The sequence below is a fragment of the Frankia sp. CeD genome, from assembly GCF_000732115.1.
GTDB classification, from domain to species: Bacteria; Actinomycetota; Actinomycetes; order Frankiales; family Frankiaceae; genus Frankia; species Frankia casuarinae.
In genome coordinates this window covers 1-57,671 of sequence record NZ_JPGU01000020.1, presented here as the reverse complement: position 1 = coordinate 57,671, position 57,671 = coordinate 1, and the positions used below count along the sequence as shown (strand labels likewise).

The 57,671-nt window shown below is 70.4% G+C and carries 49 protein-coding genes and 4 pseudogenes (1 of these 53 running past the window's edge); 34 read left to right on the top strand and 19 right to left on the bottom strand.

Features of this window, described 5'->3' with window-relative positions:
• Positions 1-797, top strand: the 3' portion of a protein-coding gene (locus CED_RS12670; RefSeq protein ID WP_035910775.1) for an HNH endonuclease signature motif containing protein. Its footprint begins 673 nt before the window's first position; only the last 797 of its 1,470 coding nucleotides appear in the window; the start codon falls outside the window, past its left edge; it ends in the stop codon at positions 795-797.
• A gap of 315 nt (positions 798-1,112) precedes the next feature.
• Entirely contained in the window at positions 1,113-1,247 is a 135-nt protein-coding gene (locus CED_RS25785) for a hypothetical protein (RefSeq protein ID WP_023840763.1), read from the top strand.
• Positions 1,248-1,283: 36 nt separating this feature from the next.
• Here the strand turns inward: CED_RS25785 and CED_RS12665 are convergent, their stop codons facing one another.
• Positions 1,284-2,675, bottom strand: coding sequence for an ABC transporter substrate-binding protein (locus tag CED_RS12665; protein WP_035910772.1), 1,392 nt, complete (start codon positions 2,673-2,675; stop codon positions 1,284-1,286).
• 428 nt (positions 2,676-3,103) lie between these two features.
• Between CED_RS12665 and CED_RS12660 the strand changes: the two genes are divergently transcribed.
• From CED_RS12660 to CED_RS12595, 14 genes are all read left to right on the top strand, one after another.
• The gene (locus tag CED_RS12660) at positions 3,104-6,106 is read left to right on the top strand and encodes a nitrate- and nitrite sensing domain-containing protein (RefSeq protein WP_235187056.1); all 3,003 of its coding nucleotides are present in this window, start codon (positions 3,104-3,106) and stop codon (positions 6,104-6,106) included.
• A 102-nt stretch (positions 6,107-6,208) separates the two neighbouring features.
• Positions 6,209-6,613: a roadblock/LC7 domain-containing protein gene (locus tag CED_RS12655; protein ID WP_035910766.1), complete on the top strand. Its 405-nt coding sequence runs from the start codon at positions 6,209-6,211 to the stop codon at positions 6,611-6,613.
• 67 nt (positions 6,614-6,680) lie between these two features.
• The gene (locus CED_RS12650; RefSeq protein WP_011437211.1) at positions 6,681-7,040 is read left to right on the top strand and encodes a DUF742 domain-containing protein; all 360 of its coding nucleotides are present in this window, start codon (positions 6,681-6,683) and stop codon (positions 7,038-7,040) included.
• Between the two features lie 148 nt (positions 7,041-7,188).
• Positions 7,189-8,118 carry a proline dehydrogenase family protein gene (locus CED_RS12645; RefSeq protein ID WP_035910763.1) on the top strand — a complete coding sequence of 310 codons (930 nt, stop codon included), beginning with the start codon at positions 7,189-7,191 and terminating at the stop codon, positions 8,116-8,118.
• A gap of 234 nt (positions 8,119-8,352) precedes the next feature.
• Positions 8,353-10,095 (top strand): L-glutamate gamma-semialdehyde dehydrogenase, encoded by a 1,743-nt coding sequence (pruA, locus tag CED_RS12640; protein ID WP_235187055.1) that lies wholly within the window; start codon positions 8,353-8,355, stop codon positions 10,093-10,095.
• 105 nt (positions 10,096-10,200) lie between these two features.
• Entirely contained in the window at positions 10,201-10,437 is a 237-nt protein-coding gene (locus CED_RS26190) for a hypothetical protein (RefSeq protein WP_011437208.1), read from the top strand.
• Positions 10,438-10,515: 78 nt separating this feature from the next.
• Complete coding sequence (locus CED_RS12630) at positions 10,516-11,094, top strand: DUF5134 domain-containing protein (RefSeq protein WP_108913494.1); 579 nt, start codon at positions 10,516-10,518, stop codon at positions 11,092-11,094.
• A 100-nt stretch (positions 11,095-11,194) separates the two neighbouring features.
• Positions 11,195-11,887, top strand: coding sequence for an AIM24 family protein (locus CED_RS12625; protein WP_035910760.1), 693 nt, complete (start codon positions 11,195-11,197; stop codon positions 11,885-11,887).
• Between the two features lie 383 nt (positions 11,888-12,270).
• Positions 12,271-12,750, top strand: coding sequence for a bacterioferritin (gene bfr / locus CED_RS12620; RefSeq protein ID WP_035910756.1), 480 nt, complete (start codon positions 12,271-12,273; stop codon positions 12,748-12,750).
• 390 nt (positions 12,751-13,140) lie between these two features.
• Positions 13,141-13,752: a superoxide dismutase gene (locus CED_RS12615; RefSeq protein WP_011437204.1), complete on the top strand. Its 612-nt coding sequence runs from the start codon at positions 13,141-13,143 to the stop codon at positions 13,750-13,752.
• Between the two features lie 1,130 nt (positions 13,753-14,882).
• Positions 14,883-15,389 (top strand): alpha/beta hydrolase, encoded by a 507-nt coding sequence (locus tag CED_RS12610; protein ID WP_232235043.1) that lies wholly within the window; start codon positions 14,883-14,885, stop codon positions 15,387-15,389.
• A 191-nt stretch (positions 15,390-15,580) separates the two neighbouring features.
• Positions 15,581-15,976, top strand: coding sequence for a hypothetical protein (locus CED_RS26185; protein WP_011437202.1), 396 nt, complete (start codon positions 15,581-15,583; stop codon positions 15,974-15,976).
• A 20-nt stretch (positions 15,977-15,996) separates the two neighbouring features.
• Entirely contained in the window at positions 15,997-17,649 is a 1,653-nt protein-coding gene (locus CED_RS12600) for a hypothetical protein (RefSeq protein WP_235187054.1), read from the top strand.
• Positions 17,650-17,993: 344 nt separating this feature from the next.
• A complete protein-coding gene (locus tag CED_RS12595; RefSeq protein ID WP_235187053.1) occupies positions 17,994-18,794 on the top strand; it encodes a glutamate ABC transporter substrate-binding protein in 801 nt (266 codons plus the stop codon).
• Positions 18,795-18,896: 102 nt separating this feature from the next.
• On the opposite strand, the gene CED_RS12590 is transcribed toward CED_RS12595, so the two are convergent.
• The 3 genes from CED_RS12590 to CED_RS12580 all read right to left on the bottom strand — a co-directional run bounded on the left by CED_RS12590 (position 18,897) and on the right by CED_RS12580 (position 23,009).
• A complete protein-coding gene (locus CED_RS12590) occupies positions 18,897-19,115 on the bottom strand; it encodes a hypothetical protein (RefSeq protein ID WP_035731883.1) in 219 nt (72 codons plus the stop codon).
• A 254-nt stretch (positions 19,116-19,369) separates the two neighbouring features.
• Positions 19,370-21,604 (bottom strand): serine/threonine-protein kinase, encoded by a 2,235-nt coding sequence (locus CED_RS12585; protein ID WP_235187052.1) that lies wholly within the window; start codon positions 21,602-21,604, stop codon positions 19,370-19,372.
• 358 nt (positions 21,605-21,962) lie between these two features.
• Positions 21,963-23,009 (bottom strand): siderophore-interacting protein, encoded by a 1,047-nt coding sequence (locus tag CED_RS12580; protein WP_035910747.1) that lies wholly within the window; start codon positions 23,007-23,009, stop codon positions 21,963-21,965.
• 305 nt (positions 23,010-23,314) lie between these two features.
• Between CED_RS12580 and CED_RS12575 the strand changes: the two genes are divergently transcribed.
• Complete coding sequence (locus CED_RS12575; protein WP_011437196.1) at positions 23,315-24,064, top strand: helix-turn-helix domain-containing protein; 750 nt, start codon at positions 23,315-23,317, stop codon at positions 24,062-24,064.
• 2 nt (positions 24,065-24,066) lie between these two features.
• Positions 24,067-24,783 carry an SRPBCC domain-containing protein gene (locus tag CED_RS12570; RefSeq protein ID WP_011437195.1) on the top strand — a complete coding sequence of 239 codons (717 nt, stop codon included), beginning with the start codon at positions 24,067-24,069 and terminating at the stop codon, positions 24,781-24,783.
• Positions 24,784-24,885: 102 nt separating this feature from the next.
• Here CED_RS12570 and CED_RS12565 read toward each other — a convergent pair whose 3' ends face one another.
• On the bottom strand, positions 24,886-26,088 hold the full coding sequence (locus CED_RS12565) for a PLP-dependent aminotransferase family protein (protein ID WP_011437194.1): 1,203 nt from the start codon (positions 26,086-26,088) through the stop codon (positions 24,886-24,888).
• Positions 26,089-26,281: 193 nt separating this feature from the next.
• Positions 26,282-26,425: a hypothetical protein gene (locus tag CED_RS24300; RefSeq protein WP_160172385.1), complete on the bottom strand. Its 144-nt coding sequence runs from the start codon at positions 26,423-26,425 to the stop codon at positions 26,282-26,284.
• Between the two features lie 410 nt (positions 26,426-26,835).
• On the opposite strand from CED_RS24300, the gene CED_RS12560 reads away from it, so the two are divergent.
• On the top strand, positions 26,836-27,903 hold the full coding sequence (locus tag CED_RS12560) for a CoA ester lyase (RefSeq protein ID WP_011437192.1): 1,068 nt from the start codon (positions 26,836-26,838) through the stop codon (positions 27,901-27,903).
• Complete coding sequence (locus CED_RS12555; protein WP_011437191.1) at positions 27,900-28,841, top strand: CoA ester lyase; 942 nt, start codon at positions 27,900-27,902, stop codon at positions 28,839-28,841. Before CED_RS12560 ends, CED_RS12555 begins: the two co-directional genes overlap by 4 nt.
• A gap of 173 nt (positions 28,842-29,014) precedes the next feature.
• Here the strand turns inward: CED_RS12555 and CED_RS12550 are convergent, their stop codons facing one another.
• Positions 29,015-30,313, bottom strand: coding sequence for an MFS transporter (locus CED_RS12550; RefSeq protein ID WP_011437190.1), 1,299 nt, complete (start codon positions 30,311-30,313; stop codon positions 29,015-29,017).
• Positions 30,314-30,471: 158 nt separating this feature from the next.
• Positions 30,472-31,617: a CdaR family transcriptional regulator gene (locus CED_RS12545; RefSeq protein WP_035910744.1), complete on the bottom strand. Its 1,146-nt coding sequence runs from the start codon at positions 31,615-31,617 to the stop codon at positions 30,472-30,474.
• A 239-nt stretch (positions 31,618-31,856) separates the two neighbouring features.
• On the opposite strand from CED_RS12545, the gene CED_RS12540 reads away from it, so the two are divergent.
• The 4 genes from CED_RS12540 (at position 31,857) to CED_RS12525 (ending at position 38,217) form a co-directional block, all read left to right on the top strand.
• Positions 31,857-32,345, top strand: coding sequence for a 2,4'-dihydroxyacetophenone dioxygenase family protein (locus CED_RS12540; RefSeq protein ID WP_063613429.1), 489 nt, complete (start codon positions 31,857-31,859; stop codon positions 32,343-32,345).
• Positions 32,346-32,589: 244 nt separating this feature from the next.
• Positions 32,590-33,630: an AraC family transcriptional regulator gene (locus CED_RS21540; protein ID WP_023840753.1), complete on the top strand. Its 1,041-nt coding sequence runs from the start codon at positions 32,590-32,592 to the stop codon at positions 33,628-33,630.
• A gap of 791 nt (positions 33,631-34,421) precedes the next feature.
• Complete coding sequence (locus tag CED_RS12530) at positions 34,422-35,300, top strand: undecaprenyl-diphosphate phosphatase (protein ID WP_035910795.1); 879 nt, start codon at positions 34,422-34,424, stop codon at positions 35,298-35,300.
• Positions 35,301-35,505: 205 nt separating this feature from the next.
• Positions 35,506-38,217 (top strand): HAD-IC family P-type ATPase, encoded by a 2,712-nt coding sequence (locus CED_RS12525; RefSeq protein ID WP_011437184.1) that lies wholly within the window; start codon positions 35,506-35,508, stop codon positions 38,215-38,217.
• 22 nt (positions 38,218-38,239) lie between these two features.
• Here CED_RS12525 and CED_RS12520 read toward each other — a convergent pair whose 3' ends face one another.
• The 4 genes from CED_RS12520 to CED_RS12505 all read right to left on the bottom strand — a co-directional run bounded on the left by CED_RS12520 (position 38,240) and on the right by CED_RS12505 (position 43,056).
• Positions 38,240-40,570, bottom strand: a complete 2,331-nt coding sequence (locus tag CED_RS12520; protein WP_369807831.1) for a cytochrome c oxidase assembly protein — start codon at positions 40,568-40,570, stop codon at positions 38,240-38,242.
• A gap of 4 nt (positions 40,571-40,574) precedes the next feature.
• Positions 40,575-41,219 (bottom strand): copper resistance CopC family protein, encoded by a 645-nt coding sequence (locus CED_RS12515; protein ID WP_255361108.1) that lies wholly within the window; start codon positions 41,217-41,219, stop codon positions 40,575-40,577.
• Positions 41,220-41,539: 320 nt separating this feature from the next.
• Complete coding sequence (locus CED_RS12510; RefSeq protein ID WP_035910739.1) at positions 41,540-42,598, bottom strand: hypothetical protein; 1,059 nt, start codon at positions 42,596-42,598, stop codon at positions 41,540-41,542.
• A 50-nt stretch (positions 42,599-42,648) separates the two neighbouring features.
• Entirely contained in the window at positions 42,649-43,056 is a 408-nt protein-coding gene (locus tag CED_RS12505; protein WP_035910736.1) for a hypothetical protein, read from the bottom strand.
• A gap of 230 nt (positions 43,057-43,286) precedes the next feature.
• Between CED_RS12505 and CED_RS12500 the strand changes: the two genes are divergently transcribed.
• Together CED_RS12500 and CED_RS12495 are read left to right on the top strand one after the other, a co-directional pair.
• Positions 43,287-44,234: an NAD-dependent protein deacetylase gene (locus tag CED_RS12500; RefSeq protein ID WP_035910733.1), complete on the top strand. Its 948-nt coding sequence runs from the start codon at positions 43,287-43,289 to the stop codon at positions 44,232-44,234.
• Between the two features lie 2 nt (positions 44,235-44,236).
• Positions 44,237-44,950 carry a GNAT family N-acetyltransferase gene (locus CED_RS12495; RefSeq protein ID WP_011437178.1) on the top strand — a complete coding sequence of 238 codons (714 nt, stop codon included), beginning with the start codon at positions 44,237-44,239 and terminating at the stop codon, positions 44,948-44,950.
• On the opposite strand, the gene CED_RS12490 is transcribed toward CED_RS12495, so the two are convergent.
• Both CED_RS12490 and CED_RS12485 read right to left on the bottom strand, forming a co-directional pair.
• Positions 44,937-47,579 carry an AAA family ATPase gene (locus tag CED_RS12490; RefSeq protein WP_035910729.1) on the bottom strand — a complete coding sequence of 881 codons (2,643 nt, stop codon included), beginning with the start codon at positions 47,577-47,579 and terminating at the stop codon, positions 44,937-44,939. The two genes, CED_RS12495 and CED_RS12490, sit on opposite strands and share 14 nt — an antisense overlap.
• The gene (locus tag CED_RS12485; RefSeq protein ID WP_011437176.1) at positions 47,576-47,974 is read right to left on the bottom strand and encodes a chaperone modulator CbpM; all 399 of its coding nucleotides are present in this window, start codon (positions 47,972-47,974) and stop codon (positions 47,576-47,578) included. Before CED_RS12485 ends, CED_RS12490 begins: the two co-directional genes overlap by 4 nt.
• 337 nt (positions 47,975-48,311) lie before the next feature.
• On the opposite strand from CED_RS12485, the pseudogene CED_RS22610 reads away from it, so the two are divergent.
• A pseudogene (locus tag CED_RS22610) lies at positions 48,312-48,468 on the top strand (Ada metal-binding domain-containing protein); the annotation flags it as partial.
• Here the strand turns inward: CED_RS22610 and CED_RS12480 are convergent.
• The 3 genes from CED_RS12480 to CED_RS12470 all read right to left on the bottom strand — a co-directional run bounded on the left by CED_RS12480 (position 48,427) and on the right by CED_RS12470 (position 49,558).
• Entirely contained in the window at positions 48,427-48,675 is a 249-nt protein-coding gene (locus CED_RS12480; protein WP_232235041.1) for a hypothetical protein, read from the bottom strand. The pseudogene CED_RS22610 and the gene CED_RS12480 overlap by 42 nt on opposite strands.
• Positions 48,676-48,695: 20 nt before the next feature.
• Positions 48,696-49,088: a protealysin inhibitor emfourin gene (locus CED_RS12475; RefSeq protein WP_023840748.1), complete on the bottom strand. Its 393-nt coding sequence runs from the start codon at positions 49,086-49,088 to the stop codon at positions 48,696-48,698.
• Positions 49,089-49,225: 137 nt separating this feature from the next.
• Complete coding sequence (locus tag CED_RS12470; protein ID WP_035910726.1) at positions 49,226-49,558, bottom strand: YnfA family protein; 333 nt, start codon at positions 49,556-49,558, stop codon at positions 49,226-49,228.
• Between the two features lie 211 nt (positions 49,559-49,769).
• On the opposite strand from CED_RS12470, the gene CED_RS12465 reads away from it, so the two are divergent.
• Positions 49,770-51,029 (top strand): thiamine pyrophosphate-dependent enzyme, encoded by a 1,260-nt coding sequence (locus tag CED_RS12465; protein ID WP_035910722.1) that lies wholly within the window; start codon positions 49,770-49,772, stop codon positions 51,027-51,029.
• A gap of 101 nt (positions 51,030-51,130) precedes the next feature.
• Positions 51,131-52,894 carry an aldehyde dehydrogenase family protein gene (locus CED_RS12460; protein ID WP_035910719.1) on the top strand — a complete coding sequence of 588 codons (1,764 nt, stop codon included), beginning with the start codon at positions 51,131-51,133 and terminating at the stop codon, positions 52,892-52,894.
• Positions 52,895-53,009: 115 nt separating this feature from the next.
• Here the strand turns inward: CED_RS12460 and CED_RS25305 are convergent.
• Positions 53,010-53,486, bottom strand: a pseudogene (locus CED_RS25305) (acetoacetate decarboxylase family protein); the annotation flags it as partial.
• A gap of 217 nt (positions 53,487-53,703) precedes the next feature.
• Here CED_RS25305 and CED_RS12455 point away from each other — a divergent pair.
• Positions 53,704-54,198, top strand: a complete 495-nt coding sequence (locus CED_RS12455; RefSeq protein ID WP_023840746.1) for an LppP/LprE family lipoprotein — start codon at positions 53,704-53,706, stop codon at positions 54,196-54,198.
• A 162-nt stretch (positions 54,199-54,360) separates the two neighbouring features.
• Here CED_RS12455 and mce read toward each other — a convergent pair whose 3' ends face one another.
• Positions 54,361-54,786, bottom strand: a complete 426-nt coding sequence (mce, locus tag CED_RS12450) for a methylmalonyl-CoA epimerase (RefSeq protein WP_011437170.1) — start codon at positions 54,784-54,786, stop codon at positions 54,361-54,363.
• 400 nt (positions 54,787-55,186) lie between these two features.
• On the opposite strand from mce, the gene CED_RS12445 reads away from it, so the two are divergent.
• The 4 genes and pseudogenes from CED_RS12445 to CED_RS12430 form a co-directional block, all read left to right on the top strand.
• Complete coding sequence (locus CED_RS12445) at positions 55,187-55,621, top strand: MerR family transcriptional regulator (RefSeq protein WP_011437169.1); 435 nt, start codon at positions 55,187-55,189, stop codon at positions 55,619-55,621.
• Between the two features lie 211 nt (positions 55,622-55,832).
• The gene (locus CED_RS12440; RefSeq protein ID WP_011437168.1) at positions 55,833-56,375 is read left to right on the top strand and encodes a MerR family transcriptional regulator; all 543 of its coding nucleotides are present in this window, start codon (positions 55,833-55,835) and stop codon (positions 56,373-56,375) included.
• A 355-nt stretch (positions 56,376-56,730) separates the two neighbouring features.
• Positions 56,731-57,302 (top strand): annotated as a pseudogene (locus tag CED_RS12435) (IS607 family transposase).
• Positions 57,299-57,628: pseudogene (locus CED_RS12430) on the top strand (helix-turn-helix domain-containing protein); the annotation flags it as partial. The pseudogenes CED_RS12435 and CED_RS12430, both read left to right, overlap by 4 nt.
• Between the last annotated feature and the right edge of the window lie 43 nt (positions 57,629-57,671).

Here is a 57,671-nt window from a genome sequence, read left to right as displayed (position 1 = left end):
ACAACCAGGATTCGGGCAACGGCAACCAGGATTCGGGCGACGCCCCCGCGGATCGGCGCGGCCTGTGGATCACCGATCTGCCCGGGGGTAGCNCCCGTATCNCCGGCGAACTCGACGCCGAAGCCGCCGCGCTCCTACGCAGCGCACTTGACCCGCTGGCCAANCCCCGCCCCGCCGACGACGGCACCCTCGACCCCCGCACACCTGCACAGCGCCGCGCCGACGCCCTCGTCGACCTCCTTCACCGCACCCTCGCCACCGCAGCCCTGCCCGTCACCGGCGGCGTGCGCCCCCACCTCACCGTCACCGTCTCCTGGACGGCACTACTCGGCCAGGGAGGTACGCCCGCCACCACCAGTTGGGGTCAACCCCTGCCGGCCAGTGTCCTGCGCCGGCTGGCCTGTGACGCCACGGTCACCCGCGTCGTCTTCGATGCGGCGAGCGTCCCCCTCGACGTCGGACGGGCCCACCGCACCGCACCCGCGGACCTACGCCGCGCCGTCATCGCCCGAGACGTCTGCTGTTCATTCCCGGGGTGTGACCGGCCGCCGTCATGGTGCGAAGTTCACCACGTTCGTCATTGGATAGACGGTGGAAGAACCTCACTTGACAATCTGGTACTACTGTGTGGATATCATCACAGGCTCATCCACCATCACGGCTGGATCGTCCGAATCGGCCACGATCGCCGGCCCGAATTCATCCCTCCGCCCTGGGTCGACTCCGACCAGATACCCCGACGCAACCCCTACAGCCGACATACCTCCGATCTCCTCCGTGCGGCAACAGTTGCATAGACCGGCTCATAGCTGAAGGAAGGTCCGAATTTGAAGGACCAGCTCAAAAACCCTCAGAATATCCTCGCTCGCGCTGCCGTGAACGGCGCTACACGACGAGCCTGTCGTCCGACTTCCCGGAGTGGCTCGCGTGGCGCCGTCGCCAGCACCACCTGGCCGCCAGGTGCGCGCCGCCAGGTATGCGCCGCCGGCGGCTCCAGGGCTCGCGTACAGGAGTCTCCGGGAGAGGGTCGCCCAGACCGCCACCATGGTCAGCAGTCCGGTGACGGCTTCGCCCAGCGGCCACGGCGCCGCGGCCACGGCGCCGAGCCCGGTGTGGCAGGCGGTGTGCTCGCCGTCCTCGAACTCGACGGACGCGCGGCCCGGTTCCGGCTGGAGAAGACCGAGCCGGACGGCACCCCCGGCGGCCTCGATCCGGTGCTGGTGGCGGATCTCGCGCCGGCGAGGTGATCCGTGGACGGGTCAGGGGGAGAACGATCCGGGTACCTACTCGTTCCGTGTCCGTGTCCTGGTCCTGGTCCCCGGCGTCGACTGTGACGCCGACGTCGCCCTCGATGATGGGTGTCCGACAGTCGTCACGGCCGTCCCCGGCGCGGGCCACTTGACCGTCGTCGTGGCCAGGTCGCGGGGGTAGACGGTTCTGAATGTCGTACCGGTGGTCTGTTCGATCGCTGTTGCGGAAAGTGTGTTCTGGTGGGTTCCGTCGAAATGGACGCCGTTCCACGGCATGATGGTCGAACTCGCGGGTAGATTCAGGGCGGTCAACGCGGAGCGGACCAGTTCACGATCCGTACTGCCCGCGTCATCGATTGCCTGCGCGATCGTGGTCATGGCGGTGAAGGCCTCGGCCGCATTCTCGGTCATCGGCGCCCCGAAATCGTGCAGATAGCGGNCGATTACTCTCGCGGCCAGCGGATTGGCCCGGGCGATGGGCATCGACCAGGCGACCTGGCGGCTGACCCGATCGGCGAACTCGGGAACCGCGGCGAGTCGGGCGGCCTCCGCCGGGTCGCCGTACACGACAACCGCGGGCGGTATGTATCCACCATCCCGGAAAGTGTTTCCCAGAATTGCGCCCTGACCGGGAGAAATATTCGTCAGTACAATGTCGGGTGCAGTGGCTTGCAGGGCGCCGACAGCGGCGGCCAGATCGCCCGTACCCGGCTGGCCCGTACCCGGCTGGCCCGTACCCGGCTGGTAGGCCACGCTCGCCACGATCGGGTAACCGGTCTCCTCGGCGAACTCCGCCACGGTCGCCTGCATATCGAGGCCGGTGGCGTCGTTGGTGTAGAGCAGGGCGACGCGTCGGCGTTCCTGGCCCGGCTGCTCGGCGTCACGCAGCAGGGACAGGAAGGCGCCGCCGTAGTCGGCCGCGTCGGGTCCGATCCGGAAGAACCAGCTCAGCCCACGTTCGGTCAGCGCCGTCAGCGACGGGCCCCCGCTGACGAACGGGATCCGCAGGCGTTCGGCCCGCTGGCTGGCTTCCAGGGTGGCGTCGGGGGTGAACGCGCCGACGATGCCCACGACGCCGTGGTCGGTCGCCAAGCGTGACGTGGCGTCCGCGGTCTGGCGCGGATCGCTACTTGTATCCAATGTCACAACAGAAAGATGGGCCCGGCCGGCTGGCCCCCAGAGGTCTCTGGTCCCGTCGCTCGCCCAGCTTTCGCCGGCGTTGATGAGACGGCTGGCGAGCTCTGCTCCGCGTTGTGCGTCACGCCCCGTCTCGGTATCGCCATGGGTCATGGGGGCGAGCAGTCCGATCTTGACCTCGCCGGAAACTCGGGCCGGCTCGGCTTTGCCACCGCTACCACAGGCGGCCAGCACGACCGCGGAGAGAAGCGCAAGGCCCGCGACCGTGCTTCGAAACCCGTGGATCATCGTGCTCCCGCATGCCCGGCTCGGTGAGGAGTGAAAGCTGGCAGTGGCCAGCGGCGACACTAGTTGTTTGTCGGACAACAACCGCAGCCGGGCTGTCCAGCAGCGCGGGTGATTGACGGGGCCAATCGTCAGGCGAGCCTACTGGCGACCCCACCGGCGGCGACATCGGGCGCCCACATAGTCTTTGCCGGCCAAGGCATAGTCTTTGCCGGCCAGGGCCGGGACTGGCCTGGCGGGACAGTTCCAGAGGGCGATCCGAGAGGGCGAGAGGTACGGATCTCGTGGTCCAGCCGGGAAGAAGGCGGGTCGCGGCGGATGACCCGCCGGGCTCCTCTGCCGAGAGCCGGCATTGTGGCGCGGGCACACCCGGGGACCGGGAGCAGCCATCCCCGGTGCGGCGTCGGCGGCACTCGGCGGGGGCCGTGACCGTGACCGTGACCGGGGCCGTGACCGGGGCCGCGGCCCCCGCCGTGGCTACGACCGGGGCGGGGGAGTTCCGATCGCGTCCGTGGCGGCGGCTGCGCCTGCACGACCTCCCCGTGCGCGGGAAGCTCTTCGCGGCCTTGGCGGTGCCCATGGCGGCCTTCTTGGCGGTAGCGATTCTCGCCGGCGTGACCTGGCTGTCCGACGCGGCCAGCTACGGTCACGGGGTGACCTCGGCGAGGCTCGGCCGGGATGTGACCGCGGCGGTGCACGAGATGCAGCTCGAGCGGGACCTCGCCGCGGGCTTCATCATGAGCGGGCGTGGCGCCGCCCCGACCAGCAGGGCGCTGGCCGACCGGCTGAACACCGAGCAGCGTGTCGTGGACAAGGTGCTAACCCGTTTCCAGGCCTCGCTGGGGTCCTCCTCCGGCCGTCTCGGCCGAGGGGCCTCCCCGCTGTCCGTGCGGGTGCGGCAGAGCATCGCCGCACTGCCCGCGCTGCGTCAGGCCGTCCGGGGCGGGAAGCTGCCCATCGGCGCGATCCTGAGCGAGTACTCGACCACGATCAGCCGCCTGCTCGCCTTCGACCGCCGGATCGGGCAGGACCGGGACGACGACGAGCTCCGCTACGCCACCACGGTCCTCAATGACCTGTCGACCATCAAGGAGATCAACTCCCAGATCCGCGGTCAGCTCTACGCCGCGGCCCTCACCGGCCGGTTCGAGTTCGGCGCCGCCGAACGGATGTCCGGTCTCCTCGCCGAGGAGCAGACGGCCCAGGACGCGTTCCGCGCCGCAGCCCGACCCAGCGACCGGACCCGCTATGATCAGATCGTCAACGGTCAGGCGGTGCTGACGGTCAAGCGCACCTCCGACCGTGCCATCCAGCGTCAGCGGCTGCCCGACCTCGGCATCGATCCCGACCAGTGGTTCGCGGCCAGCACCACCCACATCGAGCTGCTGCGCACCGTCGAGACCGGACTGCTCGACGACGTCATCGGGTCCGCGAGCGACCTGCGCTCCACCGCCTGGGAGCGAACCGCCATCCTCGGCGCGCTGATCATCATTATCATGGCCGGTGCGATCGTGTGGACGCTGGCGATCGCGCGCACGATGACCGGCCCCCTGCGCAGACTGCGGACGGGCGCCCTCGACGTCGCCCACGAGCGCCTTCCCCGCCTGATCGAGCAGCTGCAAACCGCGTACCCGGACCAGGTCGACACGACGATCCGGTCCATCNCCGTCGACTCCCGCGACGAGATCGGCGAGGTCGCGCGCACCTTCGACGAGCTGCAGCACGAGGCGGTGCGGCTGGCCACCGAACAGGCCGGCCTGCGGCGCAACGTCAACACCCTGTTCCTGAGCCTGTCCCGGCGCAGCCAGAGCCTCATCGAACGGCAGATCGCGCTCATCGACCGGCTGGAGGCCAGCGAGGAGAACCCCCTCCAGCTGGAGAACCTGTTCAAGCTCGACCACCTGGCGACCCGGATGCGCCGCAACAGCGAGAACCTGCTCGTGCTCGCGGGGGCCGGCCCGGGCCGGCGCCGGGCGGGTCCGGTACCGCTGGGTGACGTGCTGCAGGCCGCGATCGGCGAGATCGAGCAGTACGAACGGATCCAGATCATCGAGGTGCCGGAGGTGCAGGTTGCGGCCGACTCCGTCAACCACGTCGTCCACCTCGTCGCCGAGCTGTTGGAGAACGCCGCCCAGTTCTCCCCGCCATACCTCGCGGTCGACCTCGCGGCGTCCCGCCTTGACGACGGCGGATTGCTCATCATCATCGACGACGCCGGCCTCGGGATGTCGGAGAAGGAGCTGACCGCAGCCAACCAGCGGCTGGCCGAGCCTCCGGTGTTCGACTTCTCGATCGCCCAACGCCTCGGCCTGTTCGTCGTGGCCCGCCTGGCCGCGCGGCACGACATCGAGGTGCGGCTGGCACGCTCGGATACCGGCGGGGNTCGCGCGCTCGTCCATCTGCCCGCCGTGCTGCTCGTCGCGGGCAGCGCGTCTCGTGGCAGCGCGTCTCGTGGCAGCGCGTCTCATGGCAGCGCGTCTCATGGCAGCGCGTCTCATGGCAACGGCCTGGCGGCTCCCGGCCTGGCGGGGCCCGGTGCGACGGGCCTGAACGGTTACGGGCCTGCGGGGCCTGCTGGGCCTGCGGGGTCGCTCGGCGGTCCCGATACGCCGCCGGCCGCTCTCGGCTCCTACACCTCCTACACACCGACCGAGGAGTGGTTCCGGCCGCGCGGTGTCGATCTCGACGTCGTTGACGAGCTCGCCGACGACGCCGACCTGCCCACCGCGGCCGAGGCGGGTGGCGGGNCGCGTCCGGGCGCCGCCACGGGATCGGATGGCGGGGCCGCCCTGCCTCCGATAGAGGAGGCGGTGGCCGCGCTCCGTCGTCGGCGCGAGCGTGGGGCGGACAGAAGGATGCGCGCCGCCGCGGTGCGGTCGCCCGAGCCCTCCGAGCCCTCCGAGGTCCCCGAGGTCCCCGAGGAGAAGTTCAACTGGTTCACGCGAGATCCGGCACCGTCGCGTTCCGCGGAGCGCATCCCACCCGCGTCCCTTGAGCCACCCGCGTCCCTTGAGCCACCCGCGTCCCTTGAGCCACCCGCGTCCCTTGAGCCACCCGCGTCCCTTGAGCCCTCAGCGGCCGGTGGGGCGGCACGGTCAGGCGGGGCGATAACCGTCGGTGGGGTACCGGGCTCAGGCGAAGCGGCGGTGAGTGACCATCCCCCCATCGGGCCAGACGGTCCCAGGACCCCCTCCGGGCTGCCGATCCGCGCCCCGCAGACCCACGGGCTCCTCGGCCCGGACCCGTTGGGCACGCCCCCGTCCAGGTCCGCGACCGCTCGCCCCCCCGATGCCGGTCCCGACCTTTTCGGCCCGGCAGCGGCGCTCACGCCGGCCCCGGAACGGCAGACGGTGGCGCCCGAACGGATCCGCGGCCGCCTGAGCCGACTGTACGAAGGCGTTCACCATGCCCGTGGTGTCAAGGGAGACCCCTGACGAGCCTGGCGGGGACGGATGACCATCCGCACCCTTCCTGCCTGCGCGCGGACACCACACCGTCTGATTCGCACCGTCTGATTCGCATAGTCTGGAGGACGCGTGACCCGCGCGGATCCCGAGCATCCCTCGCTCGACTGGCTCGTCAACAACTTCGTCGACTTCGTGCCCGGCGNGGCCAATGCGATCGTCGCGTCCTCGGACGGGCATCTCCTCGCCGTCTGCACTGGTCTCCCGCGGGAGCGGGCGGAACGGCTGGGTTCTCTCGCGTCCGGTCTGTTCAGCCTGACCCTGGCCGCCGCCGACTTCGTGGACGGCGGCCACGTCACCCAGACCATCGTCGAGATGGCCCAGGGCTCGCTGCTGCTCATGGCAGTCGGGGAGGGGTCCTATCTGGCCGTGCTCGCCACCAACACCTGCGATATCGGGCTCGTAGGGTACGAGATGACGGTGCTCGTCGCCCGGACCCGGGAGGCGCTCNCCCCGGCCCGCCGCGAAAGTGTGTGACCAGGTGTCCACCAGGTGACATCCCCCATGACCCCATACCCCTATGACCAGGTGATCAGGTGATCACGTGAACGGGGACGCGGTGGAGCCGTCGGGCGAGCTTGTGCGGCCGTACACGGCGACCCGCGGCCGGGCGCGCCCGTCCCGTCTGCTGGCGCTCGAGGCCATGGTGACCACGACACCGCTCGGCCGCGGGCGGCTGTCCGTCCTGCTTCTCGAACAGAAGTCGATCGTCGCGATGTGCGTGCAGCCTCAGTCGGTGATCGAGATCGCGGCCGAGCTGCGTTTGCCCGTGGGCGTCGTCCGCGTGCTCGTCGCCGACGCGGCGGCGGACCGCCTGGTAGAGATCTCCCAGCTCACCATGCCGACGGGAGCCCCGCAGCTCGAGTTGCTCGACCGGGTACTCGCCGGCCTGCGTCGCATCTGAGACGGCGCGCTCTGAGACGGCGCGCTCTGAGACGGCGCGCTCTGAGACGGCGCGGCATTCCGCGCCGCTGGGCTGGACAGAGCATTGAGCTTACGTGAAGCTTCGGATCGCGCTCATTCTGTCACGTCGCCTCAGAGGGACGATCGATATGATCCAAAAGCTGATGCCTCCCGTGTCCCGCCATCCGCTCACCCGCGCGCTCGTCACACGTACCCCCCTCGCCCGGGGGATCATCGATCGCTTCGTCGCCGGCCCGTCCGATACGGACGCGATCGCCGCGGTAGCCGGACTTGCCGACCTCGGCCTCCTGGCGACAGTGGATCTGCTCGGTGAGGACATCACCCGTGCGCAGGACGCGGCCGACACTCTGCTGGCCTACCTCGGGCTGCTCGACCTCGCCGACCGCGCGGGGATCGCCGCCGGTCTCGACGTCTCGGTGAAGCTGTCCGCGCTCGGTCAGGCCGTGCCCCGCGACGGCCGCAAGCTGTCATACGAGAACGCCGCCGAGCTCTGCGCGCGGGCAGCGGCGGCGAACGCGACGGTCACCCTGGACATGGAGGATCACACCACCACGGACTCGACGTTGGACACCCTGGTGGAGCTGCGTCGCGACTTCCCCTTCGTCGGCGCCGTCCTGCAGGCGCAGCTTCTGCGCACCGAGACGGACTGCCGTGACCTCGCCACCGCCGGGTCACGGGTGCGGCTGTGCAAGGGCGCCTACCGCGAACCGTCCGCCGTGGCCTACCAGGGACGTCCGGCCGTCGCCGCCGCGTACGCCCGCTGTCTGGGAATCCTGCTCACCGGATCGGGCTATCCCATGATTGCCACTCACGATCCCGCCCTCCTGAACCTCGCCGGCCGGTTCGCCGAGCACGTGGGACGCCTGCCCGCGACCTTCGAATACCAGTTGCTGTACGGGGTACGCCCGGGCGAGCAGCGGCGGTTGGCGTCGACCGGGGCCACGGNGCGGGNGTATGTGCCCTACGGGGCGGACTGCGTGCCGTACCTGACCCGGCGGCTGGTGGAGAGACCCACGAACCTGCTGCTTGCCGCCCGCGCGCTCCGGAGTCGGGCCTGAGACGCGGCGGGCCTGGGATTATGGGCGGGCCTGGGACGCGGCGGGCCTGGGACGCGGCGGGCCTGGGACGCGGCGGGCCTGGGACGCGGCGGGCCTGGGACGCGGCGGGCCTGGGACGCGGCGGGCCTGGGACGCGGCGGGCCTGGGACGCGGCGGGCCTGGGATTATGGGCGGGCCTGGGACGCGGGCTGGTTGGACGGGGGACGGAGCGTGCGACGGGACGAAGCAGAGCGCGTGGCGACCGGACCGGTGACGGTTCCGGTCGCGCGTAACGAACCGACCCGTTCCTACGCCCCGGGTAGCCCGGAACGTGCCAGTCTGCGGCGGGCCCTGCTCCGGCTGGGCGGNGAGCACATCGAGCTGACTAACACGATCGGGGGACACCAGCATCTCGGCGGCGGCCCGGCCCGCGACGTCGTGCAGCCTCATGCATACCGGCGGGTGCTCGGAACGCTGCGAGAGAGCACCCACGCGGACGCGGCCGCGGCGGTCGCCGCGGCGAAGAAGGCCGCCCCCGGCTGGCGGGATCTGGGTTTCGCGGGACGGGCCGCGGTGCTCCTGCGCGCCGCGGAGGCGCTCGCCGGCCCGTGGCGGGACACGCTGAACGCGGCCACCATGCTGGGCCAGTCGAAGACCTGCCAACAGGCGGAGATCGACGCCGCCTGCGAGCTGATCGACTTCTGGCGGTTCAACGTGATGTTCGCCGCCGAGTTGCTGGCCGACGTGCCGGCCAGCGGGATCGGGGAATGGAACCGGCTGGATCTGCGTCCACTGGAGGGATTCGTCTACGCGGTCAGTCCGTTCAACTTCACCGCCATCGCCGGGAACCTGGCGACCGCGCCGGCGTTGATGGGGAACACTGTCGTCTGGAAGCCGGCTCCCACGCAGGCGTTCGCCGCACATTTCCTGATGCGGCTGCTGGAATCGGCGGGGTTGCCGCCCGGCGTCATCAACCTCGTCGGCGGTTCGGGTGAACCGGTCAGCGACGTGGTGTTCTCCGACCCGGATCTGGCCGGCGTTCATTTCACCGGTTCTCCCGCCGTCTTCGCCCGGCTGTGGCGGGCGGTCGGCGAGAATCTGGACGGCTACCGTTCCTATCCGCGGATCGTCGGGGAGACCGGTGGCAAGGACTTCGTGGTGGCGCATCCCTCGGCCGACGTCGACGTGCTGCGTACCGCGCTGCTGCGGGGGTCCTTCGAGTACAGCGGCCAGAAATGCTCGGCGGCCTCCCGGGCGTACCTGCCCGCAAGCCTGTGGCGGCGCCTGGACGCCGAACTCGCCGCCGCGACCGAGGCACTGTCGGTGGGGGACGTCAGCGACTTCGACCATTTCACCGGTGCGGTCATCGACGCGCGCGCCTACGATCGCCTGGCCGCCGCGTGCACCCGCGCTGCCAGCGATTCGACCGTCACCGTTCTCGCCGGGGCACAGTGCGACGACGCTGTCGGCTGGTTCGTCCGGCCGACGGTGCTGCTCGGCACCGATCCCGGGCGGGAGTGGTTCACCCGCGAGCTGTTCGGCCCGATCCTGTCGGTTCACGTCNACGACGACAACCGGCCAGGTGCCTGGGACGACGTGCTGACACTGATCGATCGGACCTCGTCCTACGCGCTCACCGGTGCCGTCGTCGCGACCGACCGCTCGGCGATCGCTCGCGCCGAACACGTGCTGCGCTTCGCGGCCGGCAACTTCTACGTCAATGACAAGCCGACCGGGGCCGTGGTCGGCAGGCAGCCGTTCGGCGGCGCTCGCCGTTCCGGTACCAACGACAAGGCCGGTTCCGCGCAGAACCTGCTGCGCTGGGTCAGCCCACGGGTGATCAAGGAGAATCTCGCTCCGCCTGCCGACCACGTGTATCCCCACATGGGGCCCGGGGCCTTTGGCGCGTCCGGCGGTGGCGCGTCCGGCGGCGGTGGCGTGGGTGGGCTGCCGGACGACTCCGCCGGGGGTCCCCCGGCCCCTGACCGTGCCCCCTGACTGCGCCCCGTGTCCGTGCCCCCGGAATCCGGTAAACGCGCAGACGTTTCCCTGAGAGGATCTTAGACTGATATTCCTGATTGGTCCGCTACCCCGGGAGGCGACATGTCCGGATCTACTCATGGGCGTCACATTTTGACCTTCTGCGGAAAATGCAACTGTGGTTGCCCGGAGCTCTTCGTCGACCACGAAGCTCCGGCGGAGCGGCGCATCGTGCTGACCGACGACTTCGGCCAGCGGATCCAGATGAGCGTCGAACAGCTCCAGGCNATCATCGACGAGGCCCGTGCCGGCAGCATCACCGCACTGGTCGATGCCGAACTTGCCCTGGGCGTGAGCTGACGTGCGACGTGCCGTAACTGGACGGGAGCCCGCGGATCGGGGTGTCACCGGGTGGGGTCGGCGGGGGCCGTCGGATCGGTGACACACCACCACCCGGCAGCGGCGCACGCACTGGCCCCACCGCAGGCGGTGGCCGTCGTTGCCGCGGCCGTCTGCGCGTTGCTGGCGATGTTCCACGCCGGACGTCTTGCCGGCGCGCTTGCGCGAGCCCGGCGGAGGGCCGTGTACCCACCGGTCGAGATCGGGCACACGGTGGTGGCCGCGGGAATGGCCGTCATGTTCGTCGGCCCACGCTGGATGACGTCGTCGGTGGTGTTCGCCGTCGCCTATCTGGCGCTGGCCGGCGTCTTCTTCCTCCTTGTCCTGACGGACCCGACCTGCGAGCCGTCGCGGTGGTCCTGTTGCTCGATGCTCGTCATCGAGGGCTTGGCGATGGCGTGCATGGCCCGGGCGGGCAGGTGGCCGGTCGATGATTCGACCGGTCTGACGAATCTGACCGACTGGTTCGCGGTGATCTTCGCTGCGGCGGTGGTGGCTGCTGTCGGTGGCCCGCTGGTCCGCAGGGTCAGGCCGGGCTGGGTGACCCACCCGCCGCCGGCGACATCGGCCGCGTCCCGGCTGGTCATGGCCGGCGCGATGCTGCTGATGCTGCTCTGACGGACGGGTGCCGGTCCTGACGGGCGGCTGCCGGTCTACCCGCCTTATTCCCGTCGGTATTCCTACCGGTGTGGCCCGAACGGGTATGGATGGGCGTTGAATGGAGGCCATGAGCCAGCCACTCGCCACCTTCGCGGGGGGCCCCGCCGCGGGCCCCCCGTTCGCCCTGGAAGAGGGCGATCGCATGCTGCGGGTACGCCTCGACGGCGGCGAGATGTACGCCAAGCAGGGATCCATGGTGGCCTATCGCGGCCGCGTCGACTTCGCCTACAAGGGCCAGGGAGTCGGTGGATTCCTGCGGCGGGCGGNGACTGGTGAGGGCCAGGACCTGATGAGGGNGGCCGGCCACGGAACCGTCTGGTTCGCCGAGTCCGGAAGCCACATCTCGGTCTTCACGCTCGACAACGACAGCCTGACGGTCAACGGCCGCAGTCTGCTCGCGCTGGAGTCCGGCATCCGCTACAAGGTCACCACGACGTCCGGCGGCATCGGCGCCATGATCGCCGGTGGGATCTTCAACACCGAGGTTTCCGGCAGCGGCGGCGTCGCCGTGCTGTGCCTGGGCGCTCCCCTGGTGTTGTCGACGGACGAGCCGGTCTGCGTCGACCGGGATGCCGCGGTCGCCTGGACGGCGGGCGTGCGTACCCGGGTGGTCTCCTCGTTCAAGATAGGCAACCTCGTGGGGCGTAGTTCGGGGGAGCTCGCGCAGATCGAGTACTCCGGTCGGGGGGGATTCGTCGTCGTCCAATGTGGTGAGACGCCGGCCGCCGGGACCGGCACCGACCGGCACTGAACCGACTGCCGGCAGCGTGCCGGCAGGGGCTCGTCTGGTCGGGCGAAGTCGCTGCGGGGGAATGACGCCATGATTATGACGGTTCGTCGCACGCTGCCCGCACGCTTCCTCTGTGCGGGATTTCTATCCTACAGTAAAACTTACCTGCACTTACGTTCATGCGGATGTGAGGGGTCCGGGTTCAGGTTCGCTGCGAAATCCGTATCCGTGTGATGTGCTGTCCGCTGGAGGTTCCGCCCGTCGGCTCGCGCGGACCGTCGGAGGTCATCGCCGCTGGTTGAGGCGCCACGACGGGTCGATCAAGCGGCGTGGGACGGGGCACTCCCTCGGTGTGATGACGAACGACGTCCGGCCGGCGATGCCCGACGGGAGGTGGAGGTTATATGGTGACGCGTGGTGACGCAGAAATCATCGAACTTCTGAACAGCGTGCTGACGAACGAGCTCACGACCGTCAACCAGTATTTTCTGCACAGTCGTATGCAACGTAACTGGGGATATCGACGGATCGCCGAGCACTATTATCACGAGTCGATCGACGAGATGAAGCACGCGGATCAGCTCATCGAGCGGGTGCTGTATCTCGGCGGTCTGCCGAACTTGCAGCGTCTGCACACGCTGCGTATCGGGGAGACGGTGCCCGAGCAGCTCGAGGTGGACCGGTCCGGGGAGTTCGAGGCGGTTGACCTGCTGCGCCGGGGGGTCGCACTCTGCCGGGAGCGGGGCGNCGTCGGATCGGCCGTGCTCCTCGAGCGGATCCTCGTCTCCGAGGAGGAGCACATCGACTGGCTCGACGCCCAGCTGGAGCTGATCTCCCAGCTTGGTGCGGCCCATTACCTCGCCCAACAGATCCATGAGGAGTAGCGGAAGGTAGTGGATGGTGGCGATGAATGGCGGAGTAATCCCGTTTTCGTTTCCTCGTCGTTACGCACCGTTGTTGGCGATGTGAACGGGCCGATCCTTTGAGTGTCATGGTGTCGGGTCTCGCCATGCAGGACCNATCCGACTGGCGATAGTGTCCAGTCGGGGGGATCGCGCGGAGGATCGCAGCAGCGAAGCCGACCGTCCACAGGGTGCCGTTGAGGCGGTGCCGCGGGAGAGGGGAGGGGCGAGCCGATGAGCATCGCCAGGTTCTGTCCGCCTCCTCCGCCCCGGGTGGCCGCCGGCTCCACCGCACCGCCCATCTGACCTCCGAGAGCTCCACGCGGGGACTCCTCGGATGAATTCCTTATGAATGGAAAGGATCGTGCGCTAGTGGCGACGTACACGCTGCCGGACCTGAACTACGACTACGGTGCTCTGGAACCGTCCATTATCGGGCAGATAGTCGAACTGCACCACGACAAGCACCACGCGACCTACGTCAAGGGTGCCAATGACACCCTTGAGAAGATCGCCGAGGCGCGCGACAAGGGCGACTTCGGTGCCATCGTGGGCCTGGAGAAGACGCTCGCCTTCAACCTTTCCGGGCATATTCTCCACTCGATCTACTGGGAGAACCTCTCGCCGGACGGCGGGGACAAGCCGGACGGTGCGCTCGGTGAGGCCATCGCCGCCGACTTCGGTTCCTTCGACGCCTTCAAGGCGCAACTGAACGCGGTGACCACCACGGTGCAGGGTTCCGGGTGGGGCGTCCTGGCCTACGACGCCACCGCGCAACGTCTGCTCATCGAGCAGGTGTACGACCACCAGGGCAACGTCGGCGTGGGCAACACCCCGCTGCTCGTGTTCGACGCCTGGGAGCATGCCTGGTACCTGCAGTACAAGAACGTCAAGGTCGACTACGTGGCGGCCCTGTGGAACGTCGTCAACTGGGCCGACGTGGCCGCCCGTTTCGTGAAGGCCAAGGGCGCGGCGGCGGCCTGACCGTGCGGGCTGGTTCCCCGAGGCACAGGACCGTGCCCGGAGAGCCGAGATAGTTGATCATCAAACGTGCGCGAAAAATGTGTACGGATCATGACAAGGGCAGCGCCTCCGGCGGTGCCCTTGTCGTCGTTTTCCGGTGTTTCGGGGCGGGGGCCACGAGGTCCGGTCACCGGCTTCGCGGCCGGCTTCCCAGCTGACCTTGCCGCCGGTCCGGCCGACCGGACACCTTTCGGTCGACGTCACGTCAGCGTCTGGTCGGCGTGTCGTGGAGTGATGTACGACACGCCGTGAACGGCTTGACGGCTTCCCTTCCCGCTACGCAGGGTAGTAGACATGTTCGTGGACGTGCTCCGGCCCGATCGACGCCAGTCCGAGATCCTCCCGTCGCCGTCGTCCTGGCGACGTTGTCGCTGATCTGCCGGCGGTCCCGAGCCTGCCGGCGGTCCCGAGCCGAGCGATCCGTCCCGGCCGCGGGCGGCCAGCGGTCCGGCATCCTCCGCAGCCCGATGAGCTCCTGACGTTCGCCGGCAGGCGACGTGCGGCAGCCGCGTGTCCCTCCGGTCGCCGGGCCGTCGGACCGATCATCGGCGGGCCGGACACCTTCCCTCTCCCACTCTTCAAGCCTTCTCCGCGTCCGCGAGCTTTCACCGCGTCCTCAAGCCTTCTCCGCGTCCTCAAACCCTCACCGCGTCCTCAAATCCTCACCGAGTCTCCGAGGCGAGATCAACGATTGATGTCGCCTCGACGCCGCGCACGCGGCACGTCCGGCCCGTCTGCCGCGACGATCCGTTTCGTCCGAAGGAGATCTGGCGCCGATGCCGTCGCCGACCACTCAGTTGTCCGTCGATGNTCCACGGATGGCCTCGCCCACCTCGCCCACCTCGCCCACCTCGTCCGCGGCGGGCAGGCAGTCCCGCGCCCGCACCATCGTCGGTCCGCAGCGGGGCAACTCCGTCGTGCCGACCGCAGGCAGGCCGGCCGCGACACCCATCGCACCCATCGTCTCTCCGGCGTCGATCGTCTCTCCGGCGTCCACCGCCGTCCCGGCCGCGACCCCGGTTCCGTCGACGCGTCGGCTCCCGGCGGCCTCTCCCGCCTCCGGAGGGGCACCCGGGGAATACGTGCGTGCCGTGGTCGCGGTGCTGCTCGGGCGCGGTGAGCAGGCCGGCCCGTTCCACCTTCTCGCCGATCGGCTCGCGCTGGACGGCTACCTGGTGACCGTCGTTCCCGACGGTGGCCGCCGGGTGCCCGCGGTGGCCGAGAACCGGGTGCCGGGTGTCCCGTTCGTCCTCCTCGGTTCCGACACGGGGGCCCTCGCGGCGCTGGCGATGGCCGCCTCCCCCGCGGTACGTCCCGACGGTGTGATCATGGTCGGCCTGCCGCTCCTGCAGGTTCCCGTCGCGGGGGTGGCCATCGAGGAACCGTTGCCGCGTGCCCTGCCCGACCTCCCGATCCTGCTCATCCACGGTGCGCAGGACGAGGTCAGCCCGCTACCCCTGATCCGGATGACGACGCGCACCGCGTCCCGGGCGGAGCTCGTGGTCGTCCCGGGCGGCCACGACGTGCTGACGGGTCCGGGGCGTCGCAGCGTCGCCGCGCGGACCCTGCTCTTCCTGGAGTCCCTCCGCGAGGCCTGACCCCGGCGGGTCTGCCGGCCCGGGGAGGGCAGCGGGTCGTGATCGTCGCCGCCCGCATACTCGGCATGGCCGTTCGGCCCACTCGGTAAGGGCCGAACGGCCAGCCGGGCGTGACATCCGGCGGATCGGCTGGTCCGTCCCGGCAGGGCACTGCTGACGACACCGCCGCCGGACCCCCGCGGGTCCTGAAGATGCCCAAACCCGTCGTGGTCGGATCCGTGGACCTGCGACGGCGACAGGCACGGGAAGACGCCTGCCAGACCGAGGTGGCCCTCAACCGGCGGCTGGCGCCGGACGTGTACCTCGCCGTCGCGGACGTCCGCGACGAGGCCGGCCTCCTGCGTGATCACATGGTCGTCATGCGTCGGCTGCCCGTCGCGCGCCGACTGACGACGCTGGTCGAGCGGGGCGGGTGGGTTGATCCACAGCTGCGAGACCCCGGTGCGGATCGGTGCGGATCGGTGCGGCGGGCAGCCTGGCGGCTATGCAGGCTCGCTGGCTGGACCTGCTGCGCGCCGAGGAACGTTCCCGCCGGTTCCGGCGATACGAGCCCCTCGTCGTTGCTTAGAGTAATCGGATCGGGGTGAAGCGCGTACGCTTAGTTGCTGTGACGGCTGTAACGTCGCTGCCGCCCACGCAGAGTGGGGGAGCCTCCCCGGCCGGTCGCCGAGCGACCGCGCGTCGTCGCCGTGGCGGTGGGGAGCCCGGTGGCCCGGGCGGCCCGCGAGCGCGGTGGGGCACGCGGCTCGCGCGGGCCGTGCTGGGCATCGCGGCGCGATGCGACGCGGGTGTCCGGCTCGTCGGGCTGCTGGCGTTTCTCGTGGTCGCGCTCGCGTTGTTCGGGTTGACGCTGCACGGAGTGGTCACTCATCGGCTGGACGCGACCGACGGCCTGGTGAGTCGGCACGGCCGAGCGCTCGCCACGGCTCAGGAGCTGCGGGCCGCCCTCTCCCAGGCGGATGCCGCCGCGGCGGCGGAGGTCTTCGCGCCCGTCGAGCTTCTCGTCGGCAGGGGAGAGTCCGCCGCCGAGCTGCGGCAGCGCTATGATCGGATCAAGAACGGTGGGCTGTTCGAGGCGAGTGTCGCCGATGCCGCCCGTGACGTCCTGGACCTGCGCCGACTAGACCCGGCCCTGTGCGCCGCGGACCCGCCCTGGTCCGACCCCGCGGCGCCGCCACCCGGACCCGACGGCGCAGGGACCCGGCCGTCGTCCGGGCGGATCGCCTCGTCGTGCCCCCTGGACGTGCTTGCCGGCGGCATTCCCGTCTACAACGGGATGGTCGAACGGGCCCGGGCGAACAACCGGGCGGGGCTGTCCGTCGGCGAGGCCAACCTGCGGGCCGCCTCGACGATGATGCGCACGGAGATCCTTCCGGCGACCGAGGTGCTCGTCGCCCGGTACGCCGACGCGGTGGACACCGCCTACCAGCAGGCCACCGGCTCACGGGGGGAATGGGCGATCGTGATCACGGCCGCCCTCGCGATCATCGCGCTCGTCGGCGTCCAGCTGCTTCTGGTCCGACGCACGAACCGACTGGTCAACCCGGGCCTGCTGCTCGGCACCGGGTGCATCCTGGCCACGGTCACCTGGACCGCGGTCGCCTTCGGGACCCAGCAGACCCGTCTTGACACCGCGCAGGACTCCGGGTATCGACCGATGAGCCTGCTCGCCCGATCGAAGACCCTGGCTCTGGAGGCACGGGTCGATGAGAACCTCTCGCTGACGGCGCTCGGCAACGGCACCCGTTTCGACGAGCACTTCGCCTGGGTGACCCGAGGCCTCGGCTTCGACGTGACCGGTGACCGCCTACCGCCCGAACCGGTCACCCGTCGTGGTTCACTCGTCGTCGCCCTCGACGCGCGCGGGGGGGCCGGGATACCGGCGGGACTCGAGAGCGATCTGCGCTCCTGGCTGCGTAGCCGGGCCTCGGTGGTGGCTCTGCTGGCCTCGTCACCGGACTCGGTCGTCGCGGCCGCGCGAGGACCGGGAGACGCCGGCTCCTCCGTCGGGGACCCGCGTTCCTCCGACACGTTCGGACAGGCGGTGACCCGGACCCTCGGGCCGGGCACGACGGCGTTCACCAGCTTCCTCGGCAAGCTCGACGTCGCGATCGACGCCGCCCGGGGCAGGTTCGAAGGAGATGTCCGCCGGGCCGCCGCGGCGTTGNGCGATCTCGAGCTGGCCGGCCCGGCACTCGTCCTCACCGCGATCGTCGCGGCCGCGGCGGGGATGTGGCCCCGGCTCCGGGAGTACCTGTGAGCCCGCCCGGTCGGACCGGGCGCCGGACCGGGCGCCGGACCGGGCGGACCACCCGCCGGCACCCTTCCATCCCGACGGGGGCAGTGGGCCCGCTGCTTGGGGGGATCCTCGTTGGCTGCATGGTCCTCGTGGGCGGTACGGGCTGCAGTACCGCCCGTAGCCCCCTTCCGCTGGAGGCCGCCCCGATGCCGCCATCACCGGTGCCGGACGCCGAGCCCACGCGGGCGTCGGCGGAATCGGCCAACCCGGATGGAACCTGTCGCCGGGATGGCAGACCGCTCCGGTCGAGCGAACCACCCCTCACCCCGATGCCTCCCCCCGGCCGGATGCCGGTGGGCAGCCGCATGCGCGCGATCGCGCGGGACCGCGGCTACCTGCGCGTGGGCATCGCTACCGACGCGCCCCCGGCCGGGTTGATGAACTGGCGCACCCTGCGACTGGAGGGTTTCGACGTCGGCATAGCCCGCGCGGTCGCAGCGGCCATCTTCGGCGCCGAGCGGGTCGACGATCATGTCCAGTTCCGTGCCGTCACCACCTCCGAGCGGGAGGACCTGCTCCGTTCCGGCATGGTCGACATGCTCGTGGCTACCATGACCATCACCTGCGAGCGCAAGCGGCAGGTCCGGTTCTCCGACGTGTACTACGAGTCGACCCTGCGGTTGCTGGTTCGGGAGAACGCCGGGTTCCGCGGTATCGCCGATCTCGTCGGACGGCCGGTCTGCTCGTCGGCGGGGAGCACGTCCAGCGAGAAGCTGGCGCGGCTGCCGGCGCCGGGACCCCGACCGGTGACCCGGGCCCGCCTCGCGGACTGCCTGGTCGCGCTCCAGCACGGTGACGTCGACGCGATCGCCGGCGACGATGTCCTCCTCGCCGGACTGGCCGCCCAGGACCCCTACACGACGGTGCTCGGGCCGAGCGCCTTCGGCGCGGACTTCGAAGCCGGCGGCCGGCTCGACGAGCCCTACGGTATCGCCATGCCGATCACCGGGGACACGGCGGGAGACGACGAGTTCGTCGCGTTCGTCAACGGCGTGCTTCGCGAGATCATGCTCGACGGANCCTGGTCCCGCCTGTATGACGAGTGGCTGCGACCGGGCCTACGCGTACCCGGCCGCCCCCCGCTGCTCGACGGTGGCCGTCCCTGACCGGGCCGTGAGCTGGCGGGCCGGGCGAGCCACGAGATCGAAACCGGTGATTCATGATGAATGACGCGCACCCGAGCCCTGGTGCCCGAGCCCCGATGGTTGTCACAGTTCGGACGGTAGACCGACAAGCCGTGCGCCGGCGTCCCAGAGCTGGTTGCAGCGCGCGACGTCGGTGGTGTGCGATGCGGTTATGACCGTCTCGTGCCGGACGAAGAAACGCCCGCTGACACCATTGATTTCGGGACTGGTCGCGAGCCATGCCGGCGTATCGGCACCGACGTCGGGGCCAGGCCTGAACGGATCGAGCATCGCGCTGAACACCCGCAGTGCGCCGCGGGAATCTCGGCCGAGTCCGTCTTGCTGATAATGCCCGGATGAGCGCCGTTCACCGTGATGCGGGAGCCGGTGAGCCGCCGACCACGACGAAGCGCGCTGGCCGGTCACTCATGGGGCCGATCAGCGAGCGCAGCAGCAGGTACGGCGCGAGATGGTTGGTGGCCAGGGTTCGCTGGATACCTTCGGAGGNGATATCGCCGAGCTCCACAGCTCAGTGCCTATGAGCAAGGAAGCCACCGTCAGAGCAGCGTGCGGGGCCGGATGCGGTTCGCCTGGTCGACGAGGCGGACCCGGCTCGCCCGGTCACCGGCCAACCGGGCCATCTCCCGGTAGGTCTCGGCCAGCCCGAAGCGGAGGTCCCGTTCCACCATGACCCGACTGAGCAGGGTCGGTGGNCGGGGCGCATCCGCGGCCGGGTAGGCGGCCGGGTAGGTCATGACGAGGGCCAAGGCGGCGGTGAACAGGTCACGGTGCAGTTCGGCCCGGCGTCGTTCGCCCAGGTCGAGCCTTGGATCGGCCAGTATCGTCGCCGCCCGATGCAGGGCCGCCGATCCCGAGGCCGCGCGGTCTGGTCGGGCGGCCAGGCCGACGAGCACCCCGATCATGCGGATCCGCGACGCGGTGTAGGCGGCGGACGACGGAGGGACCCGTAGATAAGCGTCGATCTTGTCAGTCGGATCGGTCCGGCATCGGGCCAGCCCGAACGCCGCGCTGGTCGTGCTCGGATCGATGGTGGAGACGACGTCGAACAGGGCCGCGGCCCGGTGCCGGGCCGCGTCACGTTCAGGCGCGGTGTCCGCGGTGTCCGCGGTGGTCGCCACGTCCGCGAGTGCGGTCGCGAGGGCGAGGCGCGGAGCGAGCTCCCCGGGGACCCGGGAGTAGACCCGGTCGAACGCCGCGGCGGCCACGGCCGGTCGTCCTCCGACGAGGGCATGTAGGCCCCGGTACCAGTCGNCCCGCCATTCCCGCGGCTGCTCCACGGCCGCGTCGTCCAGGGTGCCCGCCGCCTCATGGAGCTGCCCGGCCCGGATCTGGGCGCGGGCCAGGGACAGCCGCACCTCGGTGGTCCTCGGGACGATCGCCGCCAGCCGGGTGGCCAGGGAGGCCGGTTCCTCGTCCGAACCGGCGGTCAGTCCGGGCGCCCATGGATCGTCCTGGTCGATCCGCAGATCGGGGAGGACCTCCCACCATGCGGGGGTCCCGGCGGGCCCCGCCTCCCCGGTGGGGTGCCCGACGGCGTCGAACCACCGGCTGGCCAACGGGGGGACCGGCCCCTCCGTTCTGGCCACGATCTCGTAGAGCACCCCCACCAGTTCGTCGGCGAGCTCCGTGGTGCTCTGGAAGCGCTGGTCGGGATCGGTCGCGGTGGCTCGGCGCAGGAGCCGGTCCAGGGATTCGAAGTCCCGCAACGGGGCATGGGCCCGGCGCGGCGGCAGGGCGTGCCGGTAGGCGCCGAGGAAGCCCGGGAACCGGCCGAGGACGAGACGGGCCAGGGTCCGGGCGACGGCGAAGATGTCGGTGGTGACCGTGGGCGCGGTGCGCGCGATGCCCGCCGGGCGTTCCCCGTCGTCGTCGAGTTCGGGGGCCCGGTAGCCGGGCGTGGACAGGTATCCCGACACGCGGTCGTCGAGCCGGCGCGCCCCGCCGAGGTCGATCAGTTTGACGTCCTCGGCGGTGACCATCACGTTTTCCGGTTTCAGGTCGCAGTAGACCAGCCCGAGGCGATGCAGATGCCCGAGGGCCGGAAGCACCCGCAGCAGGTAGCGGATCACGTCGGCGGCCGACGGCGGAGCCGACCGCCCGTCCGGTCCCGCCACCCCGACCTCGGCCAGGCCGGCCAGGGACACCCCCGGCACGTACTCCATGACGATGTAGTCCTCGCCATGGTGGGTGACATAGTCGAGGATCTTGACGATGCCCGGATGGGACACCGTGGTCAGAATGCGCCGCTCTCCCTCGGCGATCCGACGCGCCTCCGGGTTCGCCGCGTCGAGCAGGCCCTTGAGCACCACCCAGGCCCGCACGCCGTCGCCGCCGAGGTTGTCGTCGGTCGCGGCATACACCCAGCCGAGCCCACCGTGCGCGATGACGCCGTGCACGGTGTAGCGGCCGACCCGTTCGCCCGGTCGCAGCTTGACGGTGAACGAGTAGCGGTGGCCGCATCCCGCGCAGCTGCCTTCCAGGGCGACGCTCTCGTCCTGCTCGTCCTGCTCGTCGTGGCCCGGCCGGGCCACGGGCGCGCCGCACCCGGCGCACTCCCGAAGGCCCGTGGGAACGCTGGGCGCGTCCAGGAGGGGCGGGGTCGAACCGGGAGGCGGGCCGACCAGGTGTGGGAGCCGGAGCGGATCACGGTGGGCGCCGGGCGCCGGGAACCGCCGGGGTAGCGCGGTCACCCGGGGAGCCGGCAGATTCACCGACCCGGATTCCCCGACGATGGGAGGCCCGGCAACGGGTCTCGCGCTGTCCTCCGTCATGGCCCCTCTTCGCCAACGGGCACCATTCGCGTACCGGGTCCACCCGCCACCGTGCCGTCATTCCCCGACGGGTCGTCCCCGAGCCGCCGTCGTCCGGTCCGTTCGTCGCCTTGTCCGTGCGACGGCTTGTCGGAATGCCGTGGCGCGGTGGATCCCCGTGGTCGGGCGGTGTGCGCTGGTACGCGACCAGCCTGCCATGCGGTCGGGTTGTCCGCCGTGACGGAGCCCGGTTGCATCGGCTACGGGTTGTTTGGAGAGCGAGTTTGGCGGGCGAGGGCCCTGGGACGCGTCCCACCGAAATGCCGCGCCCACGATCGGGTGGTCGAGGATCGGGTGGTCGAAGCCGGTGCCGACCCGGTCACCGCCGGCGCTCGACGGCGCGGGCCTTCACGGTCGCCCCGAGGCCGCGCGCGGTGGTTTCGGCACGCTGCTTCAGCGGCCCGAGGGTGCGGCGCAGCCGATCGATCCGTCCCTCGCCGCCACGGGTGACATCCGCCGCCTCGCCCTCCCCGTAGTCATGATCGGGATGGTCCGCCGCACCCAGCCGCCAGTAGCCGCGGGTCGACAGGTCGGCGCGGTCCAGCCCCGCGGCGAGCAGGTGACGGCGGATCCGGCGTACCGCCGTGGCCTCGCAGGCCACCCAGGCCGCGGTGCCGGCGGGCAGGGGNACGGCCTCGACGGCCTCGGCCAGCAGCGTGCCGGGAACCCCGCCGTCACGGTGCAGCCAGGTGACGGTCGTCGCGGGGGNGACCGGGAGAGCCCGTCGGCGGCCGGCGTCGCGAACCTCCGCCACCACGGTCACCGGTACCCGAGCGGGCAGCCGTTCCAGCACCGTCGCCAGCGCGGGCAGGCCGGTCTCGTCGGCGGCGAGCAGGTGATGCGCGGCCGACGTCCGCACCTCGTATCCACCCCCCGGTCCGGCGATGGCGAGATGGTCACCGGGCCGAGCGGTACCCGCCCACCGCCCGGCCGGACCCTCGCCGTGCAGGAGCATCTCGATGTCCAGTTCGAGGGCCTCAGCGTCGAACCGGCGCGGGGTGTAGGTCCGCACGATCGGGCGGGGCGTACCCGCCGGGAAGACGGGTCGTCCGTCCGGCCCCCAGCTCGGAACGGTCGGTTCGGTCTGCCCGTCGGCAGGCAGGAAGATCTTCACGTGCTGCGCGGCCCGGGGCAGCGCGAATCCGGCCAGCGCCGGCCCACCGAGCGTCACCGTCACCATGTCCCCGGTGAGCGGGGTGACGCGGACGACCCGCAGCCGGCGCGGGGCCGGCCGGGCGCGCCGCGGCGCGGGCCGGTTTTCCGCCGACGTCGACGGGCGGCCGTCGCGCCCGTCCGGTAGTCCGGTCGGGTGGGGCGTGGATGGTGGCGTGGATGGTACGGAGGAGTCCGGCCCGAAGGTCGACATCGGTTCTTGCGTCCTGTCTCTCGTGACCGCGGGCTGGACTGGTCCTGGCCCGCACGGACGGGCTTCAGGCCCGAGACGGGGCTGTCCCGACCTCCGCGAGCCCGGGTGGCATTTCAGGACGAACCTACGCCCCGCCATTCGGGCGATGACTCGCGGAGGGGCGCGACGGTCGTTCCGTACCTGCTTCGGGCCTGCTTCGGGCCTGCTCCGGATCTGCTCCGGATCTGCTCCGGATCTGCTCCGGATCTGCTCCGACATGATTGTCCTCCTTGACAAGGAAAATTTTCGGCAGGACGATGAGGCGCATGTTGGAGGTCGCAGTGATCGATGACCCGGCCGCCGCGGGGGCCGCGCTCGACCCGGTCCGGGCGAGGTTGCTGGCCGCGCTCGCGGAGCCGGGTTCGGCCAGCACCCTGGCCACTCCCGTGGGGCTGTCACGTCAGCGGGTCAATTACCACCTGCGGGCCCTGGAGCGTCACGGGCTGGTCGAACTCGTCGAGGAACGCAGAAGGGGCAACTGCACCGAGCGCGTATTACGGGCGACGGCGGCCTCCTATGTGATCTCGCCGACCGCGTTGCCGGCGGTCGCCCCGGATCCCGGCCGGTCGCCGGATCAGCGCTCTGCCCGATGGCTGCTCGCGCTCGGTGCCCGGCTGGTGCGGGAGATCGGCGACCTCCTCACCGGTGCCACCGCCGCCCGGCAGCGGCTGGCGACGTTCGCGATCGACAGCGAGATCCGGTTCGCCTCCGCCGCGGACCGCGCCGCGTTCGCCGCGGAGCTCGGGGAGACGGTTGCCGCCCTCGTCGGCAGGTACCACGACACCACCGCTGCGGGCGGGCGCTCCCACCGTTTCGTCGTCGCCCTGCACCCGAGCGTCACGCGGCCCGAGCGGGTGGCTGTCGGGTCCAATGCGGGATCCGAGGCGGGAGAGGGCATCCTCGGCCTCGGCACCGCCGGTCCCACTGGCATCGACGGTCCCACCAGCGCAGCCGGCCTTACCAGCGCAGCCGGTCCCACCGGAACCGATGGCCCCACCGCAACCAAGGAGAACTAGAGATGTCCCGTGGGTTCGAGATCCGCCGCGAGGGCGTGCTGCCCACCTCCCCGGAGGAGTACTGGGACGCCGTGACCACCGGTAACGGCGGATGGCTGTGGCCGATGGAGTTCGAGCCCCGCCAGGGTGGCGCCGCGCCCTTCGGGGGCACGGTCACCGTCTGGGATCCGCCGCACCACCTCGTCACCCGGGTGGAGGGTGCGGATGGCTGGTTCAACCAGCTGGAACATGTGATCGAGGGCCGGGACGGCGGCACGACCTCCTTCCGCTACGTCCACAGCGGGATCTTCGTCGACGACTGGGAGAACCAGTACGACGGCGCCAGCCAGCACACCGACTTCTACCTGCACACGCTCGGCCAGTACCTGCGGTACTTCAGTCGCCGGCCGGTGACCTACGTCGCGGCCGACGCGCCGGCGTCCTCAACCGCGCCGGACGCGTTCGTCCGGCTGCGCCGCGAGCTCGGCGTCGCCGACGAGGTCGGCCAGGGCGACGCGGTGCGCGTCACCCTCCCGGGCATCGACCCGCTGGACGCCGTGGTCGACTACCTGCATCCCCACTTCCTCGGCCTGCGGACCGGCGACGGGCTGTACCGCTTCTTCGGCCGCAACGCCTTCGGCGCCCCGATCGGCATCGCCCTGCACCTGTTCGCCCCCGGCGCCGACCAGGCGAAGACCACCCAGGCCTGGACCGACTGGCTACAGGACGTGTTCGCCTAAGCGCCTTTGCGGCGGTCTCTATCGTTTCGTCGGTCCCCGCCGTTTCGTCGATCTCCGCCGACTCGTGTCGGGCCGGCACCGGCACCCGGTCAGGGATGACGGTCATACTCCGAACGCCCGTGCCAGCCGCGTCAACCCCTTCGTGATCTCCACCGGCGGGTGCGTGGTGAAGGACAGGCGCAGCGTCGCGGGGTCCGGCGGCCCCGCGAAAAAAGGAGCACCGGGAACGTAGGCCACGTCGTGCTCCACCACGCCGGGCAGCAGGGCGGTGGCGTCGTGACCATCGGGGAGGCGGGCCCAGACGAACATGCCGCCCTCGGGCCGGTTCCAGCTGCTCCCGGGCGGCAGCGCCCAGGCGAGCCCGTCGAGGAGCGCGTCGCGGCGTTCGCGGTAGGCGGCGCACATCCGAGCAATGTGCAGGTCGGGGTCGGCGTCGGCCAGATACCGGGCGGCGGCGGCCTGATCGACCGTGGAGGTGTGCAGGTCCGCGGCCTGCTTGGCGATCACGCAGGCCCGCCGCAGCATGGCCGGGGCCCGCAGCCAGCCCAGTCGCATCCCTGGGGCTATGATCTTGGAGAAGCTGCCGAGCAGGACGGTGCGGTCGGCGGCGTCGGCGAACGACGCGATCCACGGCTCCCGCGTGCCCTGGAAGCGCAGCTCACCGTAGGGGTCGTCCTCGACGATCCACAGGCCCTGCTCCGCGGCCACCCGGGCGACGGCCGCGCGGCGCGCCGCGGACAGCGTCCGACCGGTGGGGTTCTGGAAGGTCGGCACCAGGTAGAGCAGTCTGGGACGCTCGCGGGCCACCGTCTCCGCCAACCGGTCGGGGAGGATCCCGTGCTCGTCGGTGGGGACGGGCACCACCCGGGCACCCGCGAGGCCGAGGCACTGCAGGGCAGCCAGATAGGTCGGATCCTCCACGAGGACCGCGTCACCCGGCTCCACGAGCGTCGCCGACAGCAGCGTCAGGGCCTGCTGCGAGCCCGTCGTGATCAGCAGGTCGTCCGCTCGGGTGGGCAGGCCGCGGCGCGCCAGGCGTTCCGCGACCGTCTGGCGCAGGTCCGGGTCGCCCTCCGTGGCGGAGTACTGCAGCACGCGCCGCGGCTCCTCGGTGAGCACCCGGTCGTAGGCGCGCCGGATTCCGTCGGCGTCGAAGAGCTCGGGAGCGGGTAGACCGCCGGCGAAGGAGATCACCTCCGGGTGGGCGGTCAGCGCGAGGATCTCCCGCACTGGCGAGGTGCGCACGGCGCCGGCTCGGGCGGCGAGACCGGGCACCGCAGCGGCGGGTGGAGCGGCGTTGGTCATGGCGGCTCCTCGAACTCCTTCTCCGGGTTCTCCCCGACGTACACGACCACTCGCCGCCAACCGCCGGGACGGCCGTACAGCGGCGTTCCAGCCTGTGGACTGTGCTTCCCGCATCCTGGACTTTCTGGCGATCATAGCCATCGGCGCCGGTTTACGTGGCCGCCCGCGACTCCGAGCAGGCCGAGCAGCACGTTCACCAGGAATATCGAGTCCCACCAGAAGTGGTCGAGCAGGACACCGGCGAGGACGGGCCGCCGGCCAGCCCGGCACCCGCGGACGACGAGAACAGCGCGAACGCCGACGCCCGGGCCGGACCGGGGATGGCAGAGGTCATCATGCCCCTTCGTATCGGGCGCAGACGATGTCTCCGATCGGGCTGGTTGAGGGGAGGCTGGTTGAGGGGGCTGCTCGTGAACAGGCACCGAACGCCGACGGTGTGGGTAAGACGTCCGCACGGAGAAAGCCAGACTGCGGACCTGGACGGAATGGCGACGGGGNATTCTCCTGTCGCAGTGGTTTATGCGGAACTCATGGAACAGAAATAGAGCGCCCGGATCGCAGAGAATGCCTGCCGACTGGACCATGACCTCGACGGTCGCGATCGGGCGGGAGATGATCAGGGGAGCGTGTCGGACATCAAACTGATACAGTCCGGCGGAGTCGGGCGTCGTCGACGCTGAGTGTCGCGCTGGTCGCCGGGAGCCGGTCACCCGGCACCGGCCAGGGTTCCTTCCCGGGAGATTTCACATGCGCAGCGCCAAGGATTTCTTCGCTCCCCTCGCCGTGGGGGCGCCACCCCCGCCTCGCGAGATCCCGTGGCGGCCNTCCCGGATGATTCACTTCTTCGACCCGAGCAACGAGAAGATGGCGGCGAAGCTGCCGCAGATCATCCCCCGGGTCGACGTGCTGCTCGGGAACCTCGAGGACGGGGTCCGAGCGGACAACAAGATCGTTGCCAGGGAGAACCTGATAAAGATCGTCGACGGCGCGGACTTCGGTGAGACGCAGTTCTGGATCCGCCTGAACAGCCTCGACTCACCCTGGGGGCTCGACGACCTGCTCACGCTCGTGCCCGCCATCGGCGAGAATCTCGACGTGGTGATGGTGCCCAAGGTCCAGGGGGCGGAGGACATCCACTATGTGGACCGCCTCCTCGCCCAGTTGGAGGCGAAGGCCGGCCTGTCCCGGCCGGTGCTTGTCCACGCGATTCTGGAGACCGCGCGAGGGGTCGCGAACGTCGAGGAGATCTGCGCGGCAAGTCCCCGCATGCAGGGTCTGTCCCTCGGCCCGGCGGACCTGGCGGCGGACCGGCGGATGAAGACAACCCGTGTCGGCGGNGGGCACCCCGGCTACCTGGTACGCCAGGATCCGCGGCCGGACGACCCGGCGGCTGTCCGAGCCACGTTCCAGCAGGATCCCTGGCACTACACGCTCGCCCGGATGGTAGACGCCTGCGCGGCGAACGGGATCATGCCGTACTACGGGCCGTTCGGTGACATCGCCGACGTCCTCGCCTGCGAGGACCAGTTCCGCAACGCGTTCCTGCTCGGGTGTGTCGGGGCGTGGTCACTGCATCCCGTTCAGATCGACATCGCGAAGAAGGTCTTCAGCCCCGAGCCCGCGGATGTCGAGTGGGCAAAGCGCGTCGTCGCGGCCATGGGCGACGGAACGGGTGCCGTGATGGTGGACGGTACGATGCAGGACGACGCCTCGGTGAAGCAGTGCCGGGTCATCCTCACTCTCGCCACTCGCCTCGCCGCCCGGGACGCGCAGCTCGCGGCGGCCTACGGACTACCCGCGCCGGAGGCACGATGACCGGCACCGCGGCCGCGGGTTCCCCGGGTTCCCCGTCCGCGGGCCGCCCACCCGCCGCGTACCGTCCGCGGCGTTCCGTCCTCTACATGCCCGGGGCCAACGAGCGCGCCATGGAGAAGGCCAGGAATCTGCCGGCCGACGCGCTCATCCTGGACCTCGAGGACGCGGTGGCGCCCGTCGCCAAGGAGCGCGCCCGGGAGCAGGTCTGCGCGGCGGTGGCCGATGCCGCCTACGGCCACCGGGAGGTCACGGTTCGCGTCAACGCCCGCGGCAGCTCCTGGCATGCCGACGACCTGCGCGCCGCGGGACGGGTGGGCCCGGACGCCGTCGTGGTGCCGAAGGTCGAGTCGCCGTCGGACGTCCACGCGATCGAAAAAGGGCTCGAAGCGGCCGGCGCGCCGGACCGCACCATGATATGGGCGATGGTGGAGACACCTGGTGCCATCCTGCGCGCCCAGGAGATCGCCCAGGCGTCGCCGCGGCTCACCGTCCTCGTGATGGGCACCAACGACCTGGCCAACGAGCTGCGTGCCGAATTCGTGCCCGGCCGCGCCCCGCTGCTGACCGGCCTGGGGCTGTGTCTGCTGGCCGCGCGCGCGAGTGGAACCGTGATCCTCGACGGTGTCTACAACGACATCCGCGACGCCGACGGCTTCGCGGCGGAATGCCGCCAGGGCCGCGAGATGGGCTTCGACGGTAAGACGCTTATCCACCCCAACCAGATCGAGACGTGTAACCGCACGTTCTCACCCACTGAGGCCCAGGTCGCGCAGGCCGCGGAGATCGTGCGGGTCTGGGAGGAGGCGCTACGCGAGGGCCGCGGAGTGGCGACCGTCGACGGCCGGCTGATCGAGAACCTGCACGTCGACAACGCGCGCCGGATTCTCGCCGTCAGCGCGGCCATCGCGGGTCTGGCCGACGGCCAGGCGGCCTCCTGACGGTGACCGTTCTGGCGGTGACCGTTCTGGCCGCTTCGACGGCTGTAGGGATGCGACAGCCCCTCCACCGCGGTGGAAGCCACCGCGGTGGAAGCCACCACCGTTCCCTGCCAGCGTGATCCGGACGCTCGGACGCTCGGACGCTCGGACTCGCGGGCGATGTCTCCTGTCGGTCAGTGCAGGGGCCGGTGCGCGGTCTCGGGGAGCCGGCTGAAGACCACGGTGCTGACCAGGGCGACGGCGGTGACGTACCAGCCGAAGGAGGCGGCGTGGCCGATGTCCACGAGGTAGGTGGCGACGTAGGGGCCGGTGCCGCCGAAGAGGGCGACGGAGAGCGCATAGGGGAACCCGATACCGGAGCTGCGCAGGCGCGCCGGGAACAGCTCGGCGACCACCGCGCTCGAGATGCACGACCAGCAGGCGAGGAACACCAGCCCCATGATCTGAACCAGGAGCAGTCTGGTGGTCGAGCCGTCCAGTAGGGCCAGCATCGGAACCGTGCCGACCACGAAGAAGGTGCCGAAGATGAGCAGCATCGGCCGCCTGCCGACGCGGTCCGAGATCGCTCCGAAGACCGGCTGCAGGGCGAGGAAGATGGTCAGCGCGACGACACCGGAGAGCAGGCCGTGCTTGAGGTTGGAGCCCACCGTGATGTTCGCGTACGTCGGCAGATAGGCGGTCCATACATAGAACACCAGGGCCGGGGCCGCGGTCAGCCCGAACACCTGGAGGGATTCCCTGGGGTGCCGGCGGAGGAACTCGAACATGTCGGCACGACGGGCACCGGCCGGCTCGTCCGCCGTCTGGGTGAGGGTCTCCTTGGCGTGCGTCCGGATCCACATGCCGACCATGGCCGCGACCGAGCCGAGCAGGAAGGGGATCCTCCAGCCCCAGCTGGTCATGTTCTGCGAGTCCAGCGTGCTGGCGAGTAAGGCGCTGATCCCGATCGCCGCCAGGTTGGCCGAGGTCGCACTGATGTAGAAGAAGCTCGAGTACAGTCCCCGACGGCCAGCCGGCGCGGACTCGATGAGAAACGCGCTTCCCGCGGCATACTCGCCCCCCGCGGAGGCACCCTGGATCAGCCGGGCCAGCAGGAGCAGTGCCGGGGCGGCGACCCCGACCTGCTTGTAGGTGGGGGCAAGCCCGATGATGAGACTGCCCAGGCCCATGCCCATAATCGTGGTGCTGAGCGTCCTGCGGCGGCCGATCCGGTCGGCGAGAATCCCGAGGATCAGCGCTCCGACCGGGCGGGCGAAGAATCCGACGGCGAAGATCGCTAAGGTCGACATCAGCGGCACCAGGCTGCCTCCCGGGCTGGCCGGGAAGAACTGCGTGGAGAAGTACACCGCAAGCATCGAGTAGATGTACCAGTCGAACCATTCGACGGCGTTGCCGACGGAGGCGGCCAGGAGCTGCCGATAGTGGTTGGTCCGCTCCCGGAGGCCGGTTGTTGCTGTCATCGAAGCGGTCATGGGTTGCTCCCCTGTTGGGCGGGGCCGAGACCACCAGCTCGGAACGTCGAGCTCTGATGGGCCCGGTAACGGGTACGAATTTCCAACAGGATGTGGCGTGCGACACATCGAAGGCTACGGGCGGGATGCCAACGCGGCGCCCTTCGCTTCGTACGCGGCTACGAAACCGGCGGGGCTGCCGTCTCCGCATGGAAGGCCCAGGACAGTTCCACCAGGGTGTCGGTGTCGTCCAGGGACCGCCCGGTCAGCTCCTCGAACCGGGCTAGTCGGTAGCGCAGCGTGTTGACGTGTACATGCAGCGCCTCGGCGGTCCGCGGGATGTTACGGCCATTGGCCAGGTAGCAGCGGAGCGACTCGACGACTTCCTCCCCGAACGCACNGGTGTCCCGGAGCGGCTGGAGGTAGCGGGCCCGCATCAGTGCGGTCACGTCCGCCGCACGCGGCACGGCCACCCGCCAGCCGAGGCTCTCGAGGGTGTGCACGCCCTCGTCGTGGCGCAGTCGGGCCGCGGCCAATACGTCGTTGGCCACCGAGAAGGACGCCGCGACCCGGCCCAGCGGCCCCTCGGGCCCGGCGGCGACCAGCAGCCCCGGGACCGCGGGTGGCGGCCCCGACACGATCCCCACGAGCCGGCCTTGGGAGGGCACCAGGAGCAGGACCATGTTGCTGCGCCGGCACCCCTGGTTGATCAGGTTGAGGGCCTGGTCCAGCTCCGCTTCCGACAGGGTGGCAGTGCACACCGCCCGCAGGCGTGTGTCGCGCCGCACGTGGTAGCGGATGCACCCCTGCTCAATCTGCGTCGGAGACAGGGTGCCGGCGAGCAGCCCGGCGAGCCATTCGTCCCTGCGCCTTCGGTCCGCCACCGCATGCGACAGGCCGTACTCACGGTAGGCGCTCGCCGCACGAGCGGAGAACACGTCACTCAGCTTCCACAGCAGCGAGGTGAGGGTGAGCGACTCGGGGTGGTCGACCCCGAACTCCTGGGCGCGATCCACCAGCCGGTCCTGGATACTCGCTATGCAGATGCGGAAGCCGCCCATGATGTCCTCGATCGGCACGCCCTGCCGGAGCCGTTCCAGCGTTGTGCGCTCGGCCTGCCAGATCTCCGAGCTCGGCGGCACGACGCCCGCCCGCAGGGTGCGGCACGCCAGCACGACGTTGCGGTGGATGCTCGTCACCAGCGCCTCGGTCGGGACCACCTCATAGGCCGGGATCTCGCGCCGGACACGCTTGATCGTGGGATCCACCAGTCCCTCGTCGTGTTCCAGCGCAGCGGTGAGTTCTCGCACACGGTCGTCGGACATCCGCATCATCAGGGGATTATCCTGCCCGGCGGTGTCATCGGCACCCCGGTCCGCGCCCCGATGGCGCGCGTGGCACCCGCGCTTGTCGCGTATGTTCAGGGATCTGTCACCGCTGTTCTATCTCGGATCTTTTGGTGGGTCCAGAATCAAACCCTACCGCTCGCCTAGCCGNCTGTTCCCCGCCGGATCCAGACGATTCCGAAGGCAGGGATCGACGACAGCCACCCGAGGAGATGCAGATGACGACACTGGTCAATCCCCTCCAACATTTCGCTCCAACGTACACGGGAGTCGATGATCTTCCCTGGGTTCCGTTCACGCCTTACACGAACGAGGTGGAATTAAAGATCCTTCATGTGGATCTGGTCAAGAGCGAGACGCAAATGCTTCTGCGGGCGCCGGGGGGAGCTTCGCTGGGTGTGCACGACCATTATGGCCGCGTGCTTGTCTACACCGTTCGAGGGAAATGGCGGTACGCGGAGCACGCCTGGGTGTCGGGGCCGGGTGACTTCGTGTACGAGGTCGCCAACAGCAGGCACACGTTCATTGTGGAGCCTGACGAGGGCATCGAGGTGTTCATCTCGGTTGAAGGAGCTATTGCTTTCCTCGGCCCAAGCGACGAGATCATAGGCATCGAGCAGGCCCATACGTTCGCCGAACGATACAACGAGTACTGCAGGAAGCACGGGATCATACCGGTTGACCTGACCAGCTTCGCCCTCTCGTAGCCAGTCGGTTGGTGGGGCCGGTGATCACGCTGGTCCCACCAGTAAGCCTTGCGAGTCCCACCGGCCACCCTGGCCACCCTGGTGAGCCTTGTGCGACCCTCGCCTTCGACGAGTCGCCAGCCGGTCGCTATTCGTACACCACGAGCGTGGATTCCGCTATCGCGACTTACCTGGGCTTCCCCCACGTCTTCCCACTGCTTATGCTTGCGGGCGCGGCGGCCCAGGTTCCCGGTAGGAGGCCATCATGCGAATCTACGAGACGTACGACCTCGTCGATGTACCCCATCGCGACCGTCCTGGACGCTGGGAGGAGATCCTGGGCAGCGCGGTGACGCCATTCCACACTGATGTTCCTCCAGGGCGATTACCCTACCGTGCCTCGATTGAGCGTCGCTGGTTCGATGACATCGCGCTGCTGGATATCGCATGTGATCCGTGCAGGGGTGAACGTAGTCGAAATCTGATCAGCCGGACCAGCGAGGACAATATCGCGATATTCTTCGCTACCGCTGGGACTGAACGGCTTGCCATCGAGGACAAGAAGATTGTTGTCACTCCAGGAAGCTTCGTCATCTGGAACAGCATGCAAAAGGTGCGGTTCGAAGTTGTCGAGCACTTCCGCAAAATTACCCTGGTAATCCCGAGAGTGGCGCTGGAAGAGGTCTTGGAGAGCCCGTGGTTGGAAGCCGACCTCGTGGTGGATGTGAACGCTCCCGCGATTAGGTTGTTGCGCAGCTATGTCGCATCACTTGCCGGCCTCCCGCACGAGGTTCCCGCCCCCACCATAACGGCGGCCCGCAACGCGGCATTGGAGCTGGTGGCCGCGGCGGTGCGCCCCGAGGCCACGTTCACGAGTGCGATCACTGGGGAAGCGCTGCGGCTCGCAGTGGAACGCTGGATAGCTCGAAACCTTGGCCACCGCGACGTCAGCGCCGCCGCGGCGGCCGCTGCGCAGTGTGTGTCTGTCCGCACGCTGCAGCGCAGCTTCGCCGCGACAGGAAACAGCTACAGTGCCGTCGTCCGCTCCCAGCGACTCGCACGAGCCCGCCGGGACCTGATCGAGGGATCATGCTCCATTCAGGCGATCGCCAGCCGTTGGGGTTTTGCGGACACGAGTCACTTCTGTCGAGAATTCAAACGGCTGTATGGTGCGACGCCGACTTGTTACCGTGATTCGGTCGCCTTACCGTTCGCCCACGTGGGAGATCCCGATTTTCGGGACAATCCGGACGGTGGTACGCAGCCCTCCAGAACCGCGTCCCGGACCTCCAGGCCGCATGACTGATCGTGTCGTCCGTCCGGCCGGCACTGGTCCCGGATGTCCAGGACGGGCCGGACCGGCGGCGGGGCAGGTCGGGTCGGATCAGGTCGGGTTGGGTCGGTTTGGATCAGGTCGGGTTGGGTCGGATCAGGCGGGGCGAGCGGCCGGTTGGCCCAGCCAGCGTCGCACCAGACCGGTCAGAAGCAGGATCACGGCCGTTCCGACCACTTCAATGATCACATTCGCGAGCAGGTGACTCATCGTGTAACCTCCCAGGCGTACCGTGTCGCGCCCCGACCCTGGTCGGGGCGCGCCAGACCGCCACGAGGCGGGCGGTCTGTACTTCCGGGTGACACGGTGCGGGTCGCAGATGAACAGAAAGTGAGCGATTCCGTTCGGTTGTATGGCCAGAGCGTGAACCCGCTCGTTTGTCGCGGTCCGTGACTGTCCGACGAACCGCCAGGTCAGCCCATGTGGGGGCCTGCTGCGGGGTGGACTCGGCCCGATCCGGCCGAACCCCGATCGGACCAGGTCGATCGGACCAGGTCGATCGGACCAGGTCGATCGGACCAGGTCGGAGGATCGGAGAAGGCGGGGACGCCGTCACCCAGCATCCGCCCGCATTTCACCCTTCGCTACGGTGAAGCCGTGGTCGGGTATGCGTGGATGACGCGAACAGGCCGGGCGCGGAGCCGGCAGACCAATCGTCGTTCGGCGTGGCCTCCGGACCCGGCGGCCTCGCCGGACGGGCTGAACGGACCGGATGGACCGGATGAACCGGACTCGTCTGGCTCGTGGGCCAGGTCGGCGCGTCGATGAACTTCTTCGAGGGAACGGTCCTCGGTCTCGTTCAGGGGCTCACCGAGTTTCTCCCGGTCTCGTCCAGCGCCCACCTGCGCATCGCTGCCGCGCTCGCCGGCTGGGAGGACCCGGGCGCCGCGTTCACCGCCGTGACCCAGATCGGCACCGAGACCGCCGTGCTGATCTACTTCCGCAGGGACATCGCCCGCATCGTGGCGGCGTGGGCGCGCTCGCTCACCCGCCGGGAGATGCGTAAGGACCCCGACGCCCGGACGGGCTGGCTGGTCATCCTCGGCACCCTTCCGATCGGCCTGCTCGGGGTGACGCTGCAGGACGCCATCGAGGGTCCGTTCCGCGACCTGCGGCTGATTGCCACGACGCTGATCGTGCTCGGCCTGATCCTGGGCGGCGCGGACTGGTACGCCTCGAAGGGGCGGCCGCAGGGTCGTCATTCGCCGCTCCGCCCGCGCAAGGTGCTTGAGGACTTGTCGGTGCGTGACGGGCTCCTCTATGGTCTCGCTCAGTCTGCCGCGCTGATCCCCGGCGTCTCCCGGTCCGGTGCGACGATCAGCGGGGGCCTGCTTCTCGGCTATACTCGCGAGGCTGCGGCCCGGTACTCCTTCCTGCTGGCGATGCCGGCGGTGCTGGCGTCCGGGGNCTTCGAGCTGCGTTCCATCGGTGGGAAGGATGCCGACGTCGCCTGGGGCCCGACGATCCTCGCCACATTCGTGGCGTTCGTCACCGGCTACGCCGCGATCGCATGGTTCCTGCGGTACATCTCGACGCGCAGTTTCGCGCCCTTCGTGCTGTATCGCGTGGGGCTGGGGCTGCTGCTGTTCTCCCTGCTGGTCGGGGGTGCCCTCAGCCCCGACGCCGGTGCCCCCCCGGGCTGAACGGGCGGGGAGCCCCCAGGCGCGACCCACGCGCCTACGGCCGTCAACTACGGTGAGGGTCGGCGGTCCGCGTGTGCAGACGGTGGAGGCATCTACGGGACATATCCAAACGAGTCCGAGACCCGCCCGAGGTCGGTCGGGAAACCGATAACGATTCCGCTGCCAAGCCTCCGGCAGCGGCCGCGACGGAGCGTGGAGGGACACCATGGTTCGGCGAGGGGCCGCGGGAGCGCGGCTGTCTCCGGGACGGCTCGACGACCGGAACCCGGCGCCTCCCAGCGATTCCGCGTCCGCCGCCGGGGCCGGGTCCGGACCCATCGCGATCGGTCGATCCGCCGCTGGGTTGACCGCCGCCGAGGTCGCCGAACGCCTCGCGGACGGCCGCGTCAACGACGTGCCGGTCCGCTCCAGTCGCTCGCTGCGCGACATCATCCGTGCGAACGTCCTCACCCGGATCAACGCGATCATCGGTGTTCTACTGGTCTTCGTCGCCATCGTCGGTCCATTCCAGGACGCCCTGTTCGGCGGCGTGATCATCGTGAACACCCTGGTCGGCCTGTTCCAGGAGCTGCGGGCGAAGCGCACCCTGGACCGGCTCGCCGTGGTGGGGGAGTCCCGGCCCGTCGTGCGGCGTGACGGTGTCACCCGCGAGCTCCCCGCCGCCGAGATCGTGCTGGACGACGTGATTGAGCTCGGCGCCGGCGACAAGATTCCCGTCGATGGTCTGGTCCTGACGGCCGATCACCTGGAGGTCGACGAGTCGCTGCTCACCGGCGAGGCGGATCCGGTGCACAAGCAGCCCGGTGACATCGTCATGTCGGGCAGCTTCGTCGTCGCGGGGTCGGGGGCGTTCCGGGCGACCCGGGTTGGCCGCGAAGCCTACGCGGCCCGGCTCGCCGAGGAGGCGAGCCGGTTCACCCTGGTGCGCTCCGAGCTGCGGGGCGGCATCAGCACCATTCTGAGGGTCGTCACCTGGATGATTATTCCGGCCGGCATCGCGCTGATCGTCAGCCAGGTGGTCGTTAACGACGACGACCTGCCCGAGGCCATCCGCCGGATGGTCGCCGGACTCGTGCCGATGGTGCCGGAGGGCTTGGTGTTGCTTACGTCGGTCGCCTTCGCGGTCGGCGTGGTACGGCTGGGCCGGCGGCAGTGCCTGGTGCAGGAACTGCCCGCGATCGAGGGGCTGGCCCGCGTCGACGTCGTCTGTCTGGACAAGACCGGCACCCTCACCGAGGCTGCGATGGACGTCGTGGAGCTGCGGATCGTCGAGCCGGGCACCGGCGCCGCCGTTGGGGCAGGCGTGGCCGCAGCGCCGGGCACCCTCGTGCCGAGCGTGCTCGGCGCCCTCGGCGCGGCCGACAGCCGGCCGAATCCGAGCATGCAGGCGATCATCGATGCCTATCCCGCCCCGCCGGGCTGGCAGGTGCGGGCGGACGCGCCGTTCTCCTCGGCGCGCAAGTGGAGCGGCGCGACCCTCGCCGCCGTGGGCGGGACCGAGGGAACCTGGCTGCTCGGCGCGCCCGACGTGCTGCTGGCGGCCGGTGACCGGGTGCTCGCCACCGTGGACGAGTACGGGGCGCAGGGCCTGCGGGTGCTGCTGCTCGCCCGGTTCGGCGCGTCGCTGGCGGACGCGCTGGCGGACCCGGCGACGGTGCCGGCCGGCGTCGTCCCGGTGGCGCTCGTGGTCATCGCCCAGCGGCTGCGGGCGGATGCCCCGGATACCCTGCGGTACTTCGCCGAGCAGAACGTCGCCGCCAAGATTCTCTCGGGGGACAACGCGCTGTCGGTCGGCGCGGTCGCCCGCACGCTGGGGCTGCCCGGCGCCGACGATCCCGTTGACGCCCGCACGCTGCCGACCGACCGGGCCGCGCTCGCCGACGCCCTGGAGAGCCACTCGATCTTCGGGCGGGTCAGCCCGCAGCAGAAGCGGGAGATGGTCGCGGCGTTGCAGTCGCGGGGGCACATCGTCGCGATGACCGGCGACGGCGTCAACGACGTCCTGGCGCTCAAGGACGCCGACATCGGCGTGTCGATGGGATCCGGCAGTCAGGCGACCCGCGCGGTCGCCCAGATCGTGCTGCTGAATAACAGCTTCGCGACGTTGCCGTCTGTGGTCTCCGAGGGACGGAGGGTCATCGGCAACATCGAACGGGTCGCGAACCTGTTTCTGACCAAGACCGTCTACTCGGTCCTGCTCGCGATCGTGGTTGTGATCACGCAGGTGCCGTACCCGTTCCTCCCTCGGCATCTCACGCTTGTCGGGTCGCTGACGATCGGCATCCCGTCGTTCTTCCTGGCGCTGGCACCGAACACCGAGCGGGCGCAGCCGGACTTCGTCGGTCGGGTGCTGCGCTTCGCCCTTCCCACCGGGTTGCTCGCCGCCGCGGCGACGATGACGTCCTACCTGCTGGCCCGGTCGCATTTCTATGGTCATGACCTGGAGGCCGAAACCTCGATGGCGACGCTGACGCTGTTCGGAGTCGCGCTGTGGGCACTGGCGATCGTCGCCCGTCCGTACACCTGGTGGCGCATCGCGCTCGTGCTGACCATGGCGGTCGCGTTCGCGCTGGTCCTGGCTATCCCCTCCGGCCAGGAGTTCTTCCAGCTCTCCCTGGTGGGGACGACCGGGCCGTGGACGGCGGTCGGCATCGCCGTGGCGGCGGCGGTCCTGCTCGAACTCGTGTGGGTGATCACCCGCCGTCAACTGACGGCGGTGGCCGCGCGGGTGGACCTGGAAACGGCGCGCCGCCCGTCGGTTCCGCAGAGCAACGTGCGGACCCTGCCCGCGGTGCGTGCCGAGGGTGCGCCTGCCGACGGCCCGCGGTCCGCGGCGGTCGTCCGTCCGGGGGCGGTCGTCCGTCCGGGCGGGAGGGCCGCGGCATCCGGTCCCGACGGCCCGCGGCCGACGCCGTAGCCGGGGTTTCTCCCCGGCCTGCTTATCCGGAGGTTTCGGCCTCAGCGTTGGTCTCGTCTCCGGGGGTGGGCGAGGTCGTGCGTGAGGTGGTGGCTGTCGAGGTGGTGGTGGCCGCGGACGGCGTGCGCCGGGCTGGGCCGGCGGCGAGCTGGGCGAGGTAGGCGTTGTACGCGTCGAGTTCGGCGTCGACGTCACCAGCGGCGGCGATGCGCCGCTCCCGGGTCCGCGCCTGCCGCTCGTCCAGCCGGGACCACTGGATGGCCAGCACGATCAGCACGACGAAGGTGGGAATCTCGCCGAACGACCAGGCGATGCCCCCGGCGGTCCGCTGGTCGCTGAGCGGTGAGACGCCCCAGGGCCGGACCAGGCGGTCGTACCAGCCCGAGCCGAGCAGGGCCGACGTGCTCATGATGGTCAGGCCGAGGAAGGCGTGGAACGGGACGACCGCCAGCAGCATCAGGACGCGGCCGGGATGCGGCAGCCGGCGGGGGAGCGGGTCGGTCCCGATCAGCAGCTCGAAGAACAGCACGCCGACCGCCAGGAAGTGCACGTTCATGTACAGGTGGCCGAGATGGTTGTGCATGAGAGTCGANAGCAGCGAGCTGAGGTAGAGCACGTAGAGGCTGCCGGCAAAGTTCGCCGTCACGAGCAGCGGATGGGTCAGGATGCGTACCGGCCAGGACCGCAGCGTCCTCAGCAGCCATTCGCGTGGTCCGGTGCGGTGCGGAGCCGTCGCGGGCCGCATCGCCCGCNGCGCCAGAGTCACCGGCGCGCCGAGCACCAGCGGGAGCGGGGCCAGCATGCTGAGCAGCATGTGCTGGCTCATGTGCACGCTGAGCAGGACCGGCCCGTACAGCCCGAGTCCGCTTGACGTGGCGACCACGACGACGAGCAAGCCGGCGAGCCAGGCAATGGTGCGCCCAAGCGGCCAGTGGGCGCCGCGTGCCCGTAGCCGGCGTAGGCCGGCGAGGTAGAGCAGGGCGGCGGTGACCGCGCCGGCGAGGAAGACCCAGTCGATGTGCCAGTCGGTGGCGAGCCGCGCGGCGGTGACCGGTGGGGGCATCGGGTATCCGAGCAGCGTCTGGGTCGGATCGTCGGGAACGAGTGCGTCGTTCACCGGCGGCGCCGTGCGTGACAGTCCGACGGCCAACCCGACCGTGGCCGTGAGAACGGTGAGCTCCACGCCGGCGATGCGCAGGAAACGAGCGACCGCGGTAGTCCTGTCGGTGCCGGTCTGGTCGGTGGTGCCGGTCTGGTCGGTGGTGCCGGTCTGGTCGGTGGGCGTCGTCACCGTGAGCCCGGCGACGACCCGGCGGCGCACCAGACCACCGAGCGTGACGGCGGCCAGCAGGCCCGCGGCCTTGAGCAGGACCAGCAGGCCGTAGCGGGTGTCCCACAACGGGGTGAAGCCGCCGAGCCGCAGGGCCGCACCGGCGATCCCGCTGATTGCCGTGACGGCCGCCGCCCCGGCCGCGAACCGGCTGTACCGGCGCAGCGCCGGGCCGAACAAGCTCGCCGGCAGCCGCACCGCGGTGAGCAGGCCGAGTAGACCACCCACCCATGCCGTGGCCGCCAATACGTGCACGCCGAGGGCCACCACGGCGATCGCATGATCGCCGGACGTAGCGGCGTGGCCAACCAGGATCGGCGGCACGATGCCGGCGACCGCGACAGCGAGCAGGGCCCCGGTCGCGGTCGTCGTCGTGACTGTACGGCCGATCACCGCGATGACGGCAGCCAGGGCCGCCACGACGAGTAGCGCCCGGCCCTGGGAGGTGGTGGAGACGAAGGAGCGCAGCGAGGAGACATCCAGGACGTCGCCGGCCGGGCGCGCGGAGATCTCGGACAGGGTGAACAGCAGCTCCACGAGGGTGGCCAGCATCCACAGAGCCGCGGCGTTCGCCGCGTACCGGCCGCACCGCCGGGCCGTGGGCGACAGGATGCCCACCCGGGACCCGTTGCCGGCCGCACCGTGTTTCGCCGGAAGAAGGACGGCGGCCGTGAGAAGCCACCCGATCGTCCCCACGGCGGCGATCCTGCCGACCAGATGGGCGAACGGCAGTGCCCAGTAGGTGAGCGTGCCGGACGAAGGCAGACCGGGCAGCCGCAGGGGGCCTGGCCCGAAACCGACGACCAGGGCCAGTGCCACGCATCCGGCCGCGACGGCGACGGGCGCCATCCGTCCGACCGCCGCCGTCCGTCCGCCAGCCGAGGGGGAGCGGCTGGCGGGGATGGTCCTGGTGAGAGCGGCGGCATGCGGAGGAGCGGCCGGAGCCGTGGGCGTGGTGGGGTCTGCGGGCGTGGTGGGGTTGTTCGTTATGGCGGGGTTTTTCCTGGCGGCGGGGGTGTCCATGGGGTCAGCGCGCTCCGGAGTGACGTCGCCGCAGGGCGAACAAGGTACCGCCACCGAGCGTGAGGATACCGGCGATCACGACAGGGAGTATCCAGCCACCGCCACCGCCACCGCCACTGCTCCCGCCCCCGCCGTCCGCGGGTCCCGTATCGGCCGTGACGGCCGTGACGGCCGTGACGGCCGCGGACGGGGCCGGCGCGGCACCCGTGGTCGGACTCGCGGTGGCTGCCGGGGTCGGCGTCGTGGTGACCGGAGACGGGGGCGGGGATCCCTCCTGGCCCGCGGACGCCGTGCTGCCGGCAACGGTGAAGGCGAACTCGCCGCCGACCGGATGACCGTCCTCGGACACGACCCGATAGGCCACCGTGTAGCGACCGTCGCGGAGAGCGGTGAGGCCCTGGTGGACGGTGCCGCCCTCGACGCGGGTGGCACCGGCGGTCACGCCGGCGCCGTCGGCCGCCGTGACGGCGACGTTCGTGTAGCGCGGGGACACCGGCTCGTTGAATGTCAGGATGATCTCATGTGGCGGGGCGGNGAGAGNGCTGTCCGCCACCGGGGNGGNGGNGACCAGACGTGAATGCGCCGATGCGGGGGTGGCCAGTCCGAGCAGGAGCGCCGGGACGAGCGCCGCTGCGAGGCCAAGCGTCACAACCAGGCTGATCGCAGCGGCAAGGCTGGTGGGCCCCGTGCCGCCCGTACCACCGGTGGCGTGGGCGGCACCGGTGAGGTCGGCGAACCGGGTGCCGCCCCTCCCCGGGACTGCCGTGCGCCGTCTCTCAGTCGGCCTCGCCTCTGGTCGCACCCAGCAGATTCTACGCGCCGTAGAAACGTGGCCACCGCGTCCGATCCAAGATAATCAACAATGTTGACGTCCTCCCGCGACGCGTATGTTCCGCTCACTGTTTTCGCTGCCGTTGCTGCTGACGACCGGCCTCGGCTCATCGGCCGAGGCCGGTGGCGGGCCGGCGGTCAGCTGCCGCTGTCGTGGTCCACCGGAGCCGGCCGTGGATGATCGGGAAGGACGATNGGCGCGACGAGCACGGTGTCATGGCCGTCCGCGGTGGTCACGAGCGCGGGCCAGAGGCCGTCGTTGACGCAGTTCTTCGCGAATTCGCTGGCCCGGGCCGGGGGAGAGGCCAGGGACACGAATCGGCCCTCGGTCGTCGCGAGGAGCAGGTGCGCGCCGATCAGGGAGTGCCGCATTGCCTGTTCCCGGTGCCGCCGGCGGCGCGCCTCAAGGGAGACGTGATCCATCGCTTCCTCGGCCGGAAGATGCCAGCCCGAGGTGTTCACCAGTTCCGCCCGGAGCCGGACCAGGCGATGTGCTCCGGTCTCCCCGGTCTGATGTGCCCAGGTCTGCAGTCCGGCGTTCAACCGCAGCTCTCCCTGCACGGCCCAGCTGTCCCAGGTGATGCGGGTCGGTTCCGCCTCGCCGTGGCCGCTCACGGTCTCCACCCGCCGACCGGAGGGGGCGCTGAACCGGACGGTGTGGGGTGGTCCGAGTCCCGCCGAGACGCCACCGCTCGCCGGACCGGCCAGCTCCCATGGATTTGGCCGTGGCGCGCTCAGGCGGGGCAGCCAGTTCCGCCGCGGCCCCGCGGCGGTCGGTACCGCGCTGCCGNGAGGCGCCGCCAACAGGTCCGTGACCGTCACCACATCGTCGACCTGGCGCGGGACGAACTCGTCCCAGCCGCGGGGCTCGGCATCTCCCGCAGGCCGGCCGCCTGGTGGAAAGCGGCCCCCGTCCCCGGGGCCACGATCCACGAAACGGACCGTCATCTGCAGGTAGCGCACCCGGACTCGCAGCGTGACGTCGGGGATGGCGGCGGGGCCGCACTCCNGGAGACACTCCGCGTGGGCGTGCGAACGCTCCTCCGGGTGGGCGAGGGCATAGCACGGTGGGGTCAGCACCCCGATCCGCCGGTCCGAGCCGCGTGTGATGGCGCGGTCGGGACGGATGGGCTCCTCGCGGTAGATCTCGGCGTCCGCGATCGCCGCGGTCTGGTTGAACGGCGAACGAACCGTCATTGCATCCCCCTGCCCTGGATGGGTCTGGCCCGGACGGACGAACGGATGAGCTAGAGANCGGCGATCGCCTCCCCGGCGTGAACCAGCACGGCATCACCGGGATGGGCGTCAACCAGGGCGATGCCCACCTCCTCCGTTCCGGCGGGAGTGCGGACGACGGCGAGGGCTCCGGGCAAGAGGCGGATGACCTCCGCCTCGATGGTCTCCTCCGACCGGGCGATGCGCCCGGCCGCCTCACATACCGGCGCGGCCGGACCGGGATGGACCGAGGCCAGCTCAGCCTCCATCGCGGCCGGTCGGCCCGCGCTCGTGCCGGCGGCCATGCCGACGGTTTTGACGGTGGTCCTGGTCGTGGTCGACGCGGCTGACCTGCCGTGAGCGACTGAGCCGGAGGGGTGGCGCCGGGCGTCCCCCGACTCGGCGTGCCTGGTGCCGACCTGTGCGTTCTCGCCGTCCATCGTCGTAACCATCCTCGGGAAGGCTGGCTTCGCCGCAACCGTACGACTCAGAGCCTGATCACACCACCCGGCTACGACGACTACACGACGTATCGATGCCGGTGTCCGAAACATCAACCTGCCGGGACGTCTTCCCCCGGCTCCATCCCCGGACGGGCAGGCTTCATCCCCGGACGGGCAGGGAGTGGTGGCGCCGAACGGGCATCCGGGGCACGGGTAGATCGGGCAGCATGGACGGTGTGAGGGACGGTGCGCGACAGCAGGCGGCGGGTGGCGGGGGCGAGGCGTTCGACCGGCTCTGCTCGCTGGTCGCGGCCGGCGGGGTCGCGGTGGTGACCGGTGCGGGGATCTCCACCGACTCCGGTATTCCGGACTATCGGGGTCCGAACGGGGCACTGCGCCGTCACACCCCGATGACGTACCAGGAGTTCACCGATGATCCCGCGGCCCGGCACCGCTACTGGGCCCGCAGCCATGCAGGGTGGCGGCGGGTGGCCCGGGCGGAGCCGAACCCGGGCCACCGGGCACTGGCCCGGTTGGAGCAGGACGGCCTGGTGACCGGCGTCGTGACGCAGAACGTTGACNGCCTGCACCAGCGCGCCGGCTCACGGCGCGTCATCGATTTGCACGGTAGGCTGTCGCGCGTGCTGTGTCGCGGCTGCGGCGACGTGAGCCCTCGCCTCGAGCTCGACCAGCGTCTGCGGGCGGTCAATCCCGGATTCCATGTCGGCGCCGCGCAGACCAACCCGGACGGCGATGTCACGCTCCCCGACGACATGGTCGCCGCCTTCGTCATGGTGGGCTGCCGCCGGTGTGGCGGTGACGAGCTGGAACCGGACGTGGNGTTCTTCGGTGCGACCGTGCCGCGGCCGCGTGTCGCGGAGGCGCTCCGGCTGGTCGAGGGGGCCAGGGTGCTGCTGATCCTCGGGTCGTCGCTGACGGTGATGTCCGGCTACCGGTTCGTGCTCCGTGCGGCGGAGCTCGACATCCCGGTCGCGATCGTCAACCAGGGTCCGACTCGGGGGGACAGCCGCGCGGCCGTCCGAGTCGACGCGCCTCTGGGCCTGCTGCTTCCCCGTCTCGCCGCCGCCGTGACGCCCCCGTCCGCCCGTTCTCCCGTCCCGTTACCCGCTATGCGCTCGCTCGCATTCCCGGGGGACTACCCCCGGGAGCTGTGAGAATGGGGAGGATGCGATCGGTTTCCCATGCCTACCCGGGCGACCTCACGTTCCGCCGTGCGACCGAGGCCGACGTCGCGGCGATCGTTGAGCTCGTCGAGTCCGCGTACCGGGGGGAGTCCAGTCGCGCGGGGTGGACCACCGAGGCCGACCTGCTCGCCGGGCGGCGCACCGACGCCGCCGCGGTCGGCGCGGCACTGGCGGCGCTGGACAGCGTGGTGCTGCTCGCGCAGGACCCGGACGGAGCCCTCCTCGGCTGCTGCCACGTGGAACGACGGGTCGAGCCACCGGCCCGGTCGGAGCACGCGGCGACCGAGGTGACCGATGCGACCGAGGTGACCCGGTCGGGGTATGCCACCCACGGGCAGGCTGACGCGGAGCGGTGTGGCCCGGATGTATCACCGTTGATCGGGTCCTACTTCGGCATGTTCGCGGTAAGCCCGACCCGCCAGGGCAACGGGCTCGGCGACACTCTGCTGCGGCTCGCCGAACGGCACGCCGTGACGGCCTGCTCCGCGGCCTGGACGGACCTGCTGGTCATCGCCCAACGGGCCGAGCTGATCGCCTGGTATCAGCGGCGCGGATACGTCCTGACCACCAGAACGAGCCCGTTCCCCTACGACGACGAACGGTTCGGCCGGCCGCTGCGACCAGATCTCTACTTCGTCGTCCTCCGCAAGAGGTTCGGCGACCGCCCGGGGTTCAGCGACCGCTGAGCGTGCCGGACCGTCCGTGCCGGACCGTCAGCGTGTCTCCGGCGAGGTCGACGACCACCGCGGAACCGTCGTCGACCTCACCGGCGATCATTTCCCGCCCGATCCGGGTCTCCACCTCGCGTTGCAGGTAGCGGCGCAGCGGGCGGGCGCCATGGACCGGGTCGTAGCCCTGACGGGCGATGAACATCCGGGCCGGCTCGGTGATGTCCAGGGTGATGCGCCGATCCGCCAATCGGGCCCGCAGGTCGTCCACCAGCAGGTCGACGATCCGCTCGATCTCGGGCAGGGTCAGCGGGGAGAACAGCACGACCTCGTCGAGCTGGTGGAGGAACTCGGGCCGGAACGCCCGGCGCAGGTCGGCCGTGATCCGAACGCGGACCTCGGGCCCGGCTGTCCCCTCGGCGTCCGGACCGCCGGTGAGCCGTTCGGACCCCACACCGGAGGTCAGGATGACGACGGTGCCACGGAAGTCGACGGTGCGTCCCCGGGCGTCGGTGAGCCGACCGTCGCTCAGGACCTGCAGCAGGATGTTGAGGACGTCGGCGTGTGCCTTCTCGATCTCGTCGAACAGCACCACCGCGTAGGGCTTGCGTCGTACCGCCTCGGTGAGCTGCCCGCCCTCGACGAGCCCGGTCTGGCCGGGTGGGGCGCCCAGCAGCCGGCCGACGCTGTGCCGCTCCTGGTACTCGCCCAGGTCGATGCGGATCAGACTGTCCTCGGAGTCGAACAGGGCCGTCGCCAGGGCCCGGGCCAACTCGGTCTTCCCGATCCCCATCGGCCCGAGGAAGAGGAATGACCCGATCGGGCGGCGCGGGTTCCCGATGCCCGCGCGGGCCCGGAGCACCGTGTCGGCGACGAGCCGCACCGCCTCGTCCTGTCCGACGACCCGGGCGCGCAGGACCTGGTCGAGGCGTCGCAGCTTCTCCCGTTCCCTCTCGAGGAGCCGGGCCACCGGGATCCCCGTCCAGCGGGAGACCAGATCGGCGATCTCGTCGGCGGTCACCATCTCGCGCAGCAACCGGTGGCCGCCCCGCTGGGGGGTGAGCCGTTCGGACTCGTCGGCGAGCCGCCGGTCCAGTTCGGGCAGGCGGGNGTGGCGCAGCTCCGCCGCGGTCCCCAGGTCGTGTGCCCGTTCGGCATCCTCGGCCCGCCGCCGGGCCTGTTCGATCTCCTCCCGCAGCCCCCGGACCCGCCGAATGGCCTGGCGTTCGGCCTCCCACCGCGCGCGCATCGTGTTCGCCGCGGCCCGCACGTCGGCGAGTTCCCCACGGAGCTGGTCCAGTCGGGCGATGCTCGCCGGATCGGATTCCTGCGCGAGTGCGGCCTCCTCGATCTCCAGCCGGACCACCCTACGGGTGATCTCGTCGAGGCCGGTCGGCATCGAGTCGATGTCGGTGCGCAGCATGGCGCCCGCCTCGTCGACGAGGTCGATCGCCTTGTCCGGCAGGAAACGGTCGCTGATGTACCGATGGGACAGCACCGCCGCCGAGACCAGGGCCGCGTCGGCGATCCGAACCCCGTGGAAGATCTCCAACCGTCCTCGCAGCCCGCGCAGGATGGAGATGGTGTCCGCCACCGATGGCTCGTTGATTATGACGGTCTGGAACCGGCGTGCGAACGCGGGGTCGGACTCGATCTGCCGGCGGTACTCCTCGAGTGTCGTCGTCCCGATCAGGTGCAGGTCGCCGCGGATCAGCAGCGGCTTGAGCACGTTGCCGGCATCCGTCTTCCCTTCGGCGGCACCCGCCCCCAGGACGGCGTGCAGTTCGTCGACGAACAGCAGGATCCGCCCTTCGGATGCCGTGACCTGGGCCATGACCGCCTTGAGTCGTTCCTCGAACGCACCGCGGTGCGCCGTCCCGGCCGCCAGCGCGCCCAGGTCGAGCTGGAACACCCTCCTGTTCCGCAGGCTGTCCGGAACGTCCCCGCGGAAGATCCGGTCGGCGAGGCCCTCGACGATCGCGGTCTTGCCGACTCCGGGGTCGCCGAGCAGCACGGGATTGTTCTTCGTCCGGCGGGACAGGATCTGGATCACTCGGCGGATCTCGGCGTCCCGCCCGATCAGGGGGTCGAGGCGGCCGTTGCGGGCGTCGACGACGAGGTCGCGTCCGTACTTCTCCAGCGCGTCGTCCGTGGCCGTCGGCGAGGCGGAGATGATGCGCCGGTCTCCGCGCACCCGGGTCAGCGCGATGAGCAGCCGTTCCCGGGTCAGACCCTGCTCGTGCAGGATCCGGCCGGCCGGTGTCGTGGGTCCCTCCTCGAGCAGGGCCAGCAGCAGGTGTTCGACCGAGATGTACTCGTCGCCGAGGCGGTGTGTCTCCCGTTCGGCGGCGTCGAGGGCCCTGGACNGCCGCTGCGTCATGTACACCTCGCCCGGTCGGACCCCCGGTCGGACCCCCGGTCCGGACACCCGCGGTCTGCGCTCCAGCTCCGTCTCCACCGCACCGGTGAGGGCGGGTGGGGTACCACCCGATGCGACCATGAGGCGCGGGACCAGCCCGTCCGGCTGCTCGACAAGCGCGGCGAGCAGATGTTCCCCGTCGACCTCGGTGTGGCCGAATCGCATCGCCCTGGTCTGGGCCGCCTTCAGCGCGTCCTGGGCGCCCTCGGTCAGCTTGGTCAACTTCATCGGTACTCCTCGCCGGGGCCGTCACGGCCGGGGCCATCGCGGCCGGGGCCGTCGCGATGGCCCCGGCCGCGCTGTTCGAGCTCGTCGATGCGGTCGCGCAGGTCCAGCACGACGCCGGTGGCCGCATAGGTAATGCCGAGGTCGCGGCGCAGCCGTTCGATACGCACCGCCCGCCCGACCGCGCGGATCGGCAGCCACCACTGCCCTGCCCGGTCGACGCGCACGTCGAGCAGGCCGAGGGCGACCAACCGGCGGACGATGTCCGGACCCAGCCGGGTGAGCAGGCAGAAGGAGTCCAGTCCGAGAAGATCCAGACCGGGTTCGACGCCGCCCGGGTGGGTGATCCGGGTGACCGGGACGGTCGGGCCGGGATCGCTTCCGACTGCCCATCCCACGATTACCTCCTGCTGATGGATACCTCTTGCTGATGGGCCGATCCGGTGGTCCCCGTCCGCATGGGAGATGTGGAGGGCCGGNCCGGAGGAGCGCACCGCCCGTGCGGCGGAGACCTGGCCTGGGCGCGGGTACGGTCGAGCCAGATCATCTCCGGGTAGTGGTCCGATTACCCATGTGACCGTAGGTCGGATCCGAGGGCGTTCGCAACCAGAGGTGACGACTCAACGACGGATAGGTGTGGTCTCCGGGGATGGCCGCGCTTGCCAGGCGCCTGCGGGCACGACGTCCGATTTCCGCCAGCATGCGAGGCGGGACTCGTCGAGAGTGGGTGGAGTGATGACGGACCAGAGCCGCTACGAGGCGCTGCGTAGCCGGGACGCGCGCTTCGATGGCGCGTTCTTCTCCGCCGTCACCACCACCGGCATCTACTGCCGCCCGAGTTGTCCAGCCATCACGCCGAAGCGGGAGAACGTCCGGTTCTTTCCGACGGTACCGGGTCGAGAACGGGCAGGCGTGGTCGATCCTGGCATTGCGCGGCCAGGGTGTGCAGTTCGGTGGCGTTCTCGAACGTCAGCATCCAGGGGTAGCAGCGGCGTCCGAGAGTCCAGCTGGGACGGTCCCAGTGGTTGCCGGGTCGGTCCAGGCCGGCGAAGCGGTGCCAGTCGTCGACGACTGGGTCCGCGGTGCGCGAGGTGGTCAACCTCGCTGTCAGCGACACCGCTAGGGACGGCTCGCGGGCAGCAGCGGCGCGGTGCGCAGCAGCGCCAGCAGCGGGCGGACCTCGTCGGGCACCGGCTCGGAGAACGTCCGCACCGCGTGCTCCCCGGCCCGGTCGATCTCCAGGGTGTAGACGAACCGGTCCGCGCCGACGTCGCGCTGCTCCCGGGCCTCGGTGGAACCCCGAGCCTCGATGGAATCTACCTGACCGGCATCCGCGGCGTCCGTTGTGGCCACGAGNCCGCCGCGGTGCACCGCCTCGCGGGCCAGGCGGCGCAGGTTCTCGGCCTCCTGCTCACTGAGATCGACCGTGTCCAGACCGCGGCGCACGCTGCGCCCGAGAAGCCCACCGGAACGCTCCAGCACGACCCGTACACGTTCCGCGGTGCGCGCCATGAGCCATATTGTGCGCCGTCAGCCGTCAGCCGTCAGCCGTCAGCCGTCAGCCGTCAGCCGTCAGCCGTCAGCCGTCAGCCGTCAGCCGTCAGCCGTCAGCCGTCAGCCGTCAGCCGTCAGCCGTCAGCCGTCAGCCGTCACACGCGCCGGGCGTACATGATGACGGCGACGCCGAGCAGGCAGATCGCGGCTCCGGCGAGGTCGTAGCGGTCGGGTCGGAAGCCGTCGACGGCCACGCCCCAGAGCAGGGAACCGGCGACGAAGACCCCGCCGTAGGCGGCGAGGATCCGGCCGAAGTGCGCGTCCGGTTGGAGGGTCGCGACGAAGCCGTAGGCGGCCAGGAACCCGATCCCGAGCCCCACCCAGACCGGCCCGCGGTGCTCGCGCACGCCCTGCCACACGAGCCAGGCACCACCGATCTCCGTGACCGCGGCCACCACGAACAGCAGCAGGGACCGGACGACGCCCACGTGCGTCACGATAGTCAGTATCCTCCCGGCATCGTCATCCTTCCGGCATCGCTCTGCGGCCTCGGAATCCTGTGGCCGGAATCTCGTCGTTACCGCGTCCGTGTTTTCACCCCGTCCGCACCGCGTAGTGTCGCATGGGTACACCGCTCTTTTTCGATGGTTTCCGATGGTAGGACGTCCTGCGATCTTCGGGTGGGGAGGGGTGCTCGGTATGAATGTCGTACGGGATCCGGAACTGATTACCGGCGGGCCGATGCGGCGGCTCGAACCGGATTCGGTGGNCGGTCTCGCTCCGCATCGTTTTCCTGGCGCGTTCGGGGAGAACACCTCACCCGCGGCGGGTGAACTCAACGACGGCGGCATCCGACTGCTCGCCCCCGATGGTTCGCTGGTCGCCGATTCTCGGTTCTCGGTGCTCGCCGACCACGAGCTGCGCATGGAATTCTACACCTCCATGGTCCTGGCCCGCCGGCTGGACGAGGAGGCCACGGCCCTGCAACGTCAGGGTGAGCTGGTCCTGTGGATCCCGCTGCGGGGGCAGGAGGCTGCGCAGGTCGGATCCGCCGCGGCCGCGCGTCCCCGGGATTACCTGTTCCCCAGTTACCGGGAACACGCGGTCGCCTGGCACCGCGGTGTCCCGGCGGTCGAGGTGATTCGGCTGCTGCGGGGAGTGAGTCACGATGGCTGGGACACGCACCGTCACAATATGGCTAATTACACGATTGTTCTGGCGGCCCAGACGCTGCACGCCGTCGGTTTCGGGATGGGGGTGCTCCTTGACGGCGCAGCCGGCACCGGCACCGGCACCGGCACCGGCGGTACCGGCGGCACCGGCACCGGCGGCACCGATACCGATACCGACATGGCGGTGATGGTGTATCTCGGTGACGGTGCGATGAGTCAGGGTGATGCCAACGAGGCATTCGTGTGGGCGGCGAGTTTCGGTGCGCCCATCGTCTTCTTCTGCCAGAATAATCAGTGGGCGATTTCCACGCCGAGCCGACGGCAGTCCCCGGTGCGGTTGGCCCGCCGGGCCGACGGGTTCGGCTTCCCCGGCCTGCGCGTCGATGGTAACGACGTGCTCGCGGTGCACGCGGTGACCACTTGGGCGCTCGACCGTGCGCGCAGCGGTCGCGGCCCGGTGCTCATCGAGGCCAACACCTACCGGATGGCCCCGCACACCACCTCCGACGACGCGACTCGGTACCAGCCGCCGGACGAGATCACCGCCTGGCAGGCCCGGGATCCCATCGAGCGCCTCCGTCGGCTGCTCGCCGCCGAGGTCGAGGCCGGCTGGTTCGACGAGGTCCGCCGGCGGGCCGACGTCGCCGCGGCCGATCTGCGTCGGGACACCCTCGCCCTCGACCCGCCGGACCCCTCCTCGATGCTCGACCATGTCGCCGCGGAGGAGACGGCCGATCAGCGCCGGCAACGGGAGTGGTTCGCCGCGTACCGCGACTCGTTCCTCTGAGGATGATCTGAGGATGACGGGACTCGTTTCTCTGTGGGTGGCGGTCATATCCTCGCCGGGTAAGGGAAGGACGTTCCGCCACCCGCGGCGAGGAGCTCCCCATGCGGCCGACCCCGCAGAACCCGCAGAACCCGCAGAACCCGCAGAACCCGCAGAACCCGCAGACCGTAGCGAACCGGGAGACCGGGGTGACTGAGGGGGTCGGTCCGGCGGTCTACCCGGCGGCCGGCATCGGGACGCTCCTGTCGACGGATCCGGCCACCGGCGCGGTGGTCGCGAGCTTCCCGGTGATGGAGCCGACCCAGGTGCGGGCGGCCGTGGCGTCCGCCCGGTCGGCGGCGGGCTGGTGGGCGGGGCTCGCGGCGGCACGGCGGCGCGACCATCTGCTGCGCTGGGCGGCGCACCTCGTCCGTCACGAGACCGAGCTGATCGACCTCCTGCACGCCGAGAACGGCAAGACCGCCGCCGATGCCCGCATCGAGCTGCTGCTGACGTTGGAACACATCCGCTGGGCGGCCCGCAACGCCGCCCGCGTGCTGCGGACCCGCCGGGTGTCGCCCGGCCCGTTCCTGGCGAACCACACCGGACGGATCGAGTACCGCCCGTTCGGGGTCGTCGGGGTGATCGGGCCGTGGAACTATCCGCTGTTCACCCCGAGCGGTTCGATCGCGNATGCCCTGGCAGCCGGTAACACGGTGGTCTTCAAGCCCAGCGAGTACACCCCGGCGGTGGGCGCGTACCTGGTCGCGGCGTTCGCCGCGGCGAATCCGGACGCGCCGGCCGGGGTCCTGACCATGGTCACCGGCTTCGGTCCGACCGGTGCCGCCCTGTGTACAGCCGGGGTCGACAAGATTGCCTTTACCGGTTCGCCCGCGACCGGCCGCCTGGTCATGGCGGCCTGCGCGTCGTCCCTCGTCCCGGTGGTGATCGAATGCGGCGGCAAGGACCCGCTGATCGTCGCCGACGACGCTGACGTGGCCGCCGCCGCGCGGGCAGCGGCCTGGGGAGCGATGTCCAATGGCGGCCAGACCTGTGCCGGGGTTGAGCGGATCTACGTGACCGAGGCGGTCGCCGCGCCCTTCCTCGCCGCACTGCGCCGCGAGCTCGACGGGGTTCGTCCCGGTGCCGACCGGGACGCATCCTACGGTCCGATGACGATGCCCGGCCAGGCGGCGATCGTGCGCCGCCACGTGGCTGACGCGCTGGCCCGCGGCGCGACCGCCCTGATCGGCGGGACGGAGTCGGTGGGGGACACCTTCATCGAACCGGTCGTGCTGGTCGACGTGCCGGAGGGCAGCCCCGCCGTGCAGGAGGAGACGTTCGGGCCGGTCGCCACCGTCCGGACCGTCGCCGACGTTGACGAGGCCGTCACGCTGGCCAACGGCACCCCGTACGCGCTCGGTGCGACGGTTTTCTCCCGGTCCCGGGGAGACGAGATCGCCAGCCGGCTCGACGCTGGGATGGTGTCCGTCAACGCGGTGCTGGCGTTTGCCGGGATGCCCGCCCTGCCCTTCGGGGGCAGCGGCGAAAGCGGGTTCGGCCGGGTGCACGGCGCGGAGGGGCTGCGCGAGTTCGTCCGCCCCCGCTCGGTCGCCACCCTGCGGATGCACGTGCCGGGAGCGACCCTGACCACCTTCCGCCGGACGCCGGGTGCGCTCGCCGTCACCGCGGTGACGGCGCGGCTCCGGCACGGCGGCGGCTGGGCCGGCTGGGCCAGCCGGGTGGCCGGGCGGGTCAGGCCGGTCGGCGGGGCGGCCGGGCCTCTCGACAGGCCCCTCGGCGGGCACGTCGGGTCGGACGAGGGATTCCGTCCCGGCCGGCTCCGGCTCCGAAAATCATCCGGAAGTCGTCCAGACGGACGGTGAGCCGAGGCCGGTGCCCGGTGAGGAAACCCAGCGGACCCTCCGCCGCCGGGTCCCATCGTGACCGGTGCAGGGCGAGCCGCCCGGCCAGCCGCACCGGGCTCACCCGGGGCTGACCGTCGAGATCCTGCACCACGCGGAAGCGGACCGGCCACCTGCCCGGCAGCCGCCGTCCCCGGCTTACCGCCGCGGCGACGATCGTCCCGGTGGCGTCCCGGGCGTGCAGGTGGGTGCCGTCGGCGTCCCCGGCCGTTTCCGGTCGTGTGGACGTGCCCGGTCGTTCGGTGAAGACGGCCAGTTCCTTGGGAATCCCCCACAGGGCGCGACCGCCGACCTGGGATGCCGGGCTGTCCACCCAGATATGCGGGACCGTCACGCGCAGGTGCCGCCTGTGCCATACCAGCAAGGCGGCCATGACCTCACGGTAGGCGAGGACGCCACGCGGATCGTAGCGAACCCAGACGGNGGCCACCGGGACCCGGCCGAGAACGGTCACCGCCCGGGGGAAGGCGCCGGCCAGCGCCGCGCGGGGCACGAACCAGACGGAGACGACCATCCTACCGCGCAGCTCCCAGGGTTCCGGCGGGTACGCCACCCACCGACACTAGTGCCCCCGACAGTGCCCCCGACAGCACGGCTTCCCGCCCGTTCCGGTGTGGAGCCCGCCAGATCCGCCGGCCGGGGGACTGACCGGTTCGAATCGGGCGACATACCGGCCATACCCCCTAGCTGGTCGGCGCCCACCGAAGAGGGCATCTAGGTTGGGCCGGGTCGGCACGGAAGTCGGGTCAGCACGGAACCTGGGAGGTCTCATGGCGCTACGTCGCGGACTTGCCGTTTCAGTGATGATCGGTACGTTCACCCTGATGGGCGGGATCGCCGGAACAGCCTCCGCTGCCTCGTCCACCTCCGGCGCGCCGGCGCTGGGCATCGCCAACGCCGCGGCGGTGGTCCGATCGGCGGGGTACACGCCGATCGTCCTCGGCGGTTATGACCGGAGCAACGATCTCAGCGTGATCGTCGGACTGCTGTCGACATCCGGGGACGGGCATCCGCAGCGGGCGTTCTTCTTCCATCGTGGCCGGTTCATCGGCTACGACTCGCCGCAGCCGAGCGCCACGATCCGCTGGATCTGGTCCACCGACCGGGTCGTCGCCCTCCAGTACGATCTCTACCGGCCAAGCGACCCGATGTGCTGCCCGACAGCGGGTGGTGCGACCGTGCGTTACCAGTGGAACGGTTCATCGGTGGTCCCGCTCGATCCGGTCCCGACCGCGAACGTGTCCGCCGCGAGAAGCCGCCGGTGATCCGCGACCGGTGATCCCCGGTCCATGATCCGCCATGGGCCGGGGCCGTCGCCGGGTGCCGCCGGGCGCGCCGCCGGGGATTCATCGCCCCGCGCCTTCGCTGCCCCGCCCGGACAGGGGCCGGTCAGGGGATGGCTGCGACGCGGGGTCGTCCGGCCCGGCTCAGTGCCCCTCGGCGGCCTCGACGAGTTCGGTGAGCACGCCTCCGAGGCCCTTGGGATGGATGAACGCGATCCGGCTGCCGGCGGTGCCGTGCACCGGAGTCTTGTTGACCAGATCGAATCCGGTCATGGTCAGGGTCGCCAGGGCGCTGTCGATGTCGGCGACGCCGTAGGCGATGTGGTGGATGCCCGGCCCCCGCTTGGCCAGGAACTTCCCGATCGGGCTGTCCTCGCGCAGCGGTTCCAGCAGCTGGACGTAGGAGTTCCCGGTCTTGCCGCTGTGGACCAGCAGCATCGCTTCGCGCACCCCTTGGCGCTCGTTCTCCTCCTGGTGCACGACCTCCAGACCGAATGCCTCCTCATAGCGGGGGATGGCCTCGGTGAGGGAAGCCACCGCGATCCCGACGTGGTCGATCCTGGTCAGCACAGCCGTCTCCTCGTTCTGCCGGCCCGCGATCGGGGCCTGTCCGCCGATGTCCCACCGCCCCTGGCGCGAAGCGATGGGGTCCGCACTGAGCCTGCCGGTTCACGATCCCGGCGTCGACCGATCGGCCCCCGTGACGTGAGTGGAGTCCGCGGACGTGGGGTGACGTGGGCGACCCGGGCTGGGCCCCACCCTGCCCGCTGCCTCGCCAGGGGTCCACGCCGCCGGCGTGGTTGTGGATGTTGCCATGGGTGGGCGTTGTTCTTCCAGTGTGCTCACGGTGTGGCGGTGTGGGGNTNGGGGNCTAGTTGCGGNCTCTGTTNGAGTCTCCGCAGGACAGGCCGTAGAGTCGAGTGTCAACCATTTTAGCCCGAGTCTTCGAGGCACGAACGTAAGGGTTACGGTGTCCACGACGCGTCGCGATCGTTCCGCGTTCCGCGCGGCCCGCGGAAACACCCGTCAGATAGGTGAGGTTGCCGAGCGGGTCGGGCTTTCGCTGCGCGCGGTCCGGTACTACGAGGAAGCCGGACTGCTTACTCCCGCCGGACGTACGCCGGGTGGCTTCCGTCTGTACGACGACGAGGCCGTCGATCGGCTGCTGGTCATCAAGAAGATGAAGTCGCTGGGGTTCACGTTGGAGGAGATGCGGTCGCTGTTGTCGGTGCGCGACGAGCTGTCGGATTCGACGATCTCCGAGAGTCGGCGGACCGAACTGCGCGAGCGGCTGCATACCTGGGTCGTGCTGGCTGAGGAGAAGCTGGCCACCCTGCGGCAGCAGGCGGGAGTCGCGGAGGACTTCGTCATCGGCCTGCACGGTGATGCGGATCGGACGGTATGACGGACTCGTGAATCCATGGTCACCGATCCGGGGTGGCGGCCGGCGCTCGGGCTCCTGTGGAGCAACCGGAGTCCGTTGGTGACCGACGTCACGGTCGGCGTCGGCCGTGGATTACTAGATCTTTACCGGTCCTGTGTAGCTGCGAGTGGCCGATACTAGAGACGCTTGACACTCGAATACCAGTCGCCATGCTCACGTGATAAGGGTTGAATTGTCCATAACCAGCAGCGCCGGGTCTTCCGCCGATGCCCGTGACGGCCGCTACCGGATCGGTGACGTTGCCACCCTGGTGACCTTGTCCCTGCGTACCGCCCGCTTCTACGAGGATGCCGGCCTGCTCGCGCCGGTAGGCCACACCTCGGGTGGTTTCCCGCTGTACGACGACGACGCACTCGACCGGTTTTTCCTCATCAAGAAGATGAAACCGCTGGGGTTCACGCTCGAGGAGATGCGCTCTCTCATCACATTGCGTGAGCGGATCAGCCAGCCCGATCTTGCCCCGGATCATCGCAGGGAACTGCGGGAACGGTTGAGAACCTGGGTTACCCTGGCCGAGGAGAAGCTCGCATCCCTGCAGGAACAGGTGCGTCTCGCCGAGGACTTCATGATTGGACTGCGGGACGATACCGCCCGGTCGCTGCGGGAAAGTCCGGATCACCGGGACGTTGCCGATAAAGACGATCTTGGTCCCGGTCGCCTGGACAGCTCGTTCCTCGATTTTCTCGATGATCCCTTCGGGCCCGAGGAGAACTGACCCGGCCCGGCATCACGAGGCACAGCGCCCCCACCGGCCTGGCCGCGGTGGCGTGACCTCATGTCCCGTGGCGGTGGTCGAGCCGCGCTGCTGGAGATCGGTGACGGTCCGGGACTGGGGTTCGTCACCGAACTGCGGCCTTCCCGGGCAGGGACACCCTCCGGCGGTCGGCTCGACACGGGTCGAGGGTCGGCGGGTGCCGCCTGGGNGGACCGGACGATCCGGCGGGGGNGCCNCGGGNTCCGGGACCGGTCGGGCAGGCGTCGTCGTCCGTATCCCCTTGGGGTTGTTAGCTGTTGTCGAATCGGCGTCTGATGGCGTCTGATGGCGCCTGATGGCGCCGTATAGTGGCCGTGTGAACCTTAAGGAGTGGGCCGCTGCGAACGGCGTCGGGTACACCACGGCACGCCGCTGGTACCGCGACGGCTTCCTCCCGGTCCCTGCCCGTAAGGTCGGCGGGCTGGTGATCGTCGACGAGCCTGCCGCCCCTGTCCGGCAGGTTGCCGCGGTGGTGTACGCGCGGGTGTCGTCAGCGGACCAGCGCTTCGACCTGTCCGGTAGGTTGCCCGCGTCGCGATGTGGTGTGGCGAAAACGGTGTCACGGTCGGTCGGGTCGTTACCGAGGTCGGTTCCGTACTCAACGGTCACCGGCGGAAGTTCCTCGGCCTGCTGCGGGACCCGGACGTGTCGACGATCGTCGTGGAGCACCGGGACCGGTTTGCCCGGGTCGGCGCCGAGTATGTCGAGGCGGCACTGTCCGCGCAGGGCCGACGCCTGCTCGTTGTCGACTCCGCGGAGGTGGACGACGACCTTGTCCGGGACGTCACCGAGATCCTGACGTCGCTGTGCGCCCGACTGTATGGTCGTCGCGCCGCAGCCAGCCGGGCCGCCCGCGCGGTCGCCGCCGCCATGGAGACGGACGGATGAAGACTTTCCAGGCGTACCGGTTCGCTCTCGATCCAAACACCGTCCGGCTTGCCGCTCTGCGCCGGCATGCCGGGGCAGGGCGGTTCGCCTACAACTGGGGTCTGGTCCGGGTGAAAGCCGCGTTCGCGCAGCGCGAGGCCGAACAGTCCTACGGGCTGACCGGTGATCTGCTCACCCCGGTGTCGTGGACGCTGCCCGCGTTGCGGCTGGCCTGGAACGCTGCGAAACACAAGCTGGCCCCGTGGTGGGCGCGGTGCTCGAAGGAGGCGTTCCGCGCTGGCCTGGATCAGCTTGCCCGGGGGTTGAAGAACTTCACCGACTCCCGGTAAGGGAAGCGGAAGGGCCGGCGGGTCGGTTTCCCCGGTTCAA

What these genes read in the sequence shown, in the direction of transcription:
- CED_RS26185 (WP_011437202.1), top strand. Translation starts at nt 15,581, where the DNA reads ATGCCCAAACCCGTCGTGGTCGGATCCGTGGACCTGCGACGGCGACAG.
- CED_RS12575 (WP_011437196.1), top strand. Translation starts at nt 23,315, where the DNA reads ATGTTGGAGGTCGCAGTGATCGATGACCCGGCCGCCGCGGGGGCCGCG.
- CED_RS12570 (WP_011437195.1), top strand. Translation starts at nt 24,067, where the DNA reads ATGTCCCGTGGGTTCGAGATCCGCCGCGAGGGCGTGCTGCCCACCTCC.
- CED_RS12565 (WP_011437194.1), bottom strand. Translation starts at nt 26,088, where the DNA reads ATGACCAACGCCGCTCCACCCGCCGCTGCGGTGCCCGGTCTCGCCGCC.
- CED_RS24300 (WP_160172385.1), bottom strand. Translation starts at nt 26,425, where the DNA reads ATGATGACCTCTGCCATCCCCGGTCCGGCCCGGGCGTCGGCGTTCGCG.
- CED_RS12555 (WP_011437191.1), top strand. Translation starts at nt 27,900, where the DNA reads ATGACCGGCACCGCGGCCGCGGGTTCCCCGGGTTCCCCGTCCGCGGGC.
- CED_RS12550 (WP_011437190.1), bottom strand. Translation starts at nt 30,313, where the DNA reads ATGACCGCTTCGATGACAGCAACAACCGGCCTCCGGGAGCGGACCAAC.
- CED_RS12540 (WP_063613429.1), top strand. Translation starts at nt 31,857, where the DNA reads ATGACGACACTGGTCAATCCCCTCCAACATTTCGCTCCAACGTACACG.
- CED_RS21540 (WP_023840753.1), top strand. Translation starts at nt 32,590, where the DNA reads ATGCGAATCTACGAGACGTACGACCTCGTCGATGTACCCCATCGCGAC.
- CED_RS12525 (WP_011437184.1), top strand. Translation starts at nt 35,506, where the DNA reads ATGGTTCGGCGAGGGGCCGCGGGAGCGCGGCTGTCTCCGGGACGGCTC.
- CED_RS12495 (WP_011437178.1), top strand. Translation starts at nt 44,237, where the DNA reads ATGGGGAGGATGCGATCGGTTTCCCATGCCTACCCGGGCGACCTCACG.
- CED_RS12455 (WP_023840746.1), top strand. Translation starts at nt 53,704, where the DNA reads ATGGCGCTACGTCGCGGACTTGCCGTTTCAGTGATGATCGGTACGTTC.